Source organism: Pseudomonas sp. GM102, from assembly GCF_000282555.1.
GTDB lineage: Bacteria > Pseudomonadota > Gammaproteobacteria > Pseudomonadales > Pseudomonadaceae > Aquipseudomonas.
Map to the genome: position 1 here is coordinate 57,672 of NZ_AKJB01000148.1, position 57,671 is coordinate 115,342.

Annotated in this window: 35 protein-coding genes and 1 pseudogene (2 of these 36 cut by a window edge); 19 read left to right on the forward strand and 17 right to left on the reverse strand. The window is 60.7% G+C overall.

The genetic code is table 11. The features are described 5' to 3' along the window. From PMI18_RS00865 to PMI18_RS00855, 3 genes are all read left to right on the forward strand, one after another. Window positions 1-2,607: the 3' portion of a non-ribosomal peptide synthase/polyketide synthase gene (locus PMI18_RS00865; RefSeq protein WP_007907652.1), read on the forward strand. The gene continues 10,920 nt to the left of window position 1, outside the view; the window shows 2,607 of its 13,527 coding nt (coding positions 10,921-13,527); the start codon falls outside the window, past its left edge; the stop codon is at window positions 2,605-2,607. After that, window positions 2,604-5,831, forward strand: a complete 3,228-nt coding sequence (locus tag PMI18_RS00860; protein WP_007907653.1) for a non-ribosomal peptide synthetase — start codon at window positions 2,604-2,606, stop codon at window positions 5,829-5,831. Before PMI18_RS00865 ends, PMI18_RS00860 begins: the two co-directional genes overlap by 4 nt. A 343-nt stretch (window positions 5,832-6,174) precedes the next feature. Next, entirely contained in the window at window positions 6,175-8,658 is a 2,484-nt protein-coding gene (locus tag PMI18_RS00855; RefSeq protein ID WP_007907654.1) for a TonB-dependent siderophore receptor, read from the forward strand. 256 nt (window positions 8,659-8,914) lie between these two features. Here PMI18_RS00855 and PMI18_RS00850 read toward each other — a convergent pair whose 3' ends face one another. The 6 genes and pseudogenes from PMI18_RS00850 to pvdM form a co-directional block, all read right to left on the reverse strand. Then, window positions 8,915-13,060 carry an amino acid adenylation domain-containing protein gene (locus tag PMI18_RS00850; RefSeq protein ID WP_007907655.1) on the reverse strand — a complete coding sequence of 1,382 codons (4,146 nt, stop codon included), beginning with the start codon at window positions 13,058-13,060 and terminating at the stop codon, window positions 8,915-8,917. Window positions 13,061-13,098: 38 nt separating this feature from the next. Further along, window positions 13,099-14,757: a cyclic peptide export ABC transporter gene (locus PMI18_RS00845; protein WP_007907656.1), complete on the reverse strand. Its 1,659-nt coding sequence runs from the start codon at window positions 14,755-14,757 to the stop codon at window positions 13,099-13,101. A gap of 80 nt (window positions 14,758-14,837) precedes the next feature. Then, window positions 14,838-15,725 (reverse strand): dihydropyoverdine dehydrogenase, encoded by an 888-nt coding sequence (gene pvdO / locus PMI18_RS00840; RefSeq protein WP_007907657.1) that lies wholly within the window; start codon window positions 15,723-15,725, stop codon window positions 14,838-14,840. Window positions 15,726-15,759: 34 nt separating this feature from the next. Further along, window positions 15,760-15,876 (reverse strand): annotated as a pseudogene (locus tag PMI18_RS31685) (metal ABC transporter ATP-binding protein); the annotation flags it as partial. 11 nt (window positions 15,877-15,887) lie between these two features. Next, window positions 15,888-17,168, reverse strand: coding sequence for a pyoverdine-tailoring periplasmic protein PvdN (gene pvdN / locus PMI18_RS00835; RefSeq protein ID WP_007907658.1), 1,281 nt, complete (start codon window positions 17,166-17,168; stop codon window positions 15,888-15,890). After that, complete coding sequence (pvdM, locus tag PMI18_RS00830) at window positions 17,165-18,535, reverse strand: pyoverdine-tailoring dipeptidase-like protein PvdM (RefSeq protein ID WP_007907659.1); 1,371 nt, start codon at window positions 18,533-18,535, stop codon at window positions 17,165-17,167. Before pvdM ends, pvdN begins: the two co-directional genes overlap by 4 nt. A 268-nt stretch (window positions 18,536-18,803) precedes the next feature. Between pvdM and pvdP the strand changes: the two genes are divergently transcribed. After that, on the forward strand, window positions 18,804-20,432 hold the full coding sequence (pvdP, locus tag PMI18_RS00825) for a pyoverdine maturation tyrosinase PvdP (RefSeq protein ID WP_007907660.1): 1,629 nt from the start codon (window positions 18,804-18,806) through the stop codon (window positions 20,430-20,432). Window positions 20,433-20,561: 129 nt separating this feature from the next. Here the strand turns inward: pvdP and PMI18_RS00820 are convergent, their stop codons facing one another. From PMI18_RS00820 to PMI18_RS00810, 3 genes are read right to left on the reverse strand one after another with little or no spacing between them, the layout of a single operon-like run. Continuing rightward, on the reverse strand, window positions 20,562-21,956 hold the full coding sequence (locus PMI18_RS00820; RefSeq protein WP_007907661.1) for an efflux transporter outer membrane subunit: 1,395 nt from the start codon (window positions 21,954-21,956) through the stop codon (window positions 20,562-20,564). Window positions 21,957-21,963: 7 nt separating this feature from the next. Next, on the reverse strand, window positions 21,964-23,937 hold the full coding sequence (locus PMI18_RS00815) for a MacB family efflux pump subunit (protein WP_007907663.1): 1,974 nt from the start codon (window positions 23,935-23,937) through the stop codon (window positions 21,964-21,966). Beyond that, window positions 23,938-25,110: an efflux RND transporter periplasmic adaptor subunit gene (locus PMI18_RS00810; protein ID WP_007907664.1), complete on the reverse strand. Its 1,173-nt coding sequence runs from the start codon at window positions 25,108-25,110 to the stop codon at window positions 23,938-23,940. It abuts the gene before it with no gap. A 332-nt stretch (window positions 25,111-25,442) separates the two neighbouring features. Here PMI18_RS00810 and PMI18_RS00805 point away from each other — a divergent pair, with 332 nt between their 5' ends. The 5 genes from PMI18_RS00805 to PMI18_RS00785 all read left to right on the forward strand — a co-directional run bounded on the left by PMI18_RS00805 (window position 25,443) and on the right by PMI18_RS00785 (window position 32,158). Then, the gene (locus PMI18_RS00805) at window positions 25,443-25,925 is read left to right on the forward strand and encodes a sigma-70 family RNA polymerase sigma factor (protein ID WP_033036911.1); all 483 of its coding nucleotides are present in this window, start codon (window positions 25,443-25,445) and stop codon (window positions 25,923-25,925) included. A 144-nt stretch (window positions 25,926-26,069) separates the two neighbouring features. Further along, a complete protein-coding gene (locus PMI18_RS00800; RefSeq protein ID WP_007907666.1) occupies window positions 26,070-27,407 on the forward strand; it encodes a lysine N(6)-hydroxylase/L-ornithine N(5)-oxygenase family protein in 1,338 nt (445 codons plus the stop codon). A 296-nt stretch (window positions 27,408-27,703) separates the two neighbouring features. Then, the gene (locus PMI18_RS00795; protein WP_007907667.1) at window positions 27,704-28,141 is read left to right on the forward strand and encodes a hypothetical protein; all 438 of its coding nucleotides are present in this window, start codon (window positions 27,704-27,706) and stop codon (window positions 28,139-28,141) included. Between the two features lie 153 nt (window positions 28,142-28,294). Next, complete coding sequence (locus PMI18_RS00790) at window positions 28,295-28,915, forward strand: response regulator transcription factor (RefSeq protein WP_007907668.1); 621 nt, start codon at window positions 28,295-28,297, stop codon at window positions 28,913-28,915. Between the two features lie 12 nt (window positions 28,916-28,927). Continuing rightward, a complete protein-coding gene (locus tag PMI18_RS00785) occupies window positions 28,928-32,158 on the forward strand; it encodes a transporter substrate-binding domain-containing protein (protein WP_007907669.1) in 3,231 nt (1,076 codons plus the stop codon). Between the two features lie 3 nt (window positions 32,159-32,161). On the opposite strand, the gene dkgB is transcribed toward PMI18_RS00785, so the two are convergent. Then, a complete protein-coding gene (gene dkgB, locus PMI18_RS00780) occupies window positions 32,162-32,965 on the reverse strand; it encodes a 2,5-didehydrogluconate reductase DkgB (protein WP_007907670.1) in 804 nt (267 codons plus the stop codon). A gap of 254 nt (window positions 32,966-33,219) precedes the next feature. Then, window positions 33,220-34,128 carry a LysR substrate-binding domain-containing protein gene (locus PMI18_RS00775; RefSeq protein WP_007907672.1) on the reverse strand — a complete coding sequence of 303 codons (909 nt, stop codon included), beginning with the start codon at window positions 34,126-34,128 and terminating at the stop codon, window positions 33,220-33,222. Between the two features lie 105 nt (window positions 34,129-34,233). On the opposite strand from PMI18_RS00775, the gene PMI18_RS00770 reads away from it, so the two are divergent. The 3 genes from PMI18_RS00770 (at window position 34,234) to PMI18_RS00760 (ending at window position 37,556) form a co-directional block, all read left to right on the forward strand. Continuing rightward, a complete protein-coding gene (locus PMI18_RS00770) occupies window positions 34,234-35,100 on the forward strand; it encodes a pirin family protein (RefSeq protein ID WP_007907675.1) in 867 nt (288 codons plus the stop codon). Between the two features lie 127 nt (window positions 35,101-35,227). Further along, on the forward strand, window positions 35,228-35,854 hold the full coding sequence (ycaC, locus tag PMI18_RS00765; protein WP_007907677.1) for an isochorismate family cysteine hydrolase YcaC: 627 nt from the start codon (window positions 35,228-35,230) through the stop codon (window positions 35,852-35,854). Between the two features lie 259 nt (window positions 35,855-36,113). Further along, window positions 36,114-37,556, forward strand: a complete 1,443-nt coding sequence (locus tag PMI18_RS00760) for a mechanosensitive ion channel family protein (RefSeq protein ID WP_007907680.1) — start codon at window positions 36,114-36,116, stop codon at window positions 37,554-37,556. Between the two features lie 33 nt (window positions 37,557-37,589). Here PMI18_RS00760 and PMI18_RS00755 read toward each other — a convergent pair whose 3' ends face one another. Further along, window positions 37,590-38,609: an isocyanide synthase family protein gene (locus PMI18_RS00755; RefSeq protein WP_007907686.1), complete on the reverse strand. Its 1,020-nt coding sequence runs from the start codon at window positions 38,607-38,609 to the stop codon at window positions 37,590-37,592. A 337-nt stretch (window positions 38,610-38,946) separates the two neighbouring features. Here PMI18_RS00755 and PMI18_RS00750 point away from each other — a divergent pair, with 337 nt between their 5' ends. Beyond that, window positions 38,947-39,387: a carboxymuconolactone decarboxylase family protein gene (locus PMI18_RS00750; RefSeq protein WP_007907691.1), complete on the forward strand. Its 441-nt coding sequence runs from the start codon at window positions 38,947-38,949 to the stop codon at window positions 39,385-39,387. A gap of 9 nt (window positions 39,388-39,396) precedes the next feature. On the opposite strand, the gene PMI18_RS00745 is transcribed toward PMI18_RS00750, so the two are convergent. After that, window positions 39,397-40,989, reverse strand: a complete 1,593-nt coding sequence (locus tag PMI18_RS00745; protein ID WP_007907693.1) for a DHA2 family efflux MFS transporter permease subunit — start codon at window positions 40,987-40,989, stop codon at window positions 39,397-39,399. Next, window positions 40,986-42,107: an HlyD family secretion protein gene (locus PMI18_RS00740; RefSeq protein WP_007907695.1), complete on the reverse strand. Its 1,122-nt coding sequence runs from the start codon at window positions 42,105-42,107 to the stop codon at window positions 40,986-40,988. The genes PMI18_RS00745 and PMI18_RS00740 overlap by 4 nt, the downstream gene beginning before the upstream one ends. 239 nt (window positions 42,108-42,346) lie before the next feature. Here PMI18_RS00740 and PMI18_RS00735 point away from each other — a divergent pair, with 239 nt between their 5' ends. The 5 genes from PMI18_RS00735 (at window position 42,347) to PMI18_RS00715 (ending at window position 52,986) form a co-directional block, all read left to right on the forward strand. Next, the gene (locus tag PMI18_RS00735) at window positions 42,347-44,074 is read left to right on the forward strand and encodes a ShlB/FhaC/HecB family hemolysin secretion/activation protein (RefSeq protein WP_007907697.1); all 1,728 of its coding nucleotides are present in this window, start codon (window positions 42,347-42,349) and stop codon (window positions 44,072-44,074) included. Between the two features lie 92 nt (window positions 44,075-44,166). Further along, window positions 44,167-48,678 (forward strand): hemagglutinin repeat-containing protein, encoded by a 4,512-nt coding sequence (locus PMI18_RS00730; RefSeq protein WP_007907698.1) that lies wholly within the window; start codon window positions 44,167-44,169, stop codon window positions 48,676-48,678. Between the two features lie 271 nt (window positions 48,679-48,949). Further along, window positions 48,950-49,450 carry a sigma-70 family RNA polymerase sigma factor gene (locus PMI18_RS00725; RefSeq protein WP_007907700.1) on the forward strand — a complete coding sequence of 167 codons (501 nt, stop codon included), beginning with the start codon at window positions 48,950-48,952 and terminating at the stop codon, window positions 49,448-49,450. Window positions 49,451-49,490: 40 nt separating this feature from the next. After that, complete coding sequence (locus PMI18_RS00720; protein ID WP_007907701.1) at window positions 49,491-50,465, forward strand: FecR family protein; 975 nt, start codon at window positions 49,491-49,493, stop codon at window positions 50,463-50,465. Window positions 50,466-50,562: 97 nt separating this feature from the next. Continuing rightward, complete coding sequence (locus PMI18_RS00715; protein ID WP_033036916.1) at window positions 50,563-52,986, forward strand: TonB-dependent siderophore receptor; 2,424 nt, start codon at window positions 50,563-50,565, stop codon at window positions 52,984-52,986. Window positions 52,987-53,043: 57 nt separating this feature from the next. Here the strand turns inward: PMI18_RS00715 and PMI18_RS00710 are convergent, their stop codons facing one another. Together PMI18_RS00710 and PMI18_RS00705 are read right to left on the reverse strand one after the other, a co-directional pair. After that, window positions 53,044-54,558 carry a trypsin-like serine peptidase gene (locus PMI18_RS00710; protein WP_007907704.1) on the reverse strand — a complete coding sequence of 505 codons (1,515 nt, stop codon included), beginning with the start codon at window positions 54,556-54,558 and terminating at the stop codon, window positions 53,044-53,046. Window positions 54,559-54,650: 92 nt separating this feature from the next. Then, window positions 54,651-55,802, reverse strand: coding sequence for an MFS transporter (locus PMI18_RS00705; protein ID WP_007907706.1), 1,152 nt, complete (start codon window positions 55,800-55,802; stop codon window positions 54,651-54,653). A 169-nt stretch (window positions 55,803-55,971) separates the two neighbouring features. On the opposite strand from PMI18_RS00705, the gene PMI18_RS00700 reads away from it, so the two are divergent. Next, window positions 55,972-56,961, forward strand: coding sequence for a diaminopimelate epimerase (locus PMI18_RS00700; protein ID WP_007907708.1), 990 nt, complete (start codon window positions 55,972-55,974; stop codon window positions 56,959-56,961). Between the two features lie 103 nt (window positions 56,962-57,064). On the opposite strand, the gene codA is transcribed toward PMI18_RS00700, so the two are convergent. Next, window positions 57,065-57,671: the end of a cytosine deaminase gene (gene codA, locus PMI18_RS00695; RefSeq protein WP_007907710.1), read on the reverse strand. 638 nt of this gene lie beyond the right edge of the window; the window shows 607 of its 1,245 coding nt (coding positions 639-1,245); its start codon lies beyond the right edge, outside the window — the gene reads right to left on this strand; its stop codon occupies window positions 57,065-57,067.

The following is a 57,671-nucleotide window of genomic DNA, read 5'->3' on the forward strand; positions in this document are numbered from 1 at the left end:
TTGCGCAAACTCACGGGCGGCACCTTGAACTTGCGTGACCTGTTCAACCATCCACGGCTCACGGATCTGGCGACCTGGATGCGTCAGCAGCAGGACACGCCAGCGACAGGCGCAGGCGCTCGCTCCGTGGCGCTCAAGGCCCATGGCGCCAGGCACAGCGCACCGTTGTCGTTGGTGCAGCGCCGCCTGTGGATCGCCGAGCAACTTTCCGGCGGTTCCTCTGCCTACGGCATGCCGATGGCCCTGCGCTTGCGCGGCGAGCTGTCGGTCGAGCGCCTGTTGAGCAGCTTTGCCGAAGTGGTGCGCCGCCACGAAGTGTTGCGCACCGCTTATACGCAAGACGACGAGGGCGACCCGATTGCGCTGATCGCCGAACATGTCGAACTGGACTTCCCGGTGATCGACCTGTCCGGGCTGTCGCGCAGTGCTCAGGAAGAGCAGGTGGCGCAAGCGGTGCTGGACAACGCACGCACACCGATCGACCTGGAGCAGGCGCCGCTGTTGCGTGGGCGAATCCTGCACCTGGGGCCGACCGAGCATGTGATGCTGTATGCCATGCACCACATCATTTCCGACGGTTGGTCGATGGGGATTTTGATCAATGAATTGGTGCAAATTTACGACAGCTACGACCGTGCCGAAGACGGCAACCTGACGCCATTGCCGGCATTGGAGGTGCAATATTCCGACTTCGCGCTGTGGCAGCAGGCGCTTGAGCAGCAAGGGGTTCTGGGGCAACAGGCCGCGTACTGGAAAGACCGGCTCAGCGGTTACAGCGGGCAGTTGCTGCTGCCATTGGATAACCCGCGCGGCCTGACGCCGTCCTTTGAGGGCGACGCAGTGCAGTTCCAGCTCACTACCGGTTTGACCCGCGCGCTGCGCAAGCTGTCCATGGACGCGGGCGTCACGTTGTACAGCACGCTGCTGGCATCGTTCCAGGTGCTGCTGCATCAGGTCAGTGGAGGCGCCGATGTGCTGGTCGGCGCAGACGTCGCTGGGCGCGAACAGCCAGAACTTGAGCGGCTGATCGGCTTCTTCGTCAACGTGCTGCCGCTGCGTTCGCGGTTCGAGGCCGGCGCTGTGTTTTCTAACTTCCTCGCGCAGACCCAGGAAACCCTGCTCAGCGCCCTGGAGCATCAGGACCTGCCGTTCGACATGATCGTCGACGCCTCGGGCGTGCCGCGACACAAGGGCATGAACCCGTTGGTGCAGGTGTTGTTCGTGATGAACAACCTGCCGGGACGCGTCCAGGCCATGGGCGGTTTGAGCGTGGAAGCGCTGCCGGCGCTCGAGACCCATTCTAAATTCGACATGGCATTGTTCGTTGACGATGAAGAAGGGCAATTGCTGGGTACTTGGCAATTCGCCACAACCTTGTTCGGACACGAGCGCATTCAGTACCTGGTCAAGGCCTGGATAGCCCTGTTGGAACAGATCGTCGCTGATCAGGACATTCAATTGGGAGCTCTCAGTATGCCTGTCGACAACCGCGCGGTGGCTGCCATGCCCACCGCCGCCCCGGGACCCAAGGCCGACAAACTCGGCAAATTCCTCAAGCGTTCCCAGGCCCCGGTCACCAAAGTCCGGCCGTCGCCGCTGCGTGAATCCCTGCTGGTTGCACCGCAGCGGTTTCCGTTGCTGCTGGAGCCGAACGAGCCGCACCTGGACGTGATCGAGTGGATCAATCACAACCGGCCATTGATCGAACAGAAACTGGCCGAGCACGCCGGCATTCTGTTCCGCGGCTTCGAACTGGATGGCATCCAGGGCTTTGAAGCCTTTGCCGAAGCGATCCAGCCGGGGCTCTATGGCCAGTATGGCGACCTGCCGAAGAAGGAGGGCGGCAAGAACACCTACCGCTCCACGCCGTACCCGGAACGCAAGATGATCCTGTTCCACAACGAGAGTTCTCATCAGGACCGCTGGCCGCGCAAGCAGATGTTCTATTGCGAGCAGGCGGCGCCCGTGGGCGGTGCGACACCGGTGGTCGATTGCCGGTTGATGTACGAAAAACTGCCGGCGGACCTGCGTGAAAAGTTCGAAAACAAGGGCTTGCTCTACGTACGCACGTTCACCGACAAGCTCGACGTGTCCTGGCAGCACTTCTTCAAGACTGAAGATCGCGCCGAGGTCGAGGCCCGTTGCCGTGCCGGTGGTATCGAATGGCGTTGGCTCGATAATGATGAGTTGCAAACCCGTACTCCGGGGCCGGCGATCATTCGTCACCCGATTACCGGCGAGAAGTCGTTCTTCAATCAGGTGCAGTTGCACCACATCTATTGGCTGGAGCCGGATGTGCGTGAAGACCTGCTGTCGATGTTCGGCCTGGAGCGGATGCCGCGTCATGTTTATTACGGCGATGGCTCGCCGATCGAAGACGAGGTGATGCAGCGCATCGGTGAGTTGTACGAGGAATGCGCGGTGCGTTTCGACTGGCAAAAAGGCGATGCGATCCTACTGGACAACATGCTTGTGGCCCACGCCCGTGATCCGTTCGAAGGCCCGCGCAAGATCGTCGTCGCCATGGGTGACATGTTCGACCGCAGTGCCCTTGAAAGCGCACAGACCGCCCAAGGCGCCATGAACACCGAGGAAACCGGAGCATGAACGAAGTATCGATGGACGCGCAGGACCTGGGTTACGCCTTGACTCCCGAGCAGCAAGGGCTGCTTGAGCAGCTGCCCAAGGCCCCGGCCTGCAGTGATGCGCTGCACTTGTTGGACGTAAAAATTACCGGTGCGCTTGACCCGCAGCGTCTGCAAGCGGCGCTGGATGCGCTGTTGGCGCAGCAACCCATGCTGGTGCCGCGCCTGGCCAAGGCGCCGGGTTTCCATGGTCTGCGCCAGTTCGCCGGGGGCGCCGGGCGCTTCCCGTTGACGGTGCAGACACGCCTGGAAACGGCGGCCGAAATCCAGGCTCAAGTCGCCGAATGGGCGGCACGTTCGTTTGTTGTCGGTGAGTCGGAGAACGCTCAGGCGATGCTCTATCGCCAGGCGGACAATCACTGGACCCTGGTGCTGGGCGTTGCCCGGCACTGCGTCGATGAAAGCGGCTTGCGGCTGATTTATCAGCAACTGCTGCTGGCGTATGAACAGGGGCTGGCCGAGGCCGATGAAGAGACCGGGGAATTCACCCAGTACCTGGAATGGCGCAGCGAAGTGGTGCTCGACGAGGATGCAACCAGTGCCCGGACTTACTGGCAGCAGCACCTGCACGGCGCGGATGTTGACCTGGCCACCCCATGGCTGGGCTACCGGGCCGCAACCGCCAAGACATCGTCCGCGACAGCGCTGTTGACCACCACACTTGAGCCCTCGCTGCACAACGCGCTGCAGCAGTTGGCTGGCTCGCTGGCGCAACCGCTGAGTGTCGTGATGCAAGCCGCCTGGTGGCTGCTGTTGGGGCGTCTGGGCGGGAACGAACAGATACTGGTCGGGGTGCGGCACGACAGTCGCGACGACTACGAGTATTTCGCCGATGCGGTGGGTGTTTTCGAGAAAACCCTGCCGCTGCATTTGTCGATGGCGGCAACTTCGTTCAGTGCCTGGGTCGGTGAACTGGCGGCGCGCCTGGATGAGCACCGCACCTGGCAGGAATACTGGTCACCGGAACTCGCACCCGCAGCGGCCAGACCGGCCTATGGTTTCGCAGTCTGGCGTGCACCGCAGCCCCAGACTTCAAGCACACTGCAGTGGACACCCGTCCAGCGTCCCGTTGCTCGGGAAACTCAATTTGAACTGATGCTACAACTCGAACCGGGCGAATCGGGCCGCCTGCATCTTCATTACGCCACGCAGCGTTATTCGCTGATGGCTATCGAAGGGCTGATGACGCAGTTCAGCGTATTGCTGGCGAGCATCGTGGCCAATCCTCAGGCCGAGCCGGGTCAACTGGCCTTGCTGGGGGCCGCCGAGCAACAGCGTTTGCTGGCAATCAACCCGCCACCCCGGCCGCTGGTGGATGGCCGCTACCTGCCACGGCGCATTGCCGATTGGGCACATGCCACACCGGACACCGTCGCGCTGACCGACGCGCAGCAACAGCTGAGCTACGGGCAGTTGCAGGTCAATGTCGAGGTGTTGGCCAAGGCTTTGAAAGCCCAGGGCCTGGCCCGAGGTTCGACCGTCGCGTTGGCGTTGCCGCGCTCGGCCGATCTGGTGGTGGCGATGCTGGCGGCCTGGCGTGTCGGCGCGGCGTATCTGCCGCTGGACCCGCAATGGCCGATGGCGCGTCAGGTGTTGATGCTGGAGCAGGCCGGGGCCGATTTGTTGCTGGTGGATGCCGCGCAAATTGATCAGTGGCACGGTCATCCGTTGAGCATCTGCACGCTGAATCAACTGCACCAGTCGGCGGACCTGTCGGCATCGGTCATCGAGTTCGATACACAGGGCAGCGATGCGGCCTATGTGCTGTTCACTTCAGGCTCCACCGGTGTACCCAAAGGTGTGGTGATCGAACATCAACAATTGCTCAATTACACCGCTCATGCCAGTCAGGCCCTGGAGCTTGATCAGTGCAAACACGTTGGCTTCACCTCTACCGTGGCGGCGGACCTGGGTAACACCGCGTTGTTTGGCGCCTTGTGCAACGGTGCGACGCTGCATGTGGCCAGTGACGAACAGATGCAGGACGGCCGGTTGTTCGCCGACTACCTGAAACAGCAGGCTATCGATTGCCTGAAGATCGTTCCGTCGCACCTTGCCGCGCTGCTCGACAGCGACAGCCCGCAACTGCCATCCACGCTGATTCTCGGCGGCGAACCGATCGCCCCGGCGCTGCTCGAGCGTATCGCTCGGTTACGCAGCGATTGCCGGGTGTTCAACCACTACGGCCCGACGGAAGCGACGGTGGGTGTGCTGGTCCATCCGCTGGTGCTGGACGGTGGAACTCAAGAGACTGGCGCCCTCAGTCAGGTGCTGGGTAACAATCAGGTGTATGTCCTTGACGACCATCTGCAACTGACTCCGGTCGGGATGTTGGGCGAACTGTACCTGGGCGGCGCGCAATTATGCCGTGGTTACATCAATGCCGAGGCCGATGCGCAGGTGTTCATTCAGAGCCCCTTCAATCCTCAGGAGCGTCTGTATCGCACCGGAGATCTGGCGCGCTATCGTCCAGATCTGGTGATTCAGTTGCACGGTCGGCGCGACCAGCAAATCAAGGTGCGTGGGTTCCGTATCGAGCTGGCGGAGATCGAGGCCCAATTGCTGAGCCTGCCTCAGGTCGCTGAAGCACTGGTGTTGCCAGGGGCGACGGCTGAGCAGGAGATGCAGGCCTTCGTCGTGCCTCAGCAGCCACCGTCGCCGGCCTTTCTTGAGGCTGTTCGCAGTGAACTGGCCCAGCGTCTGCCCGCGGTGATGCTGCCGCAGCACATGCAATTCATCGAGCGTTTTCCACGCCTGGCCAATGGCAAGATCGACCGCAAGGCGTTACAGCAACTCAGCGCAAGCCTGGCTGACGATGACGGTCAGGCGCCACGGGATGCCCTTGAGCAATTGCTCGCGGCACGCATGGCGCAGCTGCTGGGCGTTGAGCGCCTGGGCATCGATCGGGATTTCTTCGCCGCCGGTGGCCATTCGTTATTGGTGATCAAACTGGTGGCCGGTATTCGCAAGTTGTTGCAGTGCGAAATCCATCCCGGTGTGGTGTTTGATCATCCGACCGTGGCTGGCCTGGCATTGGCATTGAGATCGCGGGAAAGCAGCCCCGGTCAACTGGAGAAACTGGCCCGGACGCGGCTGCGCCTGGACAGCATGAGCCCGGAAGAAAAAGCCTTGTTGACGGAAAAAGCCCGGCTACTGCACAACGCCAAGGCTGCACAGAACAGCTGAGAACCCCACAAATAAAAGGCCGACGCCCAACGCGTCGGCTTTTTTTTTAAATGTGTCGTTAATGATAAATAAACTCATTCCGGTTTCTGCGCGGTGCTACGTCTTACTAAGGTATGCAGACAATTCGGGTCGGGCAGGGTAGCCCCAGGGTTCGGGTTTGTAGGGCAGAACACGATTTTTCCGTTGTCCAGAGAGATGACCTGTGCCCGGGGAGGGGCCGGGTCGACCGCCAGCTGACGTGCTGCCCAGAGGTAGCCGACAGAGCGGTTTACGTGTTTGGGCAGCGTCGGGCACTTGGTGGCCCATCGGTCTTATCCACTTCTAACGAATAATAGAGAGCACGATGTCAGCAATTCATGAGTTGAAACCTCTGTTCAAGGCTTTGATCGTTTCCCGTACGCTTCGCTCGCGTCATTCGCTGGCCGGCCTGGGCATGGCCTGTCTGATGCCGTTCAGCGCGCAGGTCTGCGCCGAAGAGATCGCCGTCAACATTGCCGCGCAGCCCTTGCCCCAGGCGTTGCAAGCGTTTGGCGAGCAAGCCAACCGACAGGTGATCTACAACGCCGCCGACATGGCCGACCTGCGCAGCAACCGCGTCAGCGGCAAACTGAGCGCCGAAGCGGCCATTGCCGAACTGCTCAAGGGCACCGGCGTGCGCTACAGCTTTGAAGGCAACACGTTGATGCTGGTACGTGGCAGTTCGACCCAAGGTCTGGAACTGGGTGCTACCACCATCAACGGCCAGCAGTTGCAGTTGGGCGCCACCACTGAAGGTTCCAATTCCTACACATCCAATGCCGTGACCATCGGTAAGGGCACCCACACCCTCAAGGAAATTCCGCAGTCGATCACCGTGATGACGCGTAAGCAGATGGATGACCAGAACCTGGTCGATCTCAAGGACGCCGTCAACCAGACCACCGGCGTGGTCGGCCTGCAGGGTGTCGGCGAAGGCATGATTCTATCGTCGCGTGGTTTCCAGATCGACGACTGGCAGTACGACGGTGTGCCGATCTCGCGTAACACCTATTCGCTGGGCAACTGGGCGACCCAGGACCTGATCTTCTATGACCGCCTGGAAATCATGCGCGGCGCCTCCGGCCTGCTGCAAGGCACCGGCAGCCCCGGTGGTGCCATCAACCTGGTGCGCAAGCGTGGCCAGAGCACACCGACCGTTACCCTGACCGGCAAGGCCGGCTCCTGGGATCACTACGGTCTGCAAGTGGACGCCGGCGGCCCGCTGAACCAGGCCGGCAACATCCGCGGCCGCATCGTCGTCGACGAAGACCAGAGCAACTCGTTCATCGACCACGCGTGGAGCAAGACCCACTCGCTGTACGGCGCCCTGGATATCGACCTGCGCGAAGACACCACCCTGGGCTTCGCGGTCAGCCAATCCAACGGCGAATCGCGCGGCAACATCCGCGGCCTGCCACGCTACGCCGACGGGTCGATGCCGGACGTTTCGCGTTCGACCTACACCGGCGCGCGCTGGAACCGTTCCGAAATCGATGTCACTACCCTCTACACCGATCTCGAGCACCGCTTCAACGACAACTGGGCCTTCAAGGTCGGCGCCGTGTACATGACCGAAGACAATCAGTCGAAAAACCAGCGAGTACAAACTCCCGGTAACGGTCTCGCGGCTGATGGCAGTAGTGTGCAATATGGCGACTTCGTGACCGATTTCCAGTCCACGAAGGGCGGTATCGACATGAACCTGAGCGGCAAGTTCGAAGCCTTGTCGATGCAGCAGGAAGTCATGCTGGGCGGCAACTTCTCTCAGCTGGAAACGGATGATCGCTTCGCCCGTACCTTCAACAACAGCAGCGACACCATCTTTGACATTGACAATGACCGTCCGGACATCAGCTATAACAGTCTGCTCGCCTCGGGCGGGCGGGGCACCCTCAGCAAGTACGATATTCGCCAGAAAGGCCTGTACGGCACCTGGCGCGTCAAGCCGGTTGACGATCTGACGCTGGTGCTGGGTTCCCGTGTCAGCTGGTACGACTTCAGCTACAAGTCGAAAACCGAAACCGCAGCCAGTATTACAACCAACGCTCCAAGCACCGGAAATGAAACCGGAGAGGTCACGCCCTACGCCGGTATCGTCTATGACCTGAGCCGTGAATGGGCGGTGTACGCCAGCTACACTGACGTGTTCCAGCCGCAAACCAACCGCGATACCGGCGGTAAGGTGCTCAAACCCATCATCGGCACCAACTACGAAATCGGCCTCAAGGGTGAGCTGATGGACGGTCGGGTCAATACCTCCCTGGCCATCTTCCGTTACGACCAGGAAAACCGTGCCGTCAACGACATCGCCGGTGGTATGGAGTGTGATGGCTGGTACTGCTCGGTAGCCGCGGGGAAAGTTCGTAGCCAGGGTGTCGACGCGGAAATCAGTGGTGAAGTGACGGACAACCTGCAGCTGTTCGCGGGCTACACCTACAACACCACAAAATACCTGGAAGACCTGACCAACGAAGGCAGCGTCTTTAGTACCTGGACGCCGAAACACATGCTGCGCGTGTGGGGCAACTACCAGTTCACCGGCGACTGGAACCGTGTCAGCACCGGTCTGGGCTTCACCACCCAAAACCACACACTGGGTTACGAGGGTACCTATGAAATCCCGGGTTACACCGTGTGGAATGCCCGTGTCGCCTACCAGCTGACACCGGAGATCGGTTTGGCGGTCAACGCCAACAACCTGTTCGACAAGACGTACATAACGTCCGCTTACAACCAGCTCAATGGCAACAACAACTTTGGTGATCCGCGCAACCTGATGTTCAGCGTGAAGTACACCCCGCAGTTCTGATTGCAAGCAACAAACCCTGAGCCCGGCCCGCATTTTGCGGGCCGGGCTTTTTATTTGTCTGCGATTTGGTATGCGGACACACAACCCTCTGTGGGAGCGGGCTTGCTCGCGAAGACGGCAGCACAGTCAACATTGATGTCGCCTGACATACCGCTTTCGCGAGCAAGCCCGCTCCCACAGGTTTTGTGCCTTGACTGACTGGCATTAAAGGCAACCCGCCGGAGCCTGCCGGCGGGTTGCGATGGCGCGGGGGAGATCAGCGCTGTGCAGTGCTGGCCAGGAAGGCTTCGATCAGTGAGTCGATCAGTGCGTCATCAAAGATCATGCTGCGGTGCAATAACGGTGAATGGACCGAACATTTCAACTCGCCCGAGGGGCTGTAACGCCGGATCAATGCCTCGCAGAACGCCAGTTCTTGCGCGGTCTTTTCCGGCACGGCCCACCAGCAACTGGGCCGGACCTGCACAGGTTTGAAGGTATAGACCTTGAAGGCCTCCAGCAAACGGTCATGCACCGAGAACGCCTGGGCATTCATGACTTCGTTCTTCACGCTTTGCACGATCGACAACAAGTCGCCTTGGCCCGGTTCGACCAGGCTTGCTGCCCACTCATAGAACTGCTTGACCGAGCTGTGTGGCGAATCTTTCAAATACGCCGCCGTACGGTCTGTCAGGGTCGGGAACAACAGATCGAAATAGTGAATGGCATCGAGGATTTCTTCCGAGGCCTCGCGGCTCTGTTCAGCACTGGGCAAACGTCGATATCGGGGCAAATCCTCGGGATACAGGTGGTCCGGGATGGTGCTGTCCACCAGGCCGAGAAAGGCCACCTGATGACCCAGGCCTTCCAGTGTGGCGGCGATATCCAGCGCAATCGCGCCCCCCAGCGACCAGCCCATCAAGTGGTAGGGGCCTTGAGGTTGTGCCTTGACGATTTCGTGGCTGTAATCGGCCACCATCTCGTCCCAGCTTTGGCTGCCATCGCTGAAACCGCGATGCATGACGCCACGGACCGAGGCATGGGCCTTGAGTTTCTTCGCCAGCGGCTGGTAACAGAACACGATGCCGCCGCTGGGGTGCAGGCAGAACAGGGTGGGTGCGCTGGCCGGGGCTGCATTCAACTCGACCACGCACTGAGCCTGCTCCCGATGCTTGCGCGAAATAAACGCCGCCAGCTCGCCGATGCTCGGATGGGCCAGTAACTCTTGCAGGCGCAGCTCGATGTTCAGGCGTGTCTTGAGCGTGGAAATGAACTGAATGGCCAGAATCGAATGCCCACCCAATTCAAAGAAGTTGTCGGTCACACCCACGCGCTCGATGCCCAGCGATTGCTGCCAGAGCTGGGCGAGTGCCTCTTCCAGCGGGTTGCCGGGCGCAACGTAGGCTTGCTGCCACAGGCTGATATCCGGCTCGGGCAGGGCTTTGCGGTCGAGCTTGCCGTTGGCGTTGAGCGGGAAGTGATCGATAAACAGCAGATGGCTGGGCACCATGTAGTCCGGCAACTGCGCCTTGAGATCGCTCAGCAGTTGTTCGCGCAGCGCGGCGCTGGCCGGCTCGCTGGCGATCACATAACCGACCAGTTGCAGACCGCTCGGGCCTTCGTAGGTCAGGACCACGCAGTCCTGCACAGCTGGCAGGCTCTGCAGGCGTGCCTGGATTTCCCCTAGCTCGATGCGGAAACCACGAATTTTTACCTGATGATCGATGCGTCCGACGTACTCGATGTCGCCATCGACGCCGTAGCGCGCCAGATCGCCGGTGCGATACAGGCGCCCGCCGGGTAGCGGGTCGAACGGATCGGGAATGAAACGGGTGGCGGTCAGGTCGGTGCGTTTCAGATACCCACGCGCCAGGCCGGCGCGGCCGACATACAACTCTCCGATGCAACCTTTGGGCACCGGGTTCAGATGAGGGTCGAGCAGGTACCACGACAGGTCGACAATCGGCTCGCCGAGGGGGCTGGCCGCGTCCGAGTCCAGATCGTTCAGTGACAACGGTCGGTAGGTCACGTGCACGGTGGTTTCGGTGATGCCGTACATGTTGATCAACTGCGGCGCGCAATCGCCGAAGCGTTCGAACCATGGACGCAGGCTTTGCACATCAATTGCTTCACCGCCAAAAATCACATAACGCAGGTGTTGCGTCAGCGACTGCCCGGGTTCGCAGGCGACCTGCATCAGCTGTTTGAACGCCGACGGCGTCTGGTTGAGCACGCTGACTTTTTCCTGGCAAAGCAGCGCGTAGACCTCCTGTGGCGAACGGCTGACCGCGTGCGGCACGATCACCAATCGGCCGCCATGCAACAGGGCGCCGAAAATTTCCCACACGGAGAAGTCGAACGCATACGAGTGAAACAGGCTCCAGACGTCGTCCTGGTTGAAGTTGAACCAGTTCGCCGTCGCCTGAAACAGCCGCATCACGTTGTGGTGCGGCAGCAGTGCGCCTTTGGGCTTGCCGGTAGAGCCCGAGGTGTAAATCACATACGCCAGGTTATCCGGGTGTACCACCACTTCGGGATTGTGCTCATCCTGCGGGTGGCTGGACGGCGGCTGGTCGAGTAACAAGCAGTGAACCTCGGCCGGCAGCGGCAATTGTTCGCGCAGATGCGTCTGCGTCAGCACCAGTGCGATGGCGCTGTCCTCGATCATGTAGGCCAGGCGTTCGGCCGGGTAGGCCGGGTCCAGCGGCACGTAGGCGCCCCCGGCCTTGAGGATCGCCAACACGCCGATGATCATGTCTGGCGTACGCTCGACGGCGATGCCCACCGGCACATCCGGGCCGACGCCCTCGCTGATCAGCCGATGGGCCAATCGATTGGCCTGGCGATTGAGCTCGGCGTAACTCATGTGCTGCTCGCCAAAGCTCAGGGCGATGGCCTCACCGGCCTTGCTGGCGTGGGCTTCGATCAAGTGATGCAGGCAGTGTTCGCGAGGGAGGCGGGTGGGTTGACGATTCCAGTCGGCCAGGGTGTGTTGACGCTCGTCCGGGGTCAGCAGTTGCAGTTCGCCGAGGGCGCGATCAGGGGCTTCGATGAGGCTCTGTAACAGGTTCTGCCAATGCCCGGCCATGCGTTCAATCGTCGCCGGGCTGTAGAGGTCGCGGCTGTACTCGAAGGTGGCGACAAGGCCTTGGTGCGAGTAATCGATATCCAGTGAGAGATCGAATTTGGCCTGGTTTTCCCCTGAACCGAGAAACTCCAGCGCCAGCCCGCCCCAGTCCATCGCGGGTGGTTCGGCGGTGCCGGTGCGCCAGTTGAATAACACCTGGAACAATGGATTGGCCGTCTGGCCGCCCGGTCGTTGCAGTTGATCGAACATCAGCTCCAGCGGGTAATCGGCATGCTCAAGTGCCGCCAAGGATTGCCCTCGAAGATCGTGCAAAAAATCCACGACGGTGCGGGTCGAATCGATCCGCGCCCGGTACACCTGAGTGCCGACGAAAAACCCCACTAGTTCTTGGGTTTCGCCACGGTTGCGGTTGGCGTTGGGCACGCCGACGGTGAAGTCGTGTTGGTTGCTGTAGCGGGCGAGCAGCAATTGCCAGGCGCCCAAGGCCAGCACAAACGGCGTCAGCCCCTGGCGCTGGCAGAAGGCGTTGAGTGCCTGGGACAGTGAGGTGGGAATACTCAATGACCGGCGCCCGGCGAGATGCTGTTGGCCAGTTGCGCGGGCAAAATCCTGGGGCAGTTCGAGCACGGGCAATTCGCTGCCCAGGTACTGGCGCCAGTAATCGCCGCTGCGCGCGCAAGCGGCACTGTCGAGGTATGCACCGCGTTGCCAAGTGGCATGGTCGGCGTATTGCATCGCCAGTGGCGGCAGTTGCGCGGTGTCGCCGAGGCGGGCCTGGCCGTAGGCGCGGGACAGGTCTTGCATGAGAATCGCATTGGACCAGGCATCGGAGACGATGTGGTGCATGTTCAGCAGCAACACATGCTCCCGGGTGTCGAGCTTGAGCAGCGTGGCGCGGATCAGCGGCGCTCGGCTCAGGTCGAACGGGCGCAGTGCCTGGTTCTGGATACGCTGCGCCAACTCATCGGCGCGGGCCTGGCTGTCGAGCGCCGAGAGGTCTTGCTTGTGCAGGGGCAGACGGGCGTGACGCTCAACGACCTGGATAGGTACGCCGTCGATTTCCTTGAACGCGCTGCGCAAAATGTCGTGTCGATCTATGACCCGGTCAAGCGCCACTTCCAGCGCCCGGGTATCCAGTTCGCCGGTCAGCCGCAAGGCGCGTGGCAGGTTATAGGCCGAGCTGGTCGGAGCCAATTGTTGCTCCAGCCACAGTCGTTGCTGGGCAAACGACAGCGGGGCTCGATCCAGGCGGCTGCGGGGCGACAAGGCCTGTACATCGTCTGCGGCATCGGCCAGTAAAAGCGCCAGCAGATCATCATCAAGAAGTTCGTTCATGGGGTTCTCGCAAAAGGCGGCAATGCGTCGGGCAGGGCTCAGGCCGTGGCGGCCGGAGCTTTTTCACTGATCACCTGACCCGCTTCCATGCGCACCAGTTGGTCGGCGACATCGAAGTAACGATCGTCGTGGGAAATGACGATGATGGTCTTGCCCAGGTACTTCAGTTCCGGCAGCAGTTCGGTGTAGAAAATTCGCCGGAAGACCGGGTCCTGATCGGCCGCCCACTCGTCGAACACCAGCACCGGGCGTTCCTCCAGCCAGGCGTTCAACAGCGCCAGGCGCTTGCGCTGACCGGTGGACAGATCAGTGGTGCTGAACGCGCCATCGCGGATGCTGACTTTGTGGGCGATTTCCAGGCGTTCCAGGTAACGGTTGGCGTCTTCGGGAACCTGCTGGTCGCCCTGCACCAGTTCGTCGAACAAGTAGTAGTCGGCAAAAATCGTGGTGAACAACTGGCGATAATCGTCGCGATTGTTGGCCAGCACCGGCGCGCCGTTGAGGATGATTTCACCGCCCTGTGGTGCGTAGAGGCCCAGCAGCAACTTGATCAGCGTGGTCTTGCCGCCGCCGTTCTCGCCGACGATGAAGACGATTTCGCCCTGGGCGATGGAGAGGTTGACCGGCCCGAGGGTGAAGGGTTTGCTGCCGTCCACCGGAGGGAACGCGTAATGCACGTCTCGCAATTCGAGGTGTTCGACGACCGTTTTGGGGGTGTTCTTGTCACTGAGCAGCAAGTGCGGCTCGGGCGAGGAAAACTGTTCGGCAAGGTCGGCAATACGCTTGAAGGCGATGTTGGCGCGGCTGACCACCGGCAGGGTGATGACCAGGTATTCCAGCGGGCCTTTCATGTACAGCAACACCAGCACGAAACCGCTGAGGACCGCTTTATCGGTGCCCAGCCAGAACGATTGCAGCGCCAGTGCCAGGCCGATGACCACGAAAAACAGCATCGAACCGAAGGTCTTGGCCACCACGAACGTGTTGATCGAACGGATGTGGGTATTGCAGATGTAGTCGGCGGTGCCTTCGATGCGCTGGCTGAACATGCGCTGGCGGCGTGGGCGATGAATGCGCAGCTCCTTGGCGCCGGCCGCAATCGCGCTGTAGTGTTTTTGCAGTTCGTCTTCAGCCTCGCGAGCCGCTTCGAAGCCCTTGATGCCCTTGGCCCGGGCCACATATTGCACCACGGTGCCGATCACCAGCGCCACCAGCAACAGGGCAAACATCGGCAGCGACAGATAAGCCAGGTAGCTCAGGCAACCAAGGGTCACGGTGAAGGCAATGGCCAGCGGCGCAAAGGAGAAGGCGAAGCTGCTGACGGTGTCGACATCGTGGGTCAGGACCGGAATGAGCCGATGGCTGCGATACCGCTCGATCTGTTCGATCGGTGCCAACAGGACTTTCTCACCCAGGGATTTACGCAGCCCGGCAATGATGCGCTGCCCGACATGATTGGTGCCGATATCCGACAGAGTCGACGCCACCAGGGCTAGCACACACAGGCCGACAAACGTCACCAGCACACTGGCGGGTGGGCTGCCTTCGCCGTTCAGGGCGTTGTTGATGGTCGCAAGCAGGGCGGTAATGCTGAGTCCACCCAGCATGCCAAGCATGATCGACAGCACCACGACGACCCGGAAAGGCTTGAGCAGGCTGAGGACTTCACTGATGGCTCCGCGGGAATTCGAGGTCATGGGGGTTTCCGCTTCAAGTGCCGTTAAGGGCAGAAGTTCAAGGGTTGAGGTTCAAGAGTTGAGCTGTTCCTGGGCGCGCATCACAGGTCCCGCGCGACGCGAAAACCGATCCAGTCGCCACGGGTATCGGGGTAGGTGGCATTACGGTTGCCCGAACGCGAGAACACCGGTGCTTCACCCCAGTCATTGCCACGAATGCGCCGGGCCTTGCAGTCGCCGGTCGACCACGCGCTGCCATCGCTCGGTGCACCGGAGTAGTTCTCGTTGTAGCAATCGGCGGTCCACTCATAGACGTTGCCGTGCATGTCGTACACGCCAAAGGCGTTGGCCGGGAAACTGCCCGCCGGTGAGGTGAAGTTGTAACCATCGGCGGCGCCGTAGGTGTTGGCGTGTTTGGCGATGCTGTATTCCTTGCCTTCATCGAACGGGAAGGGGAACGGGCCGCTGCTGCCCGCGCGAGCGGCGTACTCACGCAGTGATTCGCTGACCAGTCGATAGTGTTTGCCGGTCTTCTTCGAGAGCCAGGCCACGTAGGCATTGACCTCGGGGAAGTCCATGCACACCGCCGGATGCCTCGCGGTGCGTTCATAGCGCGGCACGCCGGCCTTGCACTCGCGGCCCGGCCGGGTGTCGCCGTCGGGCATGACGTAACCGCTGTCGCGCAGGTACGCGTCCCACTCGCCGGCCAACACCTGAAAGCGGCTGATGGCCAGAGGTTTGGCGAAGGTCACCGGGTGCAACGGGCCTTCGTCGGGCTCGCGGCCCACCTCATTGTCCGGAGTGCCCATGGTGAAGGTCCCGGTGGGCAGCGCCACCATTTCCGGGCAGTCCTTGCAGTCCTTGAAGACTTTCCCGGGCGGGGCGGGTGCGGCGGCCTGAGCGATGCCCGGTATCAGGCTTGCAACCACGGCGGCGAAGGCCAGTGTGGGGAGCGTCTTCAAGGAAAAACTACGCAGCTCACTGTTCATCATTGCTCTCGATAAAAAGTTAAAAGGAAAGGTGCGAAACCTGTGGGAGCGAGCCTGCTCGCGAATGCGGTGTGTCATTTAACGATGATGTTGACTGACTGGACGCCTTCGCGAGCAGGCTCGCTCCCACATGGATTGCGCTATTCATCATGGGGCTGGCGATCAGAGCTGTGTGCCGAGCAGCGCCATGAAACGGTCGACTTCAGCTTCGGTGTTGAGCAGCCCCGGCGCCGTGCGGATCACCGGACCCACGTCGCGCTCCACGGCATCGGCGATCACGCGGTTTTGCATCAGCCAGGCGGCGATCTTGTCGCTGCTCTTGCCCTTGACCCGGAAGAAGCTGAAGCCGGACGACAACTCGGGGCTCAGGGGGGTGACCAGTTCGATCTGCGGGTGCGCTTGCAGGCGTTTTTTCATGTAGCTGTTCAGGGCATGGATACGCGCCTGAACATCGGCCTTGCCCAATTGCAAATGCAGTTTGAAGGCTTCGTTCAGCGCCCAGCGGTACTCGAACGAGTGGTAGCCGCCCGGTGTCATGGTGGTGGAGAACGCCGTGGCTTCGGAGAAGGTCGGGATGATCGGCGTGACGTATTTGACCTCTTCACTGCGGCTGCAAACGATGCCCGTGCCACGGGGGCCGAACATCCATTTGTGGGTGCCGGCGATGAAGAAGTCGCAGTTCATGGCCGGAAAACTCAGGTCCTCGACACCAAAACCGTGCACGCCGTCGACCAGGTAAATGATGCGGTCCTGCTCGCTGCGGTGGCGGTTGTGCTTGTCCACCAGCGCGCCGATTTGCGCGATTGGCAGTTTCACGCCGCTGCCGGAGTGCACCCAGGTCATGCCCAGTACACGGGTTTCGGGTTTGATGTTCTGGTCGATCGAGGCAAGGATCTCGGCTTTGGAGGCCGTCTGCGGATCCTTGAACAGCCTGATCTTGCGCACCCGGGTGCCGTCCCGTTGGGTGCGCAGATTGAGGATCGTGTGGGTCGCGTAATGCTCGTGGGCGGTGGTGAGGATTTCCTGGTCCGGGCGCACATGCACACCGCCGTAAATTATCGCCAGGCCTTCGGTGGTGCTGCCGGTCAGCGCGATCTGTTTGGCATTGGCTTGCAGGTAACGACCCGCCCAGACACGTACCTCTTCTTCACGCTGCTCGATAACACCCAGGTCCCAGTCCATGGCCAGCCCAGGGTTTTTATCGAGAGCGGCACGGTGCATCTTGATCGCTTCACGCACCGGTTTGGGGTGCGAGGTGATCAGGAAGTTGGAGAAGTGCAGGTAGTCCGGATCCTGGTCGAACAGTTGTCGCAGTTGCGCCCATTTGTCCCCTGGCAGCGAGGGCTGTGGGGTGGCGCTGGCAACGTTGTGCAGGCCGGCAGTCAGGGGCAGGCCGGCGGCGAGGATCCCGGCCTGTTTCAGAAAGGTTCGACGATCGCTCATGGTTTGCTCGTGCCTTGATGTGAAATCAGCGCCGGCTTGGCGGCTTTCTGCACCTGGTCCCAGACCCGCAGGAAGTTGCCGCCCCAGAGCTTGGCGATGTCCGCCTCGGAGTAGCCGCGCGAGATCAGTTCCGCCGTGACGTTGCGAATTTCACTGACGTTGTTCCAGCCCTTGACCCCGCCACCTTCGTTGAAGTCGGAGCTGATGCCGACATGATCGATGCCGATTTTTCGCACCGTGTAATCGATTGCGTCACCGAGGTCCTTGAGGGTGGCTTTGGGTTCTTCTTCAAGAATCGCGTAGAGGCGGCTGGCGTACTGGCCGAATTTTTTCTCGGACCAGGCGGCGATGACCGGATCACCCGGCATCAGAGCCATGGAGAGGTTCGGCAGGGGGGGCAGGTCGAACTGTTTGCGCAGTTCGTTGAGTTTGTCCTGGGTGGTCTGGGTCAGCGGTCGCAGGTATTGGGAGAAACCGACCACCTGCACCACGCCGCCGCTGTTCTTGATCAGCTGCAATTCCTTGTCGCTGAGATTGCGCGGGATATCGACCATCGCCCGTGGCGCCGAGTGCGAAGCCACCATCGGCGTGCGGCTCAATTGCGCGACTTGCTCCAGGGCCTTGGTCGACATTTGCGACACGTCGATGATCACGCCCAGGTCATTCAAGCGATGCACTGCTTGTTTGCCCAGGTCCGAGAGGCCGTCGAGGGCATCTGGCGAGTCGTTGAAAAACGGCAAAGGGCGCGAAGAGTCGGCCCAGTCGTTATTGCCGATGTAGCTGAAACCGAACATACGCATGCCGCGTGCCGTCCACAGGTCCAGCAGGTTCAGGTCATGGCCCAGTGGATAGGCATTGAGCATGCTGATGAAAATTGCGAACTTGCCCTCTCCGTGTAATCGACGGAAATCGTCGGGGGTGTAGGCAATGGCGACCTGATTGGGAAAGTCGCGGACCATGCCGGAAATAATCTTGTAGCGGATCTCCTGCTGGTTGCGTGCCTCTTCGACGAAACCGGCGGTGGGCCTGTGCGGCGCGTTGGCGCCATTCCACAGTTCGGGCCAGCCGAAAATCGTCAGGGCCGCCCCGGACAGGTGTCCGCGGTTGGCCTTGACCAGATCGAACTGGCCCTTGCCGTCCTTGTCGGCTTCGTTGCCCCGCGTGCCGAAGTTCTGCATCAGGCTGATGTGGCTGTCGAAGGAGAGCATGCGCTCGTGCAACTCGTCGGCCTGTTTCATGACCTTGATCGGGTAACCGAGGTTGTCCTTGAACCCGTAATACCAGACCGCGAAGCCTGCACCGGCGCTGATCGCCAGGGCCAGCGGCAGGCCGATGTAAAGAGCCTTTTTCGAACGTGGTTTTGTCATTGCCATCTCAGTCAGGTTCGCCGCCCCGGTACAGGTGCAGGGGCCTTTGCTATCTGGGAGGAACGAGTAGCTGACGGGGAAATTTAGGTGGCCTCGCGGGCCTCTTCGCGGGCAAGCCTCGCTCCTACAGGTTTTGTGTCGTCCACATCATTGTGATCCACCACCAATCTGTAGGAGCGAGGCTTGCCCGCGAAGCCTTTAAATTTTCGGACCCAACAAACGTTCTAGCTTGGATAAAGCCTGCTTCATGGCTGACACAGGTAGGGCAATGACGATTTCTCGACGATGGTTCATGGCAGGCTTGGCGCTGACCGGCGCTGCTGTGCCTGCAGCTTTTTATGGGCATCGCGAATGGACGAAGCCGGATCCGACGATCACCCCCGGCGAAGCGACAGTCGATCTGGCGGATACCGCGGGTCAGCAGTTGGCCAACTCGCTGCGAGGCATCTGGGATATCCGCTTCGAAGGTTCCCGCGCGGGCCTCGACGGTTTACCCCAGAGCGGGCTGGAACTGTTTCTCGACATCGCCCAGCGCGGCCGCGGCCTGCGTGGCTGCCTCGATACCGCGCAACAGTTACGCAGCGAAACCGAGCCGCGTTACAAGGTGATCGGCGATCTGGTTTCGCCTGACGCCGGCCAGTTGTACTGGCGCCTGGTCGATACGCAATCGGCCAACGGCGCACCGGCTTATGAACTGGCGGTCGTGCTCGATGAGGTCTGGGCTGATTTCGGCAATGCTGGCAGTGGCACTCTCAGCGGGCGGATTCTGCGCCTGGATCGCCCACTCGGCTTGCCGGAACAGGACAATCGATTTGTCGCGCGCAAACGGCTGTTTCCCGAAGCCCGCGAGCGTGTCGGTCTGAATCCGCCGTTGCTGGCGTGGCTGATTTCCCCTGAACACCGCTTGTTCCACCAGCTCTGGCACGCCACCCGGGACAAATGGCACAAACTCTCCGAAGACCAGCGCGGTGCCTTGCGCGGCATCGGTTGGCAGCCGGGTCCGCGGGGCGAGGAGCGCGATGCCCGTGGGCCGCGCAAAGACCGTAATGGCTCAGGGGTCGACTTTTTCTTCATGCACCGGCACATGCTCGGCACTGCGCGTTCGATGCAGGACCTGCCGTCCTGGCCGAGCTTCCCGATGCCGCAACCGGAGCTTGAACGCGACCGTCAGGGCTTCGCCCGCTATTTCGACAATCACGATGGCACGGCGCTGCCGCCCACCTGGCTGGCCGCCGAAGACACCGAGTACACGCGGTGGGTCAGCGACATCAAGACCGCCGAGACCTATCACAGCAATTTTCAGGTTTGGGAATCGCGCTACCGTGATCCGCGTTATCTGTCGAAGCTGACCCTGGGGCAGTTCGGTTCAGAGATTGAGCTAGGCCTGCACGACTGGCTGCACATGCGCTGGGCCTCGGTGCCGCGCGATCCGTCCAACGGTCAGCCGGTTCCTTTTGCCCGGGATCCAGCGGACTTTTCCGCGCGTTGGTATGCACCGGAAAACGACTTTCTCGGTGACCCGTTTTCATCCCACGTGAGCCCGGTGTTCTGGCACTTCCACGGCTGGATCGACGATCGTCTGGAGGACTGGTTCCGCGCTCACGAACGCTTCCATCCGGGGGAGGTCAGCCGGCTCGAGGTCAATGGCGTGCCTTGGTTCGCCCCTGGGCGCTGGGTTGAAGTGGATGATCCATGGCTCGGCCCGAGTACCCACGGTTGCAGCACCACGCCGGGATTGCAGGCCGGCAAGTCGGTGGAAATGGACCCGGAAACCATGAAGCTGGCGCTGCGCATCACCTTTGGCACTGACGAAAAGAAACTGGCGGACTTGTTCCGTCGGGTGCCGCAACGGCCTTGGTATGCACGGAATCTGAAGGTCAAGCCGATTACCAGTTAAGACCGAGTCATCGTTCAATCGCGGGCAAGCCCGCTCCCACAGTGTTTGGTGGTGTTCACACTATTTGTGTACGACTCGGCCCCTGTGGGAGCGGGCTTGCCCGCGATAGCGGTTTAACAGCCAGCGCCATTACAACGTCTGCCACCCGCCACCCAACGCCTTGTACAACGCAATGCTCGCCTGCAACCTCGACAACCGCAGCTGCACATTCGAATCCTGCGCCGCGTACAACGTACGCTGGGTTTCCAGCACCGTCAGCAAATCCTCCGCCCCAGCCTGATAGCGGCTTTGTGCAATGTTGAACGCGGTCTGTGCCTGGTTCAGCTCTTCGCGTTGCCACTCCCGCTGTTCATCCAGGCCGCGAATGCTGTTGAGGGCTTTTTCGACGTCGGCAAAACCGTTGATGATCGCGCCTCGATAGGTTTCCAGTAGCTCTTGTTGACGCGCCGTGGCCTTGTCGCGCTCAGCGCCGAGGCGGCCGTTATTGAAGATCGGCGCGACCAGCCCGGCGGTGAGGTTGTAGAAAGGGTTGCGCAGAATGTCGTTGGCCGTGTTGGCGCCCGAGCCGATGCTGGCGCTCAGGGTCACGGCGGGCAGCATCGCGGCGCGAGCGACAGTGACGTCGGCCTGGGCGGCGGCCAGTTGCGCTTCGGCGCGGGCAATGTCCGGGCGGCGGCTGAGCAGCTCGCTGGGCAGCCCGGCACCGATGGCTGGCCACTGCAGTTGATCGAAGGACTCCTGGCTCGGCGTCAATTGCTGGACCGGCCGGCCAAGCAGGGCGGCGAGGCTGATCCATGCGTCCTCGGCTTGCTGGCGAATCAGCGGCAGTTGCCGTTGTTGCGCCGCCACCAGGCTTTTCTGTTGCGCCAGTTCCAGCGCGGTAGCCGAGCCTGAGTCGAAACGGGTCTGCACCAGTTTCAAAACGTTCTGAGCATTGGCCAGGTTCAGCTCGGCAATGCGACTCTGTTCACCCAGCGACAAGGCTTGCGCGTAGCTATTGGCAACCCCGCTGAGCAAGGTCAACTCAACCGTGGCCTGATCGAACTCGCTGGCTCGCAGCCCATATTGCGCACTGTCCCGGGACGCGCGTTTGCCGCCCCAGAAGTCAATTTCGTAACTGGCGCTGAAGTTGGCGTCGAAAAAATCCACGGCTTTGTCGTTGCTATCGACATCGAGTTGACTGTAGCCCTTGCCATGCAGCAGTTTCTGGCGGTTGGCGTTCATGCCGGCCTTGACCTCCGGCAGCTGCGAGCCGCCGGCAATCACCGTGTCGGCCTGAGCCTGGCGCACTCGAGCGATGGCGGCGGCCAGGTCATGACTGCCGACGCGGGCCTGTTCGATCAAACGATCAAGCTGCGAGCTGCCAAACTGCGTCCACCATTGGCGACTGCTCTGGGAAGTACTTTCGCGGTGCGGCGATTGCCAGGCCGACGGTGGTTGAATGCCACTGTCCGGGCGCGGGGCAGGGTGGCTGCACGCGCCAAGTAACAGGCAAAGGGTCAACAGGCTCAGTTGCGGTTTCATAGGTCGATCATTCACTGGTAAGGGCCGTGACCGGGTCGAGCCGGGCAGCTTTGCGGGCCGGCATGAAGCCGAAGACAACGCCGGTAATCAGTGCGCAGGCGAAGGCGCCGATGACGGCCGCCAGGGAAAAGGCGACCGCGACTTCGCTGAGCACCAATACGCCGCCGACGATCAGTGCCAGGGCGATTCCGGCGATCCCGCCGACCACCGAGAGCATCACCGCTTCAGTGAGGAACTGGCGCAGGATGTCGCGCTGACGGGCACCGGTGGCCATGCGGATACCGATCTCCCGGGTCCGTTCGCGCACGGTCATGAGCATGATATTCATCACCCCGATCCCGCCCACCAGCAGCGAGATCGCCGCAATCGAACCGAGCATCAGCGACAGCGTATTCTGTGTGCTGGCCTCGGCCTGAATCATCGCGGCATTGTTGGTGAGTTCGAAATCATGTTTGCCGTTGTGCAGGCGCAACATCAACTGTTCAATGGCTTTTTCGGTCTCTTTGACCTTGCGCGCATCGGCTGCGGCAATGGCTACGTATTCGGGGTTTTGGGTGCCGAACAGCCGGACACTGGCCGCCGAGTAAGGCACGGCAATCCGGTTGTCGCTGTCGGAATCGCCGGAACTGGCGCCCTTTTCAGCGAGTACGCCGACGACCTGAAAGGGCACGTTTTCGATCAGGATGTATTGGCCGATGGGGTTGGCGACATCCTTGAGCAGCTTGGTGCGAACCTTATGGCCGATCACCGCGACCGCCGCCGCGTTGTGTTCATCAGCCTCGGTGAAGTAGCTGCCCTGGACCACCGGCCAGTTGAAGATCGCCGGAAAGTTGGTGTCGTTGCCACCGACATAACTCAAGTGGTCTAGGTTGCCGAACCGCACCCCGGCCTCCGCGCCATTGACCGGCATGATCCGCATGACCTGCGGCAGGCTGGCCAGCGCCGCGACGTCATCCAGGGTCACAATGCCCGGTGGCGTGCGCGGGTTGGGGGCCGAGCCGCTGAGGTAGATGATGTTCGAGCCGAAGGCGCCCATCTGTGCCATCACCTGACGTTTGCTGCCTTCGCCGACGGCCAGCATCACCACCACCGAGGCGACGCCGATGATGATCCCCAGCAGTGTCAGGGCGGTGCGGAAGCGATTGATCCACATCACCCGCCAGGCCGCGTGTACGGCATCCACCAGTTCGCCTTTCCAGGCACCGGTGGCCTCGGCGCCTTCGGTCAGCCGCTTGCGCAAATCCACCGCTTGCAGCGCACCCGGATTGGCCGAAGTCTGGGCGGTGGGGTTATCGCGGGCGCTGTCGCTGATGATCAGGCCGTCACGGATTTCGATGACGCGTTTGGCCCGCGCCGCCACGTCACGGTCGTGGGTGATGAGGATCACCACGTGGCCCTGGCTCGCCAGTTCGTCGAGCAGGGCCATGACCTCGGCTCCACTGTGGCTGTCGAGCGCGCCGGTGGGTTCGTCCGCGAGGATGATGTGGCCGCCGTTCATCAAGGCGCGGGCGATGGACACCCGTTGCTGCTGCCCGCCGGAGAGCTGGTGCGGACGGTTGCCGGTGCGTGACGCCAGGCCGAGACGATCGAGCAGGGCGGCGGCGCGGGCGTGGCGTTCGGTCGCTGGGGTGCCGGCGTAAATTGCCGGCATCTCGACGTTTTCCTGGGCCGAGCCGGATGGAATCAGGTGATAACCCTGAAACACGAAACCGAACGCTTCGCGGCGCAGCCAGGCCAGTTCATCGCTGTCGAGTCGGGCGACGTTTTCACCGGCGAACAAATACTCGCCGGACGTCGGCCGGTCGAGGCAGCCGAGGATGTTCATCAGCGTCGATTTGCCGGAACCGGAAGCGCCGACAATCGCCACGAATTCTCCGGCGTGGATCGACAAGTCGATGCCGCGCAATACGTGAACTTCGGGTGCGTCGCCGCCACCATAGGATTTACGAATGTCCTGCAGGTCGATCAGAGGCGTTTGCATTCAGCCTCCGCTGCCGTCGGCGGGGCCGATCAACAGGTGATCGCCTTCGTCCAGTCCGTCGAGGATCTGCACCTTCAGGCGATCGCTGATGCCGGTACGCACGGTGCGTTGCTCGATGTCACCGTTTTGGGCGACGACCCGAGCGGATTGACTGTCGGCCTGCGAGCCGCCCTGCAAGGCTGCGACCGGTGCGGTGAGGACGTTTTTTGCCTGATTGGAGACAAAGAACACTTGGGTGGTCATTTCCGCCATCAGCGCGTTATCGGCGTTTTCCACGTCCAGCAGCACCGTGTACAGCACCACGCGGCCAGTGCCGCTTTTATTGGAACTGGCCGGGCTGCCGCCACCCCGGCTGGTTTGATCCAGCGGTTTGGGCGGTATCGGCAAGATCTGCCGTACCGTGCTGCTCCAGCGCCGATTGCCACCGCTGAGCGTGGTGAACCAGGCGGTCATGCCGGGTTTGACGTGTCCGATATCAGCCTCCGAAACCTCGGCCCAGACTGTCATGGGCGACAGTTTGGCGATGCGCAGGATCAGCGGCGTTTGTTGCTGGGCGTTGAGGGTCTGGCCTTCCCGGGCATCGAGAGCGACGATCGTTCCGCTCATCGGCGCGTAAATGCGCGTATAGCCGAGTTCGGCCTGATCGCTGCGCAGGCTGGCCTGGGCCTGGCGGATCTGCGCCTCAAACATGTCGATGCGCGCCTGGGTTGTGCGCAGTTCGGCCTGGGCCGTTTGCACATCTTCATCGCGCGTGGCACCGCCGGCGGCGAGGTTCTGTTGGCGTTGATATTTCTGCCGGGCCAGATCGTGCTGTGCCCGTTGCTCCTGAAGCTGCGCCTTGAGGTTGTCGATGGAAAAACGCCCGGCGTCGAGTTTGGCCTGTTGGGTGGAAGGGTCTATTTCCACCAGCAACTGGCCTTCCTTGACCACGTCACCGACCTCCACATGAATCTTGTGAATCTGCCCCGAGGCCTGGGCACCGACATCGACATAACGCCGCGGTTGCAGAGTCCCCAATGCCGTGACGCTGCTTTCAATGTCGCCGCGAGCAACCTGGACGGTGGCGAACCGATCTCGACCGGGAGGCAGGACCTGCCAGGCCGCGACGGCGATAACGGGGATCAGACAAAGGGCTACAAGCAGGGCGCGTCGGGTGTGACGGGGACGTTTCATGCAGGGTTCCGGCCAATAGGAATCGGCCCGTCATTCAGCTGACGCGCAAATCTGGCGACAGCCGAACGCTGTCGGAGGGCCGACAGATACGGGGAGCTGTCCTGTAAACGATGAAAGAGGCGGGGAATTTAAGCGTGGACACGTAGTGTTACAGACAAGGGTTACAGGTATAGGACAGCACTATTTATCAAGCAAATAGAAACAGCGCTTTAAATCTATATGAGAATTACTATAAATTACACGCTCGAAATTGCCATTATCGTGCCACTGCCTGCCTGGCGGTCGCGGATCTGGCTCAAGGATAGAAACCGCACCCCGTGCGGCCGGGAGTCATGTTGGAAAACTACTATCGCGAGCTGGTGTGTTTCCTGAACGCCAAGCTAGGCAACCGTCAGGTGGCCGAAGATGTGGTGCATGACGCTTATCTGCGGGTGCTGGAGCGTTCCAGTGAGACGCCGATCGAACAACCCCGGGCGTTTCTTTATCGCACCGCGCTCAACCTGGTGATCGATGACCACCGCCGCAATGCCTTGCGCCAGGTCGAATCCCTGGACGTGCTCGACAGCGAAGAGCGCTACTTCACGCCATCCCCCCACAACAGCCTCGATCACGGTCAACGCCTGGACATGCTCCAGCGCGCACTGGCGGAGTTGCCACGGCTGTGTCGCGAGAGTTTTCTCTTGCGCAAAATCGACGGCTTGTCGCACCCGCAAATCGCCGAGCACCTGGGGATTTCCCGGGCGCTGGTGGAAAAGCACATCGTCAATGCCATGAAGCATTGCCGGGTGCGCATGCGCCAGTGGGACGCTCACTGATCGCCACCGTTTAATCAGGCCTCGCTAAATTTTTTTTCATTGTCCTCGTTCCTATTCAACAGACGATCTGCTGCCGCACAAGGCCGGTCAGGTCACCCAGGCTTTATCCCCGCTGGTCCGGGGTTCATCCAGAGGACACTGGAAATGACACAGGCAATTGCATCGCCCATCGTTCACGACCTGATCGGCGTCGGTTTCGGCCCTTCGAACCTGGCTCTGGCCATCGCCCTGCAAGAGCGCGGGCCGAGCCAGGGCGAGCTGGATGTGCTGTTTCTCGACAAGCAGGCGGACTACCGCTGGCACGGCAACACCCTGGTCACCCAGAGCGAACTGCAGATTTCCTTCCTCAAGGACCTGGTGACGCTGCGTAACCCGACCAGCCCGTATTCTTTCGTCAATTACCTCAAGCAGCACGGTCGTCTGGTGGACTTCATCAACCTCGGCACCTTCTATCCGTGCCGCATGGAGTACAACGACTACCTGCGCTGGGTCGCCGGGCAATTTACCGAGCAGAGCCGCTACGGCGAGGAAGTGCTGGCCATTGAACCTGTGCTGCACCACCAGCAGGTCGAAGCACTGCGGGTGATCTCGCGTGATACGCAAGGTCAGCAGCATGTGCGCACCACCCGTTCGGTAGTGGTCAGCGCCGGCGGCACACCGCGCATTCCCGAAGCGTTCAAGGCACTGAAGGATGACGGCCGGGTGTTCCACCACTCCCAGTACCTGGAGCGCATGGCCAGGCAGCCGTGCGTGAACAACCAACCGATGAACATTGCGATCATCGGCGGCGGGCAGAGTGCGGCGGAAGCCTTCATCGACCTGAACGACAGCTTCCCGTCGGTGCAGGTGGACATGATCCTGCGTGGCTCGGCCCTGAAGCCGGCCGATGACAGCCCCTTCGTCAACGAAGTGTTCTCGCCGGAGTTCACCGACCTGGTGTTCCAGCAGGCCAGCAGCGAACGCGAGCGCTTGGTCAACGAGTACCACAACACCAACTATTCGGTGGTGGACATCGATCTGATCGAACGCATCTACGGCATCTTCTACCGGCAGAAAGTCTCGGGCATCGCGCGCCATGCGTTCCGAACCCTGACCACTATTGAAAAAGCCACCGCCACCGAGCGCGGTATCGAACTGGCGACGCGCAACAACGCCACGGGTGAAGTCACGGTGCGCTGCTACGACGCCGTGGTACTGGCTACCGGTTACGAGCGTCAGATGCACCGCAAGTTGCTGGCGCCGCTGGAGCAATACCTGGGCGATTTCGAGGTCGATCGCAACTACAAACTGATCACCGACGAGCGTTGCAAGGCCGGCATCTACATGCAGGGCTTCTGCCAGGCCAGCCATGGCTTGAGCGACACCTTGCTGTCGATCCTGCCGATCCGCGCCGATGAAATTGCCGGCTCGTTGTATGACCATGGCAAGTCGCGTGGGCATGGTCGGTCGGTAATGGATTTGTTGTTGGCCACAGCGAGCTGAGATCTTCGGTGTCTGTGAGGCCGCTATCGCGGGCAAGCCCGCTCCCACAGTTTGATCTTCAGTCACCAAATCTGTGTTCACTGAAGATCCCTGTGGGAGCGGGCTTGCCCGCGATGGCGCCCTCAAAAGCACCACAAATCTAAAATCCTGAACCCGGCGAACCCCGGCCCGTCCCTGTGCACCACCATGCCGATGGGATAATTGACACAGCTTTTAGGAAACGTCCTACAGAACGCTTCCTTGGTCTTGCGTAGTCTTGCCGCCTCACTCATCAGTCATTGAACTGGAGGCTCGCGATGACCAACAAAGCTTTGCGTATCCTGATCGCCGACGAACAGCATTTTCACCGGATGAAAACCGAACGGCTGTTCAATCAGCTCGATTACTACCGGGTAGCGCCGGTGCAAAGCCTTGCGGAAATGCTGACTCTGGTCGAGTACAGCTGCGAGCCATTTGATCTGGTGGTCATCAATGCCTCACTGGCGGGAGGGGCATTGGACCTGCCCGGGTTCTTCCTCGATAACCGCCAGGTTCACCACGCCTTGATTTACGCTGGCCAGCAGGCACAACTGGCGCCAACTTCTGCCGTCGGTGTTGAGCAGAAGGTTCAGATAAGCCACGCGGCGCTGCCGGATTTTACGTCCATTCAACGGCTGATGGCGTTCATCGATCCGCCTGCGTGTGAAGCTGCACAGCCCCCGGTGTATGCGCGGTATCTGCATCAGATCGGTTGATTCCGGGGTTACCGTTCGTCGGTACTATCATTTCTGTCAGGTACATTCTTTCTGCCTTCCATGCAAAAGTCTTAGCGCAGCCGTTGAGTCCGGTTCGTCGTTATCCGGCGTGCATTGGTGCGCAATCGTCAGATCTTTGCACAGGGAATTACCATGAAGTCAGTGCTGATTGTGGACGATCATCCGGTGGTACGCGCCGCAGTCAAAATCGTATTGGAGAAGGAGGGTTTCAAACGAATTTATGAGGCGTCCAGCGGTAGCGAGGCGTTGTCGATGCTCCGAGAGCATTCACCCACGCTGGTGGTGCTGGATCTGGTCATGCCCGAGGGCGATGGGCTGGATGTGCTGGAGCGGATCAAAGCCTGTGACTTGTCGTGCCTGGTGCTGGTGTTCTCGTCGCTGGACCCGTGGTTCTTTCAGGAGCGTTGCATGCGCGCCGGGGCCATGGCGTATGTCGCCAAGACCAACGTCCTGAGTCAATTGCAAAAAGCCGTGCATGCGGTCATGACCGGTTACACCTATTTTGCGCGGCTGCCTTCGGGATCGCAGGACGCCCTGCAACGCAGCGAAAAACAAATGATCGACAAACTCTCCAACCGCGAACTGACCATCCTGCAATACCTGGCCCGGGGCACGAGCAACAAGGCCATCGCCGAGCTTATGCACCTGAGTCACAAGACTGTCAGCACCTATAAAACCCGCTTGATCGAAAAGCTCGGGGTGAACGCGGCGGTGCACTTGCGGGACTTCGCCAAGCGTAATCATCTGATCTGAGCGAGCCCGATCATGCGCATGTTGCTGTTGACCTTGGCACTGAGTCTTTTAACGCAGTTGCCTGCGGCGATGGCCGACGAGCCACAGCGGTTGCAATTGCTGGGGCGCTCCACAGTGGAGGGTTTTCAGGTCAGGCTGGATGAAAAGGACTGGCAATGGCTACGCGATAAACGGGTCCTGCGCCTGGGGGTGACGGGGGCGGACTACCCGCCATTCGAGTTAACACGCCATCGCGATGAGCTGGAAGGCATCACCGCCGATTACGCCGAGCTGCTGGGGCAACTGCTGCACGTCAAGATCGACGTGCTGCGTTATGCCACTCGTGAAGCAGCCATGGACGCCCTCAAACGCCATGAGCTGGATCTGCTCGGCACCTCGAACAACTTCGAGGTGGCCGACCCTGCGCTGACCCGGTCCCGAGCCTATGCCGAAGATCAGCCCATGCTGGTCACGCGACTGGACGAGCGAATGCCCGTCGACCTTGCCGGCAAACGCATCGCCATGGTCGAAGACTATTTGCAGGCGCAGACGGTTGAAGCGTTTTATCCCGATGCAAGTTTGCAGCTCTATCCTTCGGCACTCGACGCGCTCGGAGCGGTAGCGTTCGGGCCAGACGATGTGTACCTCGGGGATTTCATCAGCGCCAATTACCTGATCAACAACAACTACCTCAATAACGTTCATCTGGCGGGGCCTTCCGGTCTGGATGCCAATCCGTTCGGCTTCGCTTTGGCGGTGGATAATCCGCGTCTCAAAAGCATCGTCGATAAGGCTCTGGCGGCGATTCCGATGGACCAGCGCGCGGTCATCGAGGTGCGCTGGAGTGCCGGCAGGGCCAATACGGCAGGTCAACAGCAGGTGCGTTTGAGCCCCAGTGAACAACGTTGGCTGGACCGGCATCCGACAATCACTGTCGGCGCGATCGATAACTTTGCCCCGCTGACGTTCTACGATGCCCAAGGCCGGCTCAGCGGGTTTACCGCGCAGTTGCTGACGCTGATCAGCCAGCGCAGCGGCTTGAGTTTCCAGGTGCAACGCGGCCACTCACTGGACCGGCAAATCGAGCAACTGCGGGACGGCGAGATCGACCTGTTGCCCGTGGTCACGCCCAGTACCGAGCGTGAGGACACGTTGCTCTTCACCCGCGCCTACCTCAGCAATCCATTTGTATTGGTCAGTGCAACTACCCAAGGCAGCCCGAGGACGCTGGACGAACTGGCCGGTAAACGCCTGGCGATTTATCGCGATCATCCGTTGTTCGGATTTATCCAGGCCCGGGCGCCGCAGGTGCGCCTGGTCGAAGTGCAAAGCCCGGCCGAGGGCATGGACCGGGTGATCAAGGGGCAGGCTGATGCGACGCTCAGTTCATTGATCGTCGCCCGTTACCTGATCGCTCGGCATTACCGTGATCGTCTGCGCGTCAGCAGCACCGTGGGCGATCAACCGGCCCGCATTGCCTTGGCCACCGACCGCGGCGCGCTGGAGTTGCACTCGATTCTGAACAAGGCATTGCTGAGCATTTCGCCTCAGGAAATGGACGATCTGGTGGCCCGCTGGAGTCATGATGTGGTGCTGGATGACAGCTATTGGCTACGTCATCGTCAAGGCATTCTTCAGGCGTTTGCCGTGGCTGGCGTCCTGTTGTTGCTGGCCCTGGGCTGGATCGCCTGGCAGCGTCGGCAGATCCGCCAGCGTCAGCAGTGGTTGCAGCAATTGCAGGAGGCCAAGAACGAGGCGGACGATGCCAACCGCGCCAAAACCACTTTTCTGGCGACCATGAGTCATGAGATCCGCACACCGATGAGCGCCCTGATCGGCATGCTCGAACTGGCCCTGAAACGTGCCGACGAGGGCGTCACCGATCGCGTTGCCATTGAGGTGGCGTCCAGTGCCGCGCAACAATTGTTGGCGCTGATCGGTGACATTCTGGACATCGCCCGCATCGAGTCCGGGCATTTATCCCTGACACCTGAGCGGGCCAATCTTCGGCGGCTGGTGGAATCGGTGTGTGGGGTTTTCGAAGGCCTTGCACGGCAGAATGGGCTGGCGTGGCGAGTCGATCTGGATGAACACAGCGACTGCGACGTGTTGCTCGACCCCACGCGTTTCAAGCAGGTGCTGTCCAACCTGCTGAGCAACGCCATCAAGTTCACCCGGGAGGGCGAGGTGAGCCTGACGCTGCGGGTGACGCCTGTTACGCCGGAGCATCTGTCGGTCAGTGTGCGCATTGAAGACACCGGTATTGGCATCAGCGACGCCGACCGGCAACGGTTGTTCAGTCTGTTCGCCCAAGCCAGCAATAACCAACAGTCAGCTCGCGGCGGCTCCGGGTTGGGCCTGGTGATCAGCCGCACATTGTGCGAAATGATGGGCGGTCGGTTGCAACTCGGCAGCGTCCTCGGGCAAGGCACACAGGTCGACATCAACCTTGAGCTGATCGCACTGCAACCGTTGCCTTCCATTGAGGCAGTGGACAGCGGGTTGCAGATGTCGACGCGACCACTGACGATTCTGGTGGTCGACGATCACCCGGCTAATCGACTGTTGCTTTCACGGCAACTGAGCCACCTGGGACATCGTGTTCTGGAGGCCGAAGAGGGCGCTCGGGGGCTTGAGCTGTGGCGCGAACATGAGTTCGATCTGGTGGTTACCGACTGCAATATGCCCAGGCTCAGTGGCTATGAACTGGCGGGTGCAATCCGCGATGAAGAGCGCGACCAGGGATTACCGTCGACGCTGATTCTGGGGTTTACCGCCAATGCGCAGCCCGAGGAAAAAGTCCGCTGTCTGGAGGCAGGAATGGATGACTGCCTGTTCAAACCCATCCTTTTGGCAGACTTGAGCGCATGGCTGGCGTCCAGGTTTGTGAGCGAAGCGCCAGAGACGCTCGAAGAGCAACCTACGCCCGAGATGGACCTGAGCGGCCTGGAGCAATACGTCGGTGCGGACCGCACGCTGCTCGATCAGCTGGTGCGCGAACTGGCAGTGACCAACCGGGTTGATCGGGATGATCTGCTTGAGGCGCACGCCAGTGGCAATCGCCATGACCTGCAAGCCTTGGCGCACCGCATCAAGGGCGGTGCGCGCATGGTCCGGGCGATGCGTTTGATCGACCGCTGCGAACAACTGGAGCGCGTCATCGAGGCGGGGGAGCTGGCGCTGATCGACGAAGCTGTCGATCAGCTGCAGCACGCTATGTCATTGCTGGACAAGCACTTGATCGCAGATATGAGACAGGGCTGAAACTCAATCCCACTGCGGCGCAATGCCTTTGGGGCTGGTCAGCCGCTGACCGCGATCCAGGCCCGCGATCAGCGCCATGTCGGCGTCGCTCAGGGTCAGGGCACAGGCTTGCAGGTTGCCTTGCAGGTTGGCGCGTTTGGTGGAGGAAGGAATTACCGCGTACCCAAGCTGCATGGCCCACGCCAGCGTGACTTGGGCCGGTGTCGCCTGAAGGCGATCGGCGATCTGCTGGATGACTGGATCCTTCAGTACTTCGCCGTAGGCCAGGGTCATGTAAGAGGTGATCCGGATGCCTTGGCTTTGGGCGAATTCGACAACCTTGCGGTTTTGCAGGTACGGGTGCAGCTCGATCTGGTTGGTGGCGATGTTCTCGGCACCGATGGCAGCAATGGCCTGTTGCATCAGGTCGACCGTGAAGTTGGATACGCCGATTTGTCGGGTCAGGCCCAGTTGTTTGGCTTCGAGCAAGGCGCCCATGAATTCTTCGACCGGGACCTGATCTTCCGGCGACGGCCAGTGGATCAGCGTCAGGTCCAGGTAATCGGTTTGCAGCTTGTTCAGGCTCTCTTTGAGGCTGTCGATCAACCGGTCTTCGGCAAAGTTGGCGACCCAGATTTTGCTGGTGATGAACAGCTCGTCACGAGCAATGCCGCTGGCAGCGATGGCCTGGCCGACCTCGGCTTCGTTTTCGTAGATTTGCGCGGTATCGATGACCCGGTAGCCCAGCTCAAGACCGGTGCTCACCGAATCGATGACCACCTGGCCTTGCAAGCGAAAGGTACCAAGACCGAATGCGGGGATAGACATCAATGACTCCAGGGGTTGCAGTGGGAATGAGCGGGAGTATCCCCGGCGGCACCCTTGAGAAAAACCGCTGGTTGGGCAAAGCACTGTTTACCGCAAGTCATGAATGGGATGTTTCAGTGGCATTGATGGTGTTTGGTCCGACGCCTTCGCGAGCAAGCCCGCACACACATTGGATCTGTGGTGTACGCAGATCCAATGTGGGAGCGAGCTTGCTCGCGAAGGGCGCGACTCGGTGCTGGAACTTGACCCCACCCCTAAGCAATATCGCTATGGCTGAATTCCTCGCCCAGAAAGTCGATCAAGGTCCGCACCGACGGCAGCAATCCGCGTCGTGAGGGGAAGATCGCGTGCACGATTCCGCACTTGGGTGTCCAACCCGGCACCAGTTCCACCAGTCGGCCGGCGGCAATCTCATCGCGCACCACCACACTGGGCAGGTGGGCGATGCCGATGCCGGCGAGCACCGCGTGACGCAAGGCCAGCAAGTCGTCGGTGACCATCCGCGGGGTATGACGAATCAGCGCGCTGGCGCCATCGGCACCGAACAATTCCCACTGATATTCACGCTGCGCGCCACCCCAATGCACGCTCGGCAGACCGCTTAGGTCAGCCGGCGTGGCCGGTGACGACAAGCGCGACAGAAATGCCGGACTCCCCACCAGGCATTGGGTGCTGTTGCCCAGTACCTTCATCACCATGTCGGTGTTTTCCAACGGCGGAAAGCGCACGCGCAGCGCGATGTCGAACCCTTCGTGGATCAGATCAACCCGGCGGTTGGTGCTTTCGATGAACAACTCCACCAACGGGTATTTGAGCATGTAGCGGGTCAGCATCGGCCCGACCCAGGTGTTCAGCAGCGCGGTCGGGCAACTGATGCGCACCAGGCCCTGGGGTTCGGAGCGATTGCGTTCGATCAGTTCGGCGGCGCTTTCGGCTTCGACCCGCATGGCCAGGCAACGCTGGTAATAAGCCTGGCCGATTTCGGTCAACGAGCAATGCCGACTGCTGCGGTGCAGCAAGCGCACACCGAGGCGTTCTTCGAGTTCGGCAATGCGTCGGCTGAGCTTGGATTTGGGCATGTCCAGCGCGCGTCCGGCCGGGGCGAAACCGCGGTGCTCCACCACTTGGGTGAAGTAGTACAGGGTGTTGAGGTCTTCCACCATCGTTCTCCAAATAGAACGCTAAGGCCGATTTTTGCAGTCTAGCGCACCAAAGGCACCGGTTTTAAGCTTTGTCCATCGCGTCACACAACAGATTTGGAGGAAATGATGAAAAACATCATCGGTATCTACACCAGCCCACGACCTCACTGGGTCGGCGACGGTTTTCCGGTTCGCACGCTGTTTTCCTACGACAACCTGGGCAAACACATCAGCCCGTTTCTGCTGCTGGATCATGCCGGCCCTGCCGAATTCACCCCGACCACCGAGCGTCGTGGCGTTGGTCAGCATCCGCACCGCGGTTTTGAAACCGTGACTATCGTCTACAAGGGCGAACTGGAACACCGCGATTCCACCGGCAGCGGCGGCAAGATCGGCCCCGGCGATGTGCAATGGATGACCGCGGCTTCGGGGATTCTCCATGAAGAGTTCCACTCCGAAGGTTTCGCCAAGAGCGGCGGCACCCTGGAAATGGTGCAGCTGTGGGTCAACCTGCCGGCCAGGGACAAGATGGCCGAGCCCGGTTACCAGACAATTCTCGACGCTGACATTCCGAGCATTCCACTGAAGAACAACGCTGGCAGCCTGCGCTTGATCGCCGGTGAGTTCGAAGGTCATCGCGGCCCGGCGCGGACCTTTACACCAATCGATGTGTGGGACGTTCGCTTGAACGCCGGCAAGTTGCTGACCCTGGACCTGCACGAAGGGCGCAACACCGCGCTGGTGGTGCTGCGCGGCACGGTTCAGGTCAACGGTGCGGAACTGGTGCGAGAAGGGCAGTTGGCGTTGTTCGAGCGCGACGGTGATCAGCTCAGTCTGCAAGCCCATAACGACGCCGTGGTGTTGCTGCTAAGCGGCGAGCCGATTGACGAGCCCATTGTTGGCCACGGCCCGTTCGTGATGAACACCGAGCAAGAAATTCACCAGGCCTTTGCCGACTTCCAGTCGGGACGCTTTGGCCGGATGAGTGATTGAAATCATTCTTGTAGCGCTGTGGCGTGCCGGGTTTGGCTGACTACGCTTGCCTGGCCACGTTTAAACGAAAAATCAGAGTTCACTTCCGCCGGCCCGTTCGGCATCGATAAAAAGCGAGGATTACCCCATGACTACTTCCTACAAACGTCTCGACAAGGATAACGCCGCCGTTCTGCTGGTCGATCATCAGGCAGGTTTGCTTTCTTTGGTGCGCGACATCGATCCGGACCGTTTCAAGAATAACGTGCTGGCCCTGGCCGACCTGGCCAAGTACTTCAAGCTGCCAACGATTCTGACCACCAGTTTCGAAACCGGCCCCAACGGCCCACTGGTGCCGGAACTCAAGGAGTTGTTCCCGGATGCGCCGTACATCGCTCGCCCCGGCCAGATCAATGCCTGGGACAACGAAGACTTCGTCAAGGCGATCAAGGCTACCGGCAAGAAACAACTGATCATCGCCGGTGTGGTGACCGAAGTCTGCGTGGCGTTCCCGGCGCTGTCGGCCCTGGCCGAAGGTTTTGAGGTGTTCGTGGTGACCGATGCTTCCGGCACGTTCAACGAACTGACCCGTCAATCGGCGTGGGATCGCATGTCCTCGTCCGGCGCCCAACTGATGACCTGGTTCGGCCTGGCCTGTGAACTGCATCGCGACTGGCGCAACGACGTGGAAGGCCTGGCGACTTTGTTCTCCAACCACATCCCGGACTACCGCAACCTGATGACTAGCTACAACACTCTCACCAACAGCAAGTAATTAATGTGTGCGGGCTTATGTTGCGAGGGGGCTTGCCCCCGTTGGGGCGCGAAGCACCCCTAAAACCAGTCACCGCGATCTTGAATTAGAACGCGGTGACCCGGTTTTACGACTGCTTCGCAGCCGAACGGGGGCAAGCCCCCTCGCCATATAAGCCCGCTCCCACATTGGTTTTGTGGTGTTTTTGCCGATCGCAGGCTTCGCCAGCTCCTACAATCTGTGAGATCTTCGCGCCACTGGCCCTTGCTGGAGTTGTTTGATGCTGTCACTGCTCACCGATCATCCGTTGTTCTGCGCGTTTATCCTGATTCTGATTGATCTGGTGTTGTGGCGTTTGATCGCAGCCAGCGGCAGCAATTGGAAACTGGCGGTGCGGCTGGTGATTTTCGCGCTGTTCAGCATGCTGCTGTTCAACGAAGGCTTGAACCCGATGGAGTCGGCGCCCTGGGCCGACAATGTGCCATTGCACCTGGCGGCGACCGGTTTGCAAATTGGCTGGTGGCTGTTCGGCGCGCGCACCCTGACGGTGTTGATCGGCGTGGGGATGATGCAACGGGTCGGGCACACCGGACGCTTGTTGCAGGATCTGCTCGGCGCAGTGATTTTCCTGATCGCGATCATCGCCGCCCTGGCGTACGTTCTCGATCTGCCAGTCAAAGGCGTGCTGGCAACGTCCGGCGCGTTGGCGATCATTGTCGGCCTGGCCTTGCAAAGCACCCTCAGCGACGTGTTCTCCGGGATCGTCCTGAACACCACCAAACCCTATCAACTGGATGACTGGATCTCCATCGACGGCACCGAAGGCCGGGTCATCGACATTGACTGGCGCGCCACGCGCCTGCAAACCGCGCAAGGCAGCATGGCGGTGATTCCCAACTCCCTGGCGGCCAAGGCCAAGATCATCAACTTCAGCCGGCCCAGTGACATTTTCGGTGTATCGATCAGCTTGCAAGTGAGCCCCCACGCTCGTCCGCAAAAGGTGATCGATGCACTGGAGCGGGCCATGCAGGGCTGTCGCCTTCTGTTGAACAAACCAGCGGCGAGTGTGACGTTGAAAACCTCCTGCGGCACCGGCGCGGAATACGAAATCAGCGGTTTCGTGGTCTCTATGGATCAGAAGCGCACGGTGCGCAATCAGCTGTTCGACTTGGCATTCCGGCACTTGCAGGCATCGGGTATCAACTTGCTGTCGAGCACCGAGCCCAACACGTCCGCTGCCCTGTCACGGCCGCTGGCACTGCTGGAAAGCTCGAGTATTTTCTCGACTCTGCGTCAGGAGGAGAAAGAAGCCTTCAGCCAGAACATGACCCTGCAAACCTTCCGCGCCGGGGAAATGATCTTGTCGGCGGGGGAGGTCAGCGATCATTTGTTCATCATCGAATCAGGCGTGGTATCGGTGGAGCTGAGCCGTGGCGGGGTCAAGTTCGAATCCGGGCGCATGGGCCCGGGGGAGGTGATTGGCGAGGCCGGGATACTGTCAGACTCGTCAGTGCCGGCGGACATCAGCGCCAAGACTTTTTGCAGTTTGTACCGGATCGAAAAGGAATACCTCAAACCGTGCCTGGAGGCGCGGCATGACATCAGCGAAGCGATGAAGACATTGCTCGATTTCCGTTTGCACAAGGCTCAGACGTTTGCTCAGGAAGTGCCGAAGGTAGTGGCGAAAAAGGGCTTTTTGCAGTGGTTGCGTAGCCACACTTGACACGCTGATTGCATTGGCGGGCGATGGGGCCTATCAGTCTTCGGTTGCTTGCGCTGGCTGGGTGTTGGCGTAGCGACGCAGGACATAGTAGAACGGCCGGCCATTCTGATAGACCAGGTTGACCGGCAGTTTCTCGATGTCAGCCCGGGACATCAATCGGTATTTCTGGCCGTCATCCAGCACTGCGCCATGCCACGGTGTACGCCAGATGTTGTCGCAATCCATCAGCTTGATGCCGATCTTCTTACTGTGCGGTGGCTGAGGGTGGATCGACAGGCGAATGGCTTCGGGAAACACTTCTTCCACCAATGCACTCCAGGCGTTACTGCGAATGATCACCTGATAAGCGAGCGCCTTGGATTCTTCTTTTAGTTTGTTCTTACTGCGGTCCGGTTTGCGGAACTTGAGGTCGGTAAACATAAAACGGTGAATACCGTTAAATAGGTTGGCGGTTTCTGGGTCGGTTTTAACGGCGGCCTTCAAGGTTTCCAAGGGACGACCGTAGAGTTCGACAAGTTGCTGGCGAATATGCTCGAAGTTATGACTGTTGAAGTGGTCCTCAAGGTTGAATAGTTGAATGTTGTCCAGGTGATGCTCGTCCAGGATATGGCGTATGGCCTGTCCATAGTGGGTCACCTCTTCATCACGAACCCCCACGCAGTCAGAAAAGGCCCGACCATCCGAGCAGATGATGATGTTCGCGCCGGGGGGATAGACTGCGGTGATTTTCAGGCACAACGCGTTGAGTTGCTGCAGGCTAAGGTGTTCGCCAAGGTCGGGAGCGGAGCCCAGGACCTTGGACAGATTGGGCGACTTGGCGGGGAAGGCGGGTAGAATAAAGCGGATGGGGGCGCCTTGCTCCATCGCGGCAACGATCTTGTGAATGTGCAGTTGCAGGCAAACTTTGCAGGGGAACATCAGGCAGCGGTCATGCTCCTCGGTCAGCCGGCGTTGTCGGTAGATAATTCTAAGAATACTTCTGGCTGTTTGTTCATGTTCAGGCAGTGGCAAAGAACTTGCGACAGGCAAGGGGTGGTCGGTATTCGAGTCCATTCGAATTTTTCCTTGTAAAAATAGTGAAGTTTGATGAGACGAATTGCCTCTGGAGTGTAACGTTATTGATTTAGTTGGCGAGATGGGGAAGTGCGGGGATTTGTTTTCGTTTATTACGCTTGAGGTGTTGTGTCGCTAGCGGGCGGCTGTTCATTGTTGCCAAGGCGCCCTGGCCTGAGTGCAATTAAGTGGCGTGGACCGAGATCTGGAAATTCTCAAGCCGCACGTTGTTTTTTCACGGCGACCAATGGCCTCCTCGACTTTTGCAATATTGGCTATTTGGCAGGTTGGCTCGGGGGATTAACGTAGCGTCAACCCCACCCACTGGAGTTCCACCATGCAACCTCGTATCGATTTCTACACCGCCTCCCCGGACGGCCTGAAAGCCATGATGGCCCTGGAAGCCGCCGTCTCGAAGCTGCCGCTGGAAAAGTCGCTGATCGAACTGGTCAAGCTGCGCGCATCACAGATCAACGGCTGTGCCTTCTGCATCGACATGCACACCGCCGATGCCATCAAGGGTGGGGAAACGCCACGCCGGCTGTTTGCCGTGACGGCCTGGCGCGAGGCACCGTTCTTCACCGATCGTGAACGCGCCGCACTGGCCTGGACCGAATCCTTGACCCAACTGAGCCTGACTCACGCCCCGGACGAAGACTATGCGCTGCTCAGCGCCGAGTTCAGCCCCAAGGAAATGGTCGACCTGACCGTGGCGATTTCCACCATTAACAGCTGGAATCGGCTGGCCGTGGGTTTTCGCAAAATGCCTCATGAGTAAGAATCGGGCTCAATGCGCATCGGCACTTGGCGCGGCCGGTGGTTGCACCTTGCGCATCAAGGGCACCATCGCCGTGGCGAGGATGAAGCAGACCATGATCATCAGGAACGCGTCGCCAAAAGTTTGCGTCTGCGCTTCGCGGTAGGTCAGCAGCCATAGCTGACGCAGGCTGGCGGTGACGCCGATGTCACCGCTCTGGCCGAGGGTAGCGAAGTTGTTGCCGACCTGGGACAGCCACTGATTCAGCGCTTCGTTGGTGCTGTTGAGGTTCTCCGCCAACCTTGTGAAGTGCAGGTTGGTGCGGTCATTGAGGATGGTCGCGCACGCGGCGATACCCATCGCGCCGCCGAGGTTGCGCATCAGGTTGAACAACCCCGAAGCATGTTTGAGCCGCGCGGGCGCCAGTCCGCCGAGGGTCAGGGTCACCGCGGGCGGCACTGCCAGTTGTTGAGCGATCCCGCGCAAGGCTTGTGGCAGCATCAATTCTTTAGCTCCCCAGTCATGGGTGATCGGGCTGAAATCCCACATCGACAGGGCGAACAGCCCAAGGCCGGTCATCATGATCCAGCGCAAGTCGATGCGGTTGGCCAGAAAGGCGTACAGCGGAATCGCCAGAATCTGGAACACCCCGGTGGAAAAAACCGCCAGGCCAATGTCCAGCGCGCCGTAACCGCGCACCCGGCCGAGAAACAGTGGTGTCAGGTAAATCGTCGCGAACAGGCCGATCCCCGTGACGAATGAAAAGAAACAGCCGAGGGCGAAGTTGCGGTCTTTCAAGGCACGCAAATCGACGATCGGATTGGCCACGTGCAGGGTTCGACCAATGAAGGCCAATCCGGCCAGGCCGCTGATCCAGGCGGTGGTCAGAATCGTGCTGTCGCTGAACCAGTTCCAGCGCGGGCCTTCTTCGAGGGTGTATTCCAGGCAGCCGAGAAACACCGCCATGAACAGCATGCTCAAGTAGTCGGCGCCCTTGAGCAGCGACAATTCCGGCTGGTCGATTTTCACCAGCATCGGCACCGCCACCGCGACGAAAATCCCCGGCACCAGGTTGATGTAGAACAGCCAGTGCCAGGACGAGATGTCCGTGATCCAGCCACCGATCACCGGCCCCAGCGTCGGTGCCAGCGAGGCCACGGCGCCGATGGTCGCGGCGGCGATCACCCGTTGTTTGCCGGTGAAGAAAAAGAATGCGGTGGTGAACACCAGCGGGATCATCGAACCGCCAAGAAAGCCTTGCAGGGCGCGGAAGGCGATCATGCTCTGGATGTTCCAGGCCGCGCCGCAGAGCAGGCTGGCCAGGGTGAAACCCACCGCCGAGGCGCAGAACAACCAACGGGTCGAGAACACCCGGGACAGCCAGCCCGATAGTGGAATCACGATGATTTCGGCGATCAGGTAACTGGTCTGCACCCACGCGGTTTCGTCGGTGCCGGCCGAGAGCCCGCCGCCGATGTCACGTAGCGACGCCGAGACGATCTGGATATCCAGCAGCGCAATGAACATGCCGATGCACATCGTGGCGAAGGCGAATACCTTGGTCGCCGTCGCCATGTTGGCGGCGTTGAACGGCTGCGTGGGGGCGGCGAGGGCGCGGTTCATGGCGCGCTGGCCACGGTCGGGGTTTCAGGTTCGGCGCGAGTGTCCACTTCGGCCGTCACCGACAAACCGGGGCGCAGATGACCGAGCACGCCGTCGGCCGGATCGAGCAGGATTCGCACCGGCACCCGCTGGACGATTTTGGTGAAGTTGCCGGTGGCGTTTTCCGGTGGCAGCACGCTGAACTGCGAACCACTGGCTGGCGCGAGGCTGTCCAGATGACCGTGGAATTCACGTCCCTTGAGCACGTCCGCATGAACGATCACACGCTGGCCTGGCGTCATCCGCGACAGCTGATCTTCCTTGAAATTGGCATCGACCCAGAGTCCGCTGGCCGGCACCACCGACAACAGTTGTGAACCGGCCTGAGCGTAAGCGCCGACCCGTGCCCGACGATTGCCGATCACGCCGTCGACGGGGGCTTTCAACTCGGTGTAACCGACGTTCAATTGCGCCAGATCACGCTCGGCCCGCGCCTGGATCAACGCGGCGCGCGCTTGCTGCTTCTGGGTTTCGATCACGTTCAATTGGCGTTGCGCGGCCAGCAGTTCGGCCTGGGCCCGGGCACTCTGCGCCTGGGCAGTCTTGAAGGTGGCGTCGGCCCGTTGCGCGCTTTCCACCGAGACGGCATTGCTGTTCACCAGGCGTTTGTAGCGGGCGTTATCGTCCCGCGAGCGGGCCGTTTCGGCGCCGGCTGCATCGATGCCGGCGCGGGCCTGGCCGATCACCGCGTGTTGCAGTTGTTCGGTAGCGTCGAGGTTGGCGAGCAACGCTTCTTCGGCAGCCACTGCACCTTCGGCCTTCACCAGATTGGCGCGGTAGTCACGGGCATCGAGCCGAATCAACACATCCCCGGCCTTGACCCTTTGGTTGTCGGTGACCAGCACCTCTTCGATATACCCCGCAACTTTTGACCCGATCACCGTGACGTCGCCACCGATGTAGGCATCGTCGGTTTCTTCGATGAAACGGCCGGCGGTCCACCAATGGGCTGCGTACAGCCCGATGAACACCAGGGCTGCGATGGCCGCGGTTAACAAGACCAACCGTTTGAGCAGGGGAGGCTTGGGTGGATCCACCGCAACAGCAAGATCGGGTTCAAGGCTGGGCATGCTGGTCATGGAGTAGTACCTGTGGGAAACACAATCCTTATTACGGATGTAATATGACGCAGGTAATATTTAGTGACAATGGATTTCTGCTACCGATCGTCAGTTGGCGTCGGTGGAAAGAAACCTGACCAATTGTTTAAGAAATGTAAGCGTTGTAGGACGCGTCTTGCATTTGCGTAGGAACGATCTGACTATCACTCGCATTGACGGAGTGGCATTAGGCCATTTTATGATCGCAAGGATGTTGAGTGCCGTATTCGTTTTGCGCTGTTCCTCGTCGTAGTCCCACGCCTTGCACGCTGTTGTCGGCCTTGCTGCTGAGCCTGAGTGTTTCCTCGCTCAAGGCGGCCGAACCCTCCGCTCCAGGCCAGGAAGTGCTGCGCCAGCAGCAACAACAACAGCGCGACCTGCAACAACTGCAACTGGAACAGCGCCGCCGGCAACTGGAGCGCGGCAGTTTCGGTGCGGCGCCGGTCACGCCTGTCGTTCCTGCCACGGTGCCTGCCGATGAGCGCTGCTGGCCCCTGAGCGGAACGCGCATTGGCGGCGTGACGCTGATCAGCAGCCAGACACTCAATGAGCGAATCAAACCGCAGCTGTCGTCGTGCATGGGCGTCGGTCAGATCAACCATTTGCTGGCGACCATCACTGGCCTGTATGTCGAGGCGGGTTACATCGCCAGTCGGCCGTACCTGCGCAGCGCGCCAGCGGCGGGGCAGTCGCTGGATATCGTGGTCGATGAAGGCTACGTCGAGTCCATCGAGCTGGCCGACCAGAGTCTGCCGGTGTCCCTTGGCGGTGCGTTTCCCGGAATGCTCGGCAAGCCGCTGAACCTGCGGGACCTGGAGCAAGGCCTGGATCAGTTGAACCGCTTGCGCTCCGTGGATTTGACCGCCGACATCGCCCCCGGCAGCCAACCCGGCGCCTCTCGGCTGATCCTGCGTTCGCGCACCCACGGGCAGTCGCGCTGGGCATTGGGCCTGGGCGTGGACAACCTCGGCAGCGCCAGCACCGGGCGCGATCGCGACACCTTGAACCTGAGCCTGGACAGCCCGCTGGAGCTCAACGACGCGCTCAATCTGAACGTCAGCGACACCCTCAATCAGGGCGACCGCTACAGCCGCAATGCCAGTTTGTACTACGCCATTCCCTACGGTTACTGGACTTACAGCCTGTTCGCCAGCCACGCCGAATACCGTGCGCCGTTCAAACTCAGCACGCTGACATTCCACAGCACCGGCATCACCGATCAACTGAGCCTGCGCGCCGACCGAGTGCTGTGGCGCGATCAAAGCCATCAACTGAGCGCCAACCTGCAACTGGCCCACAAGGACGTCGACAGTTACCTGGAAAACATTCGCCTGGGCATCCAGAGCCCGACCCTGACCGTGGCCGAAGCCGGACTCAATCTGTTCTGGCTCAACAGCGCGGTGTGGAACCTGGACATCAATTACGCCCAGGGCTTGCGCTGGCTCGGTGCCGATGACGATGCCCAGCGCCAGGTCAACAACCTGCCCAAGGCGCAATTTCGCAAATACCGCGCCGGCCTCAGTCAGTGGCGCAACGGTCAGTTCGGCCAGCAGGCCTGGCAATGGCAGAGCCAGTTCAACGTGCAATACAGCCCCGATCCGCTGCCGGCCATCGAGCAATTACTGGGCACCGACGATTCCGCGGTGCGCGGCTATCGGGTCAGCAGTGCGTCCGGTGCCAGCGGCGCGATCTGGCGCAATACCTTGCGCCTGCCATTGCGCAGCGCTCTGCCAGTGCAGATCACCCCACGGCTGGGCCTGGACAATGGCTGGATCAAGGCCGACCACGGCGCTCAAGGGCAACGCCTGAGCGGCGCCAGCGCCGGGGTCAACTTGAGCTGGAAAAACCTGCAAGTTGACGTCGATTACCAACGCAGCCTCAACACCCCCAGCGGTTTGCAGCATGAGCCAGAGACCTGGCTGATGCGCGTGGGGTTGCAGATATGAACACCAACAAACAGCCGTCGGACCTGAGCGCCACAGCCACGGCCCACAACTCAGCGCGCAACGTGATGCCGCACTTTAATTGAGAGGTTTTTATGCCTGCACAGACATTTGCGTTCCATCTTTCCCCTCGGGGCAAACTGCGCTGGGCGATTGCCAGCCTGTTCCTGATTGCTCATCTGCCCAACGCTTTGGCAGGGGGCGTAGTGGTCGCGCCGGGCCCCGGCGGCACCGCGCAATTGCAAACCCAGGGCGGCGTACCCATCGTCAACATCGTTGCGCCTAATGGTTCCGGCCTGTCCCACAACCAGTTCCTGGACTACAACGTTGACCGTCAGGGCCTGGTGCTGAATAACGCGCTGCAAGCTGGGCAGTCGCAACTCGCCGGGCAACTGGCAGCCAACCCGCAATTCCAGGGGCAGGCCGCGAGCGTGATCCTCAATGAAGTGGTCAGCCGCAACCCGTCGGCCCTCAACGGCGCCCAGGAAATCTTTGGTCGCGCCGCCGATTACGTGTTGGCCAACCCCAACGGGATTTCGGTGAACGGCGGCAGTTTCATCAACACCCCGAACGCCAATCTGGTGGTCGGTCGCCCGGAACTGAATGACGGCAAGCTGCAAGCCCTCAGCACCCGCGACGCCACCGGCACCTTGCAGATTCAAGGCGCGGGCCTGCAAAACCGCGAAGGCTCGCTCAACCTGATCGCCCCACGCATCGACAGCCAGGGCAACCTGAGCGCCCGGGATCAATTGAACCTCACCGTTGGCCGCAACCAGGTGGATTACGCCAGCGGCCAGGTGAAAACCGTGGACCCGGCCGGCAACACTCAAGACCAACGCATCGACGCCAGTCTGTTCGGTGCGATGCAGGCTGGGCGCATCAACATCGTCAGCACCGCTGAGGGCGCAGGCGTGCGGGTCGGCCCGGTGCAGGTAGACGGTCGTGAGGGTGTGCAGCTTCGTTCCGCCGGTGACCTGAGCATTAGCGGTCAGGCCGTTCCCGACAGCCTCGATGTGGTCCGTGCCGGCGTGCGCAGCAGTCAGGGCGATGTCGGTCTGCACAGCGGCAAGGACCTGCTGCTGGCTGCTGCTGATGTCAGTGGCCGTGACGTCAAGGTCGACGCCAAACGCAACCTGACCTTGACCACCGTCGAAAGCCGCAAGCTTCAAGAGAAGCGCGAAAACTGGAACAACAGCACCATCGGCATCACCTGGGAAACCTACGACCGGACCCAGACCGACAGCGACTCGCGCCAGCACGGCAGCCAGATTCTCGCCAGCCGGGACGCGCAGTTGTCGTCCGGTGCCAACACCGAACTCAAGGCGGCCAAGGTCGACGCTGCCAATACTCTCAGCGTCCAGAGCGGCGGCGATCTGCGCCTGACTGCCGCCACCGAAAGCCACACCCAAACCGATCAAGGCAACCACCGCAAACACCTGTGGAAGGCCAACTGGGACACCAGCAGCGAAGAGCAGCGCAGCATCACCACACAGCTGAAGGGCGGCAATATCGCTTTGGCCACGGCGGCGTTGTTACGTGCCGAGGGCGCGGAGTTGAGCAGCAAGGGTGATATCCAGCTCGCCGGCAAACAGGTCGAGATCACCAGCGCCAGCCGCACCCAGCGCAACAGCGACAACCGCTATTCCGGCGATCTGGTGGGCGGCGGTTTCTTCGGCAAGACCGGCGACGCGGATCAGGGCAAAACCCTGAACCAGGGCAGCAAGGTCAATGCCGGCGGCAAACTGATCGTCAAGGCCGACGATGTGCGCATCAGTGGCAGTCAGGTGCGCGGTGGCAGCGTGGCCAGCGTGATCAGCGACAAAGGCTCGCTGGTCATCGATGGCGTGCAAGACACCTCCCATGCCAACAGCCACGACAAGGACAGTAAGTTTTTCGGCATCACCAAGGATGAAACCCGTCAGAACGCCAAGGACAGCACCACGGTGCGCAGCGAACTGACCTCCGACAGCAACCTCAAGCTCAAGAGCGCCAAAGACATCGAAGTGGCCGGCTCCACGGTCAAGGCCAATGGCACCCTCAGCGCCGAGGCGACGGGGGACGTCAATGTGCATTCCGCGCAGAACACCCATGAGTCCGGCAACACTACCGAAACCCGTGGCTTCGATGCCTATGCCAAGGAAAACACCCCGGGCGCCGGGCAGTACCGCGCCGGTGTGCATTACGAAGACAAGCAGCAAACCGCGAGTACCCGTGATGTCAGCCAGCAAGGCTCCAGCCTCAGCGGCGCCAACGTGCAACTGGCGGCGGGCGGTGATCTGACCCTTAAAGGTGCCGAGGTCAAAGCCACAAACGGCAACGCGACCCTGAGCGGTAAAAACGTGTCGCTGCTGGCCGAGCAGGACAGCCACAGCACTTCGACGGACACCACCAGTACCAGCGGCGGCTTCTACTACACCGGCGGCCTCGATCGTGCCGGCAGCGGAGTGGACTTCACCCACAGCACCTCCCAGGACACCACGAACAAAACCACCGCACAAACCACCAGCATCCAAAGCAGCGGCAACCTGAATATAAACACCGGCAAACTCACCACTGAAGGCGCGCGTATTGATGCGGGCAAAGGTCTGAATGTCGCCGCCACCGAGGTCGACAATCGGGCCGCGAGCAACACCGATAGCAGCACTCATACACAGAGCAACTGGTCGGCAGACGTCGGTGCCAACGTCGAATACAAAGACATCGCCCGACCGATCGCCAAAGCCGTCGAAGGCGTACTAAACGGCAAGGTGCCGGACAAGGACGCACTGGCCAACCTCGGCCAGCCGAATGTCGGCATCGACGTGGCGATCGGTCATCAGAACGGCAGCCATACCGGGCAAAACAGCAACGCCGTGGTCAGTCAGTTCAAGGGCGGCACGGTGGACGTGAATGTCGCCGGCACGTTGCAGGATCAGGGCACTCAGTACCAGGCGAGTGCGGGCAAAGTGAACATCAGTGCCGACACGTTGGTGGCGAGCGCCGCGAGCAATACCCACGGCAGCACCGATCAGGCGCTGGACGCCAAGGCTGACGTGCGGGTCTACACCAAAACCGGTGAGGACGTGAACGTCGCCGGCAGCGGTGCGGGCGGCAGCAGCCAGACGCGTAAAGACAGCTCCACCGCTGTGGTCGGCGGCTATGCCGGTAGCCAAGGCGTGAACATCAACCTGCGTAATGACGGCCAGTTTGAAGGCAGCCATTTCGATGGCGGGCAGGGCGGTGTTTCGATTAAAACCGGCGGTGAGCTGGCGTTGAATCAGGCCAATGACCGCCAGAGCAGCGACAGTTCCAGCCTGCGTGGCAACGGTTCGCTGAGCGTCGGCACGGCTCCTGGCACCGATGGCACCAACGTCAATCTCGGTGCTGGTTTCCAACTCGATCACAAAGGCAATCAGACTCAGGACAGCCAGGCTCGCGTGGCAAGTATCGAGGGCAAAGGCCCGGTGCAATTGAGCAGCGGCGGCGACCAGACCCTGCAAGGGACGACAGTCGATACCGACGGCGCCATCGACCTGAAGGCCGGCGGCAAACTCGACCTGCAAGCGGCCACCGACACCCATCGCGCCACGGGCAGCAATCTCGGCGGCGGTTTGAAGGTGGGCGGCAGCAAAACCAGTACCGAGAAAAGCAGCGATCAGGGCGGCAACCTGAGCGCCAACTTCAACATCGGCCGGGTCAATGAAAGCAACCAGACCCTGACTGGCGGCAAGCTCAACAGCCAGGACAAGATCCAGCTCAGCGGCGATTCAATCCATCTGCAAGGCACTCAGGTCAGTGCACCGAACGTGTCCCTTGATGCGCAAAACGGCGGGGTCTATCAGGAATCGGCCCAGTCCACGCAAAACCGCACGAACTGGAACGTCGCCCTGAATGCCGGCGGTAATCTGAGCAACAGCACACCGACGGCCACCAACGAAAAAGACGTGGCCAAGAGCGATCATGGCTTCAATGCCGGGGCCAAGGTGGGCGTGGATTACCTGCAAGGCACGACTCAGCAGAACAGCCAGATCAAGGCTGACAGTGTGGTGTTGAAGAGCGCGGGCGATGTGCAGTTAGCCGGTGTGCGGATTGATGCGACGACGGTCAGTGGCAAGGTCGGTGGCGACCTGACCGTGGAAAGCCGTCAAGACAGCCAGAGCAGCGCCAAGGTCGATGTTGACCTCGGTTTGACCGGCAAGAAAGCAGCGCCAGTCGACAAGGACAAAGTAGCCGACAACACTAAACCGGGCGGGACGGACTACAAGCCGACCCTGAAACTGGATGCCAGCTACGCCCATAAGGACAGCATCAACCAGGCCTCCGGCATCAACGGCACACAAGGCGTGAGTCTCAAGGTTGGCGGTGCAACGCAATTGACCGGCGCACGGCTTGCTTCATCTGAAGGTCGTGTGGATTTAGCGGGCTCCAAGGTCAGCGTTACCAACCTGAGCAACCGCGATTACGGGATCAAGGCTGGACTCGATCTGCCAGAAAAACCACAAACCGAGGGCAGCAAACCCGACGTTTCCGCCGCTGGGGAGCACAGCGTCAAACTCGGTCCCGTGACCGTGGGTGGTCATTACGATAGCCAATCGCTACAGGCCGGGATCGACGAGAAAAACATCTAAGTAGCCCATGCATCCCCCAGTGGGAGCGGGCTTGCTCGAAGGCGGTGGGTCAGTCGACATAGTGTTGCCTGATACACCGCCTTCGCGAGCAAGCCCCACATTGGAGTACCGCCGTACACATATTTTGTGTTCACAGAAGATCTACTGTGGGATCACCTATTCTGGTGGGGCGAGGTTACCCAACGCTCGGTTTATCCAGCAGGTGGAATGCATTGCTTCTGCTTAATAGGAAGCATTACTATTCACGCCTTCCTCCCCACAGCACACCGCAATGACCCCCAAGCTGCCCCGCAGACACGGCTTTTTCGAGCATTACGAAGAGTTGATCGGCACCTGGACCCGTCGTCTGAGAAATCGTCAGCAGGCCGAGGACTTGGCCCACGACACCTTCGTGCGGGTGCTTGAGTCCGATTCGGCGGCGGTGCAACAACCTCGGGCGTATTTGCACCAGACCGCACGCAACATTGCGGTGGACGGGTATCGGCGTGAGGATCGGCGGGGTGCCATGGAGTCGGAGGCGATCGATCACAGTGTGTCGTCGTCCGGCGACCCGGAGCATTTCATGCACGCGATCCAGTTGGCCGATTCCATTGAACGGGCGCTCACCGAGTTGCCGGTCAACTGCCGCAAGGTGTTCGTCTGGCAGAAGATCGAAGGCCTGACCCAGGCCGAAATCGCCGAACGCCTGGGGCTGTCCAAGAACATGGTGGAAAAGTATATGATCCGCACCCTGCGGCACCTGCGTGATCGTCTGGACGGGTTGCAACCATGATTCGCCGCGGCTTCTCATCCCCAGCTCAACAGGACTTTCCATGATGGATACTTGTGATTGTGCGTGCGGGCAAACAACGGTTCGCGATGAAGCGGCGCGGTGGTTTGTGCGTTTGCAGGACCCTGCCGTCAACGCCGAAGAGCAGCGGGATTTCGAGGTCTGGCGGGACGAACACCCGCAGCATCGCGACGAATATCAAATGCTCCAGAGCCTGTGGGCGGCGGCCGATCTGTTGCCGGCCAAGCGCTTGCACGCCTTGTGCGAGACCCCGCCGGCACGCCGCACACGTTATCCACGGGTGCGTTACGCGGTGGCCGCCAGTGTGTTGGCGGTGGCGCTCGGCCTGGGGTTGTTCAGTGGCTTGAACCATCCGGCGACCTACACGGCTGAATATTCCACGGCCCTTGGCGAGCGTCGTCATGTGGCGTTGCCGGACGGTTCGGTGATTGATCTGAACAGCCGCAGCCGGGTGCAGGTGCGCTATGAAAAAGATCGTCGCGGCATTGAGTTGACGCAAGGCGAGGCGATGTTCAGCGTCGAGCACGACAGCAGCCGACCGTTCGTGGTCGAGGCGGGCAGCGGCAAAGTGACAGTCACCGGCACCCGTTTCGACGTGCGTCGCGACAGCACCGAAACCCGCGTCGTCGTAGAACAGGGCACGGTCAAGGTTCAAGGTAACGGCGCTGATTTCATCAGCCTCACCGCCGGCCTCGGTACTCGCGTCAATGCCCAGGGCATTGTCGCCGCCGCTTATGCGGTCAACCCTGCAGAACTGACCGCGTGGCGCAGCGGCAAACTGGTGTTCAACAATGCCAGCCTCAGCGAAGTGGCCGAAGAGGTGTCGCGCTATCGGCAAAAACCGCTGACGGTCGTCAGCGCCAAAGTGGGCAATTTGCGCCTGACCAGTGTGTTCAAATCCGACAACACCGACGCACTGCTCAAGGCCTTGCCGAGCATTCTGCCGGTGGCCATACGGACCCTCGATGATGGCAGTCAGGAAATAATTGCCCGATAGATTCAGGTTTTTTTCGAGTTCTTCGTCTTCTTGTCCAACTGCAACTGGTTTGCATTAACAGTCGCACACTTTTGCGATCCACAGGACAATGTTCGACGTGAAGAAAACCACCGCTAAAAATAACAAAACATCCTGGCTGCCCCTCGTTCTCGCCTTGGCGGTCAGCTCGGCGCTGCCCCAGGCGTTCGCCGCCGATGCCATTCATATTCAGGCGCAGCCGTTGGGCCAGGCCTTGAGTCAGCTGGGCCAGCAAACCTCGCTGCAGGTTTTTTTCAGCCCGGAACTGGTAGTCGGCAAACAGGCTCCGGCAGTCGACGGTAATCTCTCGCCGGAACAAGCCTTGCGCCAATTGCTGCAAGGTAGCGGTCTGCACTATCAGATCGATGAAGGCTCGGTGACCCTGATGCCAGCCCCGACTTCCGCCGCCAACGGCCCGCTGGAGCTGGGCGTGACCGACATCAAAGTGGTCGGCGACTGGCTCGGTGATGCCGACGCCGCTGTGGTGCAAAACCATCCCGGCGCGCGCACGGTGATCCGTCGTGAAGCCATGGTCGAGCAGGGCGCCATGAACGTTGGTGACGTGTTGCGCCGCGTACCCGGCGTGCAAGTGCAGGACGCCAACGGCACCGGCGGCAGCGACATTTCCCTGAACGTTGGTGTGCGCGGCCTGACCTCGCGCCTGTCGCCACGCTCTACCGTGCTGATCGACGGCGTGCCGGCTGCCTTCGCCCCTTATGGCCAGCCGCAGCTGTCCATGGCGCCGATTTCCTCCGGCAACCTCGACAGCATCGACGTGGTGCGCGGTGCCGGTTCCGTGCGTTATGGGCCGCAGAACGTCGGTGGCGTGATCAACTTCGTTACCCGTGCGATCCCGGAGAAAGCCACCGGTGAAATCGGCACCACCCTGGAAACCACCCAACGCGGTGGCTGGAAACACATCGACACCGCGTTTCTCGGTGGCACCGCCGATAACGGCATGGGCGTGGCGCTGTTGTATTCCGGGGTGAACGGCAACGGTTATCGCAAAAGCAACAACAGCAATGACATCGACGACGTGATCCTCAAGACCCATTGGGCACCCACCGATCAGGACGATTTCAGCCTCAATTTCCATTACTACGATGCCAGCGCCGACATGCCCGGTGGCCTGACGCAGAAGCAGTACGACGCCGATCCGTTTCAGTCCGACCGTGACCATGACAACTTCAGCGGCCGCCGCAAGGATGTGTCCTTCAAGTGGATTCGGCAGATCGACGACCGCACCCAGGCCGAAGTGCTGACCTACTATTCCGACAGCTTCCGTGGCAGCACCATCGCCGCCCGCGACCAGAAAACCCTCAGCTCCTATCCGCGTACTTATTACACCTTCGGCATCGAACCGCGGGTGTCCCATGTATTCGATCTGGGCCCGACCACTCAGGAAGCCAGCGTCGGTTATCGCTACCTGAAAGAAGGCATGCATGAAGAGTCGAGCCGTCTGGCGTTGGTGAACAATCAGCCGGTGGTCACCAAAACCTCCGATGGCCATGTGTTCCAGGACCGCACCGGCGGCACCGAAGCCCACGCCATTTACATCGATGACAAGATCGACGTCGGCAACTGGACCGTGACCCCCGGCATCCGTTTTGAAAGCATCAGCACCGAATGGCACGACCGGCCGGTTCTCGACACCGCCGGCAAACCTGTGCAGGAAAAACGCCGCAGCATCGACAGCAACGAACCGCTGCCGGCCCTGAGCGTGATGTACCACATGTCCGAGGCCTGGAAGCTGTTCGCCAACTACGAAACATCGTTTGGCAGCCTGCAATATTTCCAGCTCGGTCAGGGTGGTTCGGGTGACAACACCGCCAACGGCCTGAACCCGGAAAAGGCCAAGACCTACGAGATCGGTACGCGCTACAACGATGACGTGTGGGGCGGGGAAGTGACGCTGTTCTACATCGACTTCGATAAAGAATTGCAATACATCAGCAACGATGTGGGCTGGACCAACCTCGGCGCCACCACGCACCAGGGCCTTGAAGCCTCGGTGCACTACGACATGGCGGCGCTGGACCCACGGCTCGACGGCCTGACCGCCAACGCCGGTTTCACCTACACCCGTGCTGTTTATGAAGGCGAGATTCCAGGCTTCAAGGGCCGCGACCTACCGTTCTACTCGCGTCAGGTGGCGACCGCCGGCCTGCGTTATGACATCAACCGCTGGACCTACAACCTCGATGCCTTTGCCCAGTCCAAACAGCGCTCGCCAGGCACCGCGGTGAACGCCGATGGCAGTTTCAGTGGCAACTACATCACCGAAGGTTCAGCAGACGGCCAGTACGGCGACATTCCGGGTTACGTGACCTGGAACGTGCGTGGCGGGTATGACTTTGGTTCGCAGCTGTCGAACCTGAAAGTTGGCGCCGGGGTGAAAAACATCTTCGACAAGCAGTACTTCACCCGCTCCAGCGACAATAACTCGGGGATGTACGTCGGCGCGCCGCGTACGTTCTTTGTGCAGGCCAGCGTCGGGTTCTGATGCGGTGATGGCGCTGAACCGGCTATGGGTCGGTTCAGCGATAACCGGTTCAGGTGTTCACTCGGGAATCCTGAAATCGATGATCGGCCCCGGATTGCCCGCTAGATCTGCGCCCTTGACGCAGACCTTCTGCGGGCCTTCGGCAGCTGAGACATGAAACACCCCGGTGGATGCCGAGACTCGTTGATACCCTTGCGCTGAATCACAATCGACGTTCTGTACCAGTCCGTTTTTGTAGCGATACTGATCGGGGGCGAGATCCGGTGAAACCGGAAATACCCTGATGTCAAAATCATTACCGTGGGCCAATTCAATCTTATAGACCGGTGTCAACGGTGCCGGTGCTTCCATCAGCCAGCGCCAATATACGCTGGGGTTTCGCCCCTCCCATTGGCCCGGCACGTCCGTTGGGCGCTGTTGACCGACAAGGCAAAGAAAATACAGCCCCGCACCGTCCTTCAGTTCGCGACTCAATTGATTGGTGACGCTCGGTTGAGTGACTTGAACCTGGCTGTAGCTATCAAGTGTCTGGCAATCGGCCAACGTGCGCGTGTAGCGATATCGGTAATAAGGGGCATTCAGGGTAAAGGGCTGATGCCACTGCCAGGGCACGATCTGGCCGTGCTCGTCACGTTCGACCTTGATGTAGTCGCTCGACTGCGATGACGCGGGGAAAGACCAGGCGGAACCCATTGGGCAGGTGCCCAGGCGCGAGTTGAAGCGGCCCGCAATAAAGCAACCGTTCAGGCCTTCGGCGGCGGATGCATAGTTGGTGTCGGGGTGCTTGTCGACCGTGCCATCAACCACTTCACAGGGTGCTCCTTTGTCGCAGCGATTACGGCCGCTGCCGCGTGTAGTAGTGCCTAATACGCCCACAATTTCATTGCTGTAGCGTGAGAGTTGCGGTGAACCCGAGAGCCCGTTAACGACGTCGAGACAGCGGTTGCTCGTTTGCCCGACCCAACGCCACGGACCTTCGAGAATCGCCGCCGAGTGTTCCTGTTTGCACGCCATGCGCTGGATGAAACCGTCGACCGGCGCGCCGACGATTAAAATGTCGGTATCGGGCGCTAGTGTGTGTTCGGCAAGTTTCAGCGGAGGTATGCCATCGCTGATCAATTGCCCAAGCGTCTGATCCAGTTCAATGATGGAAATGTCCTGGCCGCGCAGAGTACTCCAGTTGATCTGGCTGACAATGTAAGAGCGGCTTCGCGCCTGGGTGTCATGAAAAAAATTGAACGTCACGCGACCGGTTGCAGGTTGATTGACGATGACTTCGTTGTCGCCTATTTCCGGGTGAGTGCAGTGCCCTGAGGTCAACACGTAGGCCGGTTGTGTCAATGCGTCGGGATCTCGCGTGTCGATGAGCGTACCGGAGCAGGTCATGCCGCTGTCCACCTCGACACGGCCGATAGCCTGCCAGTGGGTGTAACGCCCTTTGGCGTTGGACAGCCGCTCGGCCGGGGCAAAGTTGGGGGTGCCTTCGCCCCAATCAAAATAATCGACCGATGCACAGCCTTGGAGCAGGCCGGTCAGGGCAACGGTCGATCCCAAGCCAGCGAGCATGTGCATGTTCGATTCCCTCAGTCAAAGGACGAGGGTTCAACATGCTGCATACAAGATAGCGTGTCTACTGTCAGATCTGACAGGTGTGTGCTGAGTGTTTAAACCTTCAATACCTTCCCGCCAATCGCCACGGCCACCAGCAACACTGCCATCAACCCAAAGGCAAAACTCAAACTGCTGCCATGGGCGATAAAGCCGATCACCGCAGGCCCGGCGAGAATCCCTGCATAGCCCAACGTAGTAATGGCCGGCACGGCGATGCTTTCCGGCATGACGGTCTGTTTGCCGACAGCGGTGTACAGCACCGGCACAATGTTCGAGCAGCCAGCCCCCAGCAACGCATAACCCACCAGCGCCGCCTCCCACGCCGGTGCGAACGTCGCCAGCGCCAGGCCCGCCGCGGCTGTCAGCCCACCGAACACAATCACCCGCGTATAACCAAGACGCCGAACAATCCTGTCGCCGGTCAAGCGCCCGACGGTCATGGTCAGCGCAAACGCCGCATAACCCAGCCCCGCATACGCGGTGTCGATTCCGCGCTCCTGCGCCAGGAACACCGCGCTCCAGTCGAGCGCCGCGCCTTCGGCCAGGAACACGATAAAGCACATCCCGCCGATAAACAGCACGATGCCATGGGGCACGGCGAATGCCGGACCGGAGCTTTCACTGCCGTAAGGCAACAGGTGCGGTGCGGCTTTAAGCAATGCCAGCACTAGAATCACGATCACCACCAACATCGCCTCCAGCGGCGAAAAACCCAAGCCGAGCAGGGCGCTGACACCTGCCGCGCCGACGATCCCGCCGAGGCTGAACAGTCCATGAAAACCCGACATCATGGTCTTGCCGCTGGCCCGCTCGACGATCACCGCTTGCAGGTTCACCGTCGAATCCACCGTGCCCAGGCCCGCGCCGAACATGAACAACGCCGCGATCAACGCCGGAATCGTAGACACCGTTGCCAACAGCGGCAGTGCCGCACAGATCAACAAGGTGCCGCCGCTCAACACCCGACGGCAGCCGAAGCGCGTCGCCAGAATACCGGCCATGGGCATCGCCAGAATCGAGCCCACCCCCAGACACAGCAGCAACAGCCCGAGGGTTCCTTCATCCAGACCGGCCCGCGCCTTGGCGTAAGGCACCAGCGGCGCCCAGGCCGCGATGCCGAAGCCTGCGATGAAGAAGGCGATGCGGGTGGACATCTGTTCCAGACGTCCGGGGACGAAGGTGGCTTGGGTGTTGAGGTTGGTCATATCAATCCTTGGCAAAAAACGTCGCGTCCTCAAGGGACAGTGAACAACCACAAAGGGTTCGATCACCACGTCCGGGCGGGGGAGCAGTCAGGCAGGGTGACATCCTTGCACAGCCAGCCGCTGTTTCGCGATATCGTCGACGCATCAATTGTTCATAAAGGGGGGCGCCATGACGCGGATGTACGATGCTCGGGGCAATATCTATGCGGTGGTGACGCCTGACAACGCACGCAGTAGCGGTATCGAATTGCCTGCGCTGGCCAGCGATGCCGCGCAGACCCGTGAGGCCTGGGCAATGTCGGCTATAGAGGCGTTCTGCGCTTGGGCCCCGGGTACACAGCCGCCCGGCAGCAAGGCACATCGCTGCGATGGTCTGCTGGTGGGACCGTTTCAATCGGTGCCGCCTTTTGACCTGTTGATCGTCAACACCGACGGCACCCTGGCCGAGCGCAGTGGCAACGGCCTGACGATTTTTTCCCAGGCCCTGAGTGAACAAGGGCTGATGCCGGAAGAGGCCTGTCAGCTGCGGGTTCATCACGACAAGAGCGACGCGGTTTCGCCGGTGGAGACTTCAGTGAAACCCGCCGAGATCGATGGTGTGCAAGGGTTCTGGCTGGATTTGGGAAAACCTTCGTTCGGGCCGCAAGCGGTGGGTGCGCGCGAGGTTGAACGGGTGACGCTGAATGATCGTGACGTCAGCCATGTGCAGCCGTTGTCAGCGCTTGATTCTGTCTGGAACCGGAGCCAGTTTGTGCGCATCGGCAATCCGCATTGCGTGACGCTGCTGGCGAATGCCGACGCGTTGCCGAGCAATGAGCAGATGCGTGAGCCGCCATTGGCGCAAGGCTTGATGCGTATTGCCTATGCCATGCCGACCGGGGCAGGGCAGCCGTGTCCGGCGGGTGTGAATCTGCAATGGGCGATGCTTGAATCCAAGGGCCGAATCGTTGCGCGGGTGTTCGAGCGTGGCGAAGGGCCGACCGCCTCGTCGGGCACCAGCGCCAGTGCGGTGGCGTGTGCGGCGTGGCGAGTGGGTTGGGTGGCGGCCGGGGCAGTGAAGGTGGTCATGCCTGGCGGCACGGTGCCGATTTTGCTGGAGGAAATGGAGGGCGAATTGAGTCGGGTCAGATTATTCGGGACGGCGCGATTGATGGGTTAATTCAAGATCGCCTTCGCGGGCAAGCCTCGCTCCTACAGATATCCGCGCTAACCCTGTAGGAGCGAGGCTTGCCCGCGAAGAGGCCCGCACAGTCAGCGAAAACTCAGAGCTGATCCGCCCATTCCACCACCGGCATCTGCCGCTTCATCAACACCTTGCCCCCGCGAACCGAGTACAGCGGCAGACCCTGGCTGCGAATCACCTCATAATCGCTGTCCGCCGACAGAATCAGCAGATTTGCCGGCCGTCCCTGTTCCAGCCCATAACGATCACCCAGGTTCATGGCCTTGGCACTGTTATCGGTCACCAGATCCAGCGCGCTCTGCAGATTGCGATAACCGAGCATGTGGCAGATGTGCAAACCAGCCTCGAGCACCCGCAAAATGTTGCCGTTACCCAACGGATACCACGGGTCGACGATCGAGTCCTGGCCGAAGCACACGTTCATCCCCGCCTCGAGCAACTCATTCACCCGGGTCACGCCGCGGCGTTTCGGGAAGCTGTCGAAGCGTCCTTGCAGGTGAATGCTTTCGGTGGGGCAGGAGACAAAGCTGATCCCCGAATGCCCGAGCAGCCGAAATAGCTTGGCGCAGTAGGCGTTGTCGTAGGAGCCCATGGCCGTGGTGTGGCTGGCAGTGACGCGCGAACCCATGTCGCGGCTGCGGGCCTCTTCGGCCAGCACTTCAAGGAAACGTGAGTGCGGGTCGTCG

What these genes read in the sequence shown, in the direction of transcription:
- PMI18_RS00805 (WP_033036911.1), top strand. Translation starts at nt 25,443, where the DNA reads ATGTTGGAAAACTACTATCGCGAGCTGGTGTGTTTCCTGAACGCCAAG.
- pvdP (WP_007907660.1), top strand. Translation starts at nt 18,804, where the DNA reads ATGACGATTTCTCGACGATGGTTCATGGCAGGCTTGGCGCTGACCGGC.
- PMI18_RS00845 (WP_007907656.1), bottom strand. Translation starts at nt 14,757, where the DNA reads ATGACCTCGAATTCCCGCGGAGCCATCAGTGAAGTCCTCAGCCTGCTC.
- PMI18_RS00755 (WP_007907686.1), bottom strand. Translation starts at nt 38,609, where the DNA reads ATGGACTCGAATACCGACCACCCCTTGCCTGTCGCAAGTTCTTTGCCA.
- PMI18_RS00785 (WP_007907669.1), top strand. Translation starts at nt 28,928, where the DNA reads ATGCGCATGTTGCTGTTGACCTTGGCACTGAGTCTTTTAACGCAGTTG.
- ycaC (WP_007907677.1), top strand. Translation starts at nt 35,228, where the DNA reads ATGACTACTTCCTACAAACGTCTCGACAAGGATAACGCCGCCGTTCTG.
- PMI18_RS00720 (WP_007907701.1), top strand. Translation starts at nt 49,491, where the DNA reads ATGATGGATACTTGTGATTGTGCGTGCGGGCAAACAACGGTTCGCGAT.
- dkgB (WP_007907670.1), bottom strand. Translation starts at nt 32,965, where the DNA reads ATGTCTATCCCCGCATTCGGTCTTGGTACCTTTCGCTTGCAAGGCCAG.
- PMI18_RS00710 (WP_007907704.1), bottom strand. Translation starts at nt 54,558, where the DNA reads ATGCACATGCTCGCTGGCTTGGGATCGACCGTTGCCCTGACCGGCCTG.
- PMI18_RS00810 (WP_007907664.1), bottom strand. Translation starts at nt 25,110, where the DNA reads ATGAAACGTCCCCGTCACACCCGACGCGCCCTGCTTGTAGCCCTTTGT.
- PMI18_RS00815 (WP_007907663.1), bottom strand. Translation starts at nt 23,937, where the DNA reads ATGCAAACGCCTCTGATCGACCTGCAGGACATTCGTAAATCCTATGGT.
- pvdO (WP_007907657.1), bottom strand. Translation starts at nt 15,725, where the DNA reads ATGAACAGTGAGCTGCGTAGTTTTTCCTTGAAGACGCTCCCCACACTG.
- PMI18_RS00700 (WP_007907708.1), top strand. Translation starts at nt 55,972, where the DNA reads ATGACGCGGATGTACGATGCTCGGGGCAATATCTATGCGGTGGTGACG.
- PMI18_RS00725 (WP_007907700.1), top strand. Translation starts at nt 48,950, where the DNA reads ATGACCCCCAAGCTGCCCCGCAGACACGGCTTTTTCGAGCATTACGAA.
- PMI18_RS00775 (WP_007907672.1), bottom strand. Translation starts at nt 34,128, where the DNA reads ATGGTGGAAGACCTCAACACCCTGTACTACTTCACCCAAGTGGTGGAG.
- PMI18_RS00790 (WP_007907668.1), top strand. Translation starts at nt 28,295, where the DNA reads ATGAAGTCAGTGCTGATTGTGGACGATCATCCGGTGGTACGCGCCGCA.
- PMI18_RS00745 (WP_007907693.1), bottom strand. Translation starts at nt 40,989, where the DNA reads ATGAACCGCGCCCTCGCCGCCCCCACGCAGCCGTTCAACGCCGCCAAC.
- PMI18_RS00855 (WP_007907654.1), top strand. Translation starts at nt 6,175, where the DNA reads ATGTCAGCAATTCATGAGTTGAAACCTCTGTTCAAGGCTTTGATCGTT.
- PMI18_RS00750 (WP_007907691.1), top strand. Translation starts at nt 38,947, where the DNA reads ATGCAACCTCGTATCGATTTCTACACCGCCTCCCCGGACGGCCTGAAA.
- PMI18_RS00760 (WP_007907680.1), top strand. Translation starts at nt 36,114, where the DNA reads ATGCTGTCACTGCTCACCGATCATCCGTTGTTCTGCGCGTTTATCCTG.
- PMI18_RS00740 (WP_007907695.1), bottom strand. Translation starts at nt 42,107, where the DNA reads ATGACCAGCATGCCCAGCCTTGAACCCGATCTTGCTGTTGCGGTGGAT.
- PMI18_RS00795 (WP_007907667.1), top strand. Translation starts at nt 27,704, where the DNA reads ATGACCAACAAAGCTTTGCGTATCCTGATCGCCGACGAACAGCATTTT.
- PMI18_RS00820 (WP_007907661.1), bottom strand. Translation starts at nt 21,956, where the DNA reads ATGAAACCGCAACTGAGCCTGTTGACCCTTTGCCTGTTACTTGGCGCG.
- PMI18_RS00850 (WP_007907655.1), bottom strand. Translation starts at nt 13,060, where the DNA reads ATGAACGAACTTCTTGATGATGATCTGCTGGCGCTTTTACTGGCCGAT.
- pvdN (WP_007907658.1), bottom strand. Translation starts at nt 17,168, where the DNA reads ATGAGCGATCGTCGAACCTTTCTGAAACAGGCCGGGATCCTCGCCGCC.
- PMI18_RS00770 (WP_007907675.1), top strand. Translation starts at nt 34,234, where the DNA reads ATGAAAAACATCATCGGTATCTACACCAGCCCACGACCTCACTGGGTC.
- PMI18_RS00730 (WP_007907698.1), top strand. Translation starts at nt 44,167, where the DNA reads ATGCCTGCACAGACATTTGCGTTCCATCTTTCCCCTCGGGGCAAACTG.
- pvdM (WP_007907659.1), bottom strand. Translation starts at nt 18,535, where the DNA reads ATGACAAAACCACGTTCGAAAAAGGCTCTTTACATCGGCCTGCCGCTG.
- PMI18_RS00800 (WP_007907666.1), top strand. Translation starts at nt 26,070, where the DNA reads ATGACACAGGCAATTGCATCGCCCATCGTTCACGACCTGATCGGCGTC.
- PMI18_RS00705 (WP_007907706.1), bottom strand. Translation starts at nt 55,802, where the DNA reads ATGACCAACCTCAACACCCAAGCCACCTTCGTCCCCGGACGTCTGGAA.
- PMI18_RS00860 (WP_007907653.1), top strand. Translation starts at nt 2,604, where the DNA reads ATGAACGAAGTATCGATGGACGCGCAGGACCTGGGTTACGCCTTGACT.